Annotated in this window: 51 protein-coding genes and 2 riboswitches (2 of these 53 only partly in view); of the genes, 40 read left to right on the top strand and 11 right to left on the bottom strand. The window is 66.7% G+C overall.

All coding sequences use genetic code 11. The features are described 5' to 3' along the window. From yidC to glmS, 19 genes are all read left to right on the top strand, one after another. Positions 1–1,321, top strand: partial view of a membrane protein insertase YidC gene (gene yidC / locus AC1G9C_RS24935; RefSeq protein ID WP_480409114.1) — the 3' portion only. 422 nt of this gene lie to the left of the window's left edge; the window shows 1,321 of its 1,743 coding nt (coding positions 423–1,743); its start codon lies off the left edge, out of view; the stop codon is at positions 1,319–1,321. A gap of 135 nt (positions 1,322–1,456) precedes the next feature. After that, positions 1,457–2,824 carry a tRNA uridine-5-carboxymethylaminomethyl(34) synthesis GTPase MnmE gene (gene mnmE, locus AC1G9C_RS24930; RefSeq protein WP_480409113.1) on the top strand — a complete coding sequence of 456 codons (1,368 nt, stop codon included), beginning with the start codon at positions 1,457–1,459 and terminating at the stop codon, positions 2,822–2,824. 644 nt (positions 2,825–3,468) lie between these two features. Then, positions 3,469–5,361, top strand: coding sequence for a tRNA uridine-5-carboxymethylaminomethyl(34) synthesis enzyme MnmG (gene mnmG, locus AC1G9C_RS24925; RefSeq protein WP_480409112.1), 1,893 nt, complete (start codon positions 3,469–3,471; stop codon positions 5,359–5,361). After that, complete coding sequence (gene rsmG / locus AC1G9C_RS24920) at positions 5,358–6,005, top strand: 16S rRNA (guanine(527)-N(7))-methyltransferase RsmG (RefSeq protein ID WP_480410443.1); 648 nt, start codon at positions 5,358–5,360, stop codon at positions 6,003–6,005. The genes mnmG and rsmG overlap by 4 nt, the downstream gene beginning before the upstream one ends. A gap of 11 nt (positions 6,006–6,016) precedes the next feature. Beyond that, the gene (locus tag AC1G9C_RS24915; RefSeq protein ID WP_021442432.1) at positions 6,017–6,805 is read left to right on the top strand and encodes a ParA family protein; all 789 of its coding nucleotides are present in this window, start codon (positions 6,017–6,019) and stop codon (positions 6,803–6,805) included. 11 nt (positions 6,806–6,816) lie between these two features. Beyond that, positions 6,817–7,686: a ParB/RepB/Spo0J family partition protein gene (locus AC1G9C_RS24910; RefSeq protein ID WP_021442431.1), complete on the top strand. Its 870-nt coding sequence runs from the start codon at positions 6,817–6,819 to the stop codon at positions 7,684–7,686. A 159-nt stretch (positions 7,687–7,845) separates the two neighbouring features. Continuing rightward, positions 7,846–8,250, top strand: a complete 405-nt coding sequence (locus AC1G9C_RS24905) for a F0F1 ATP synthase subunit I (RefSeq protein WP_031302725.1) — start codon at positions 7,846–7,848, stop codon at positions 8,248–8,250. A 17-nt stretch (positions 8,251–8,267) separates the two neighbouring features. Continuing rightward, entirely contained in the window at positions 8,268–9,134 is an 867-nt protein-coding gene (gene atpB / locus AC1G9C_RS24900; RefSeq protein WP_122109589.1) for a F0F1 ATP synthase subunit A, read from the top strand. A 148-nt stretch (positions 9,135–9,282) separates the two neighbouring features. Beyond that, positions 9,283–9,540, top strand: a complete 258-nt coding sequence (gene atpE / locus AC1G9C_RS24895) for a F0F1 ATP synthase subunit C (protein WP_003097235.1) — start codon at positions 9,283–9,285, stop codon at positions 9,538–9,540. Between the two features lie 56 nt (positions 9,541–9,596). Further along, entirely contained in the window at positions 9,597–10,067 is a 471-nt protein-coding gene (locus tag AC1G9C_RS24890) for a F0F1 ATP synthase subunit B (protein ID WP_021442428.1), read from the top strand. Between the two features lie 14 nt (positions 10,068–10,081). Further along, positions 10,082–10,618 carry a F0F1 ATP synthase subunit delta gene (locus AC1G9C_RS24885; protein WP_021442427.1) on the top strand — a complete coding sequence of 179 codons (537 nt, stop codon included), beginning with the start codon at positions 10,082–10,084 and terminating at the stop codon, positions 10,616–10,618. Between the two features lie 21 nt (positions 10,619–10,639). Continuing rightward, complete coding sequence (gene atpA, locus AC1G9C_RS24880; protein ID WP_021442426.1) at positions 10,640–12,184, top strand: F0F1 ATP synthase subunit alpha; 1,545 nt, start codon at positions 10,640–10,642, stop codon at positions 12,182–12,184. 50 nt (positions 12,185–12,234) lie between these two features. Beyond that, complete coding sequence (gene atpG / locus AC1G9C_RS24875) at positions 12,235–13,095, top strand: F0F1 ATP synthase subunit gamma (RefSeq protein ID WP_021442425.1); 861 nt, start codon at positions 12,235–12,237, stop codon at positions 13,093–13,095. 30 nt (positions 13,096–13,125) lie between these two features. Then, entirely contained in the window at positions 13,126–14,502 is a 1,377-nt protein-coding gene (gene atpD, locus AC1G9C_RS24870; protein WP_480409111.1) for a F0F1 ATP synthase subunit beta, read from the top strand. A 76-nt stretch (positions 14,503–14,578) separates the two neighbouring features. Further along, on the top strand, positions 14,579–15,004 hold the full coding sequence (locus tag AC1G9C_RS24865; protein ID WP_031302723.1) for a F0F1 ATP synthase subunit epsilon: 426 nt from the start codon (positions 14,579–14,581) through the stop codon (positions 15,002–15,004). 152 nt (positions 15,005–15,156) lie between these two features. Continuing rightward, the gene (glmU, locus tag AC1G9C_RS24860; RefSeq protein ID WP_480409110.1) at positions 15,157–16,518 is read left to right on the top strand and encodes a bifunctional UDP-N-acetylglucosamine diphosphorylase/glucosamine-1-phosphate N-acetyltransferase GlmU; all 1,362 of its coding nucleotides are present in this window, start codon (positions 15,157–15,159) and stop codon (positions 16,516–16,518) included. A gap of 14 nt (positions 16,519–16,532) precedes the next feature. Continuing rightward, entirely contained in the window at positions 16,533–17,042 is a 510-nt protein-coding gene (locus AC1G9C_RS24855) for a M23 family metallopeptidase (RefSeq protein ID WP_480409109.1), read from the top strand. Positions 17,043–17,188: 146 nt separating this feature from the next. Further along, the gene (locus tag AC1G9C_RS24850) at positions 17,189–17,959 is read left to right on the top strand and encodes a DeoR/GlpR family DNA-binding transcription regulator (protein WP_480409108.1); all 771 of its coding nucleotides are present in this window, start codon (positions 17,189–17,191) and stop codon (positions 17,957–17,959) included. A 10-nt stretch (positions 17,960–17,969) separates the two neighbouring features. Beyond that, positions 17,970–19,820 (top strand): glutamine--fructose-6-phosphate transaminase (isomerizing), encoded by a 1,851-nt coding sequence (gene glmS / locus AC1G9C_RS24845; RefSeq protein WP_480409107.1) that lies wholly within the window; start codon positions 17,970–17,972, stop codon positions 19,818–19,820. A gap of 51 nt (positions 19,821–19,871) precedes the next feature. Here the strand turns inward: glmS and map are convergent, their stop codons facing one another. Next, positions 19,872–20,651 (bottom strand): type I methionyl aminopeptidase, encoded by a 780-nt coding sequence (gene map / locus AC1G9C_RS24840; protein ID WP_480409106.1) that lies wholly within the window; start codon positions 20,649–20,651, stop codon positions 19,872–19,874. Beyond that, positions 20,648–20,860 carry a ParD-like family protein gene (locus AC1G9C_RS24835; protein WP_021442417.1) on the bottom strand — a complete coding sequence of 71 codons (213 nt, stop codon included), beginning with the start codon at positions 20,858–20,860 and terminating at the stop codon, positions 20,648–20,650. The genes map and AC1G9C_RS24835 overlap by 4 nt, the downstream gene beginning before the upstream one ends. Positions 20,861–21,024: 164 nt before the next feature. Here AC1G9C_RS24835 and AC1G9C_RS24830 point away from each other — a divergent pair, with 164 nt between their 5' ends. Beyond that, positions 21,025–21,255: a hypothetical protein gene (locus AC1G9C_RS24830; protein WP_480409105.1), complete on the top strand. Its 231-nt coding sequence runs from the start codon at positions 21,025–21,027 to the stop codon at positions 21,253–21,255. Between the two features lie 221 nt (positions 21,256–21,476). Here AC1G9C_RS24830 and cobM read toward each other — a convergent pair whose 3' ends face one another. Together cobM and AC1G9C_RS24820 are read right to left on the bottom strand one after the other, a co-directional pair. After that, positions 21,477–22,232: a precorrin-4 C(11)-methyltransferase gene (gene cobM / locus AC1G9C_RS24825; RefSeq protein ID WP_480409104.1), complete on the bottom strand. Its 756-nt coding sequence runs from the start codon at positions 22,230–22,232 to the stop codon at positions 21,477–21,479. Beyond that, complete coding sequence (locus AC1G9C_RS24820) at positions 22,229–22,669, bottom strand: cobalamin biosynthesis protein (RefSeq protein WP_480409103.1); 441 nt, start codon at positions 22,667–22,669, stop codon at positions 22,229–22,231. The genes cobM and AC1G9C_RS24820 overlap by 4 nt, the downstream gene beginning before the upstream one ends. A gap of 86 nt (positions 22,670–22,755) precedes the next feature. Further along, a riboswitch (cobalamin riboswitch) is annotated at positions 22,756–22,953 on the top strand. A 95-nt stretch (positions 22,954–23,048) separates the two neighbouring features. On the opposite strand from AC1G9C_RS24820, the gene cobW reads away from it, so the two are divergent. From cobW to cobF, 5 genes are all read left to right on the top strand, one after another. Continuing rightward, positions 23,049–24,098, top strand: a complete 1,050-nt coding sequence (cobW, locus tag AC1G9C_RS24815; protein ID WP_480409102.1) for a cobalamin biosynthesis protein CobW — start codon at positions 23,049–23,051, stop codon at positions 24,096–24,098. Between the two features lie 73 nt (positions 24,099–24,171). Next, complete coding sequence (gene cobN, locus AC1G9C_RS24810; RefSeq protein WP_480409101.1) at positions 24,172–27,918, top strand: cobaltochelatase subunit CobN; 3,747 nt, start codon at positions 24,172–24,174, stop codon at positions 27,916–27,918. Positions 27,919–28,189: 271 nt separating this feature from the next. Next, positions 28,190–29,197 carry a magnesium chelatase ATPase subunit I gene (locus AC1G9C_RS24805; RefSeq protein ID WP_480409100.1) on the top strand — a complete coding sequence of 336 codons (1,008 nt, stop codon included), beginning with the start codon at positions 28,190–28,192 and terminating at the stop codon, positions 29,195–29,197. Then, complete coding sequence (locus AC1G9C_RS24800; protein WP_480410442.1) at positions 29,179–29,889, top strand: vWA domain-containing protein; 711 nt, start codon at positions 29,179–29,181, stop codon at positions 29,887–29,889. Before AC1G9C_RS24805 ends, AC1G9C_RS24800 begins: the two co-directional genes overlap by 19 nt. Beyond that, positions 29,886–30,650 carry a precorrin-6A synthase (deacetylating) gene (cobF, locus tag AC1G9C_RS24795; protein ID WP_480409099.1) on the top strand — a complete coding sequence of 255 codons (765 nt, stop codon included), beginning with the start codon at positions 29,886–29,888 and terminating at the stop codon, positions 30,648–30,650. The genes AC1G9C_RS24800 and cobF overlap by 4 nt, the downstream gene beginning before the upstream one ends. Before the next feature lie 170 nt (positions 30,651–30,820). Here cobF and AC1G9C_RS24790 read toward each other — a convergent pair whose 3' ends face one another. Then, on the bottom strand, positions 30,821–31,741 hold the full coding sequence (locus AC1G9C_RS24790) for a LysR family transcriptional regulator (protein ID WP_457788450.1): 921 nt from the start codon (positions 31,739–31,741) through the stop codon (positions 30,821–30,823). 140 nt (positions 31,742–31,881) lie between these two features. Here AC1G9C_RS24790 and AC1G9C_RS24785 point away from each other — a divergent pair, with 140 nt between their 5' ends. From AC1G9C_RS24785 to AC1G9C_RS24775, 3 genes are all read left to right on the top strand, one after another. Next, a complete protein-coding gene (locus tag AC1G9C_RS24785; protein ID WP_445581836.1) occupies positions 31,882–32,625 on the top strand; it encodes an SDR family oxidoreductase in 744 nt (247 codons plus the stop codon). A gap of 77 nt (positions 32,626–32,702) precedes the next feature. Next, complete coding sequence (locus AC1G9C_RS24780; protein ID WP_122110231.1) at positions 32,703–33,272, top strand: flavin reductase family protein; 570 nt, start codon at positions 32,703–32,705, stop codon at positions 33,270–33,272. Between the two features lie 23 nt (positions 33,273–33,295). Beyond that, on the top strand, positions 33,296–33,688 hold the full coding sequence (locus tag AC1G9C_RS24775; protein WP_480409098.1) for a VOC family protein: 393 nt from the start codon (positions 33,296–33,298) through the stop codon (positions 33,686–33,688). 63 nt (positions 33,689–33,751) lie between these two features. Here the strand turns inward: AC1G9C_RS24775 and cobJ are convergent, their stop codons facing one another. The 4 genes from cobJ to cobG form a co-directional block, all read right to left on the bottom strand. Beyond that, positions 33,752–35,398, bottom strand: coding sequence for a precorrin-3B C(17)-methyltransferase (cobJ, locus tag AC1G9C_RS24770; protein WP_480409097.1), 1,647 nt, complete (start codon positions 35,396–35,398; stop codon positions 33,752–33,754). 155 nt (positions 35,399–35,553) lie between these two features. After that, positions 35,554–36,297: a precorrin-2 C(20)-methyltransferase gene (locus tag AC1G9C_RS24765; RefSeq protein ID WP_480409096.1), complete on the bottom strand. Its 744-nt coding sequence runs from the start codon at positions 36,295–36,297 to the stop codon at positions 35,554–35,556. Beyond that, on the bottom strand, positions 36,294–36,920 hold the full coding sequence (locus AC1G9C_RS24760) for a precorrin-8X methylmutase (protein WP_480409095.1): 627 nt from the start codon (positions 36,918–36,920) through the stop codon (positions 36,294–36,296). Before AC1G9C_RS24760 ends, AC1G9C_RS24765 begins: the two co-directional genes overlap by 4 nt. After that, positions 36,913–38,226, bottom strand: a complete 1,314-nt coding sequence (gene cobG / locus AC1G9C_RS24755) for a precorrin-3B synthase (protein WP_480409094.1) — start codon at positions 38,224–38,226, stop codon at positions 36,913–36,915. The genes AC1G9C_RS24760 and cobG overlap by 8 nt, the downstream gene beginning before the upstream one ends. A gap of 97 nt (positions 38,227–38,323) precedes the next feature. Next, a riboswitch (cobalamin riboswitch) is annotated at positions 38,324–38,516 on the bottom strand. A 56-nt stretch (positions 38,517–38,572) separates the two neighbouring features. Between cobG and cbiE the strand changes: the two genes are divergently transcribed. The 11 genes from cbiE (at position 38,573) to AC1G9C_RS24700 (ending at position 53,091) form a co-directional block, all read left to right on the top strand. Further along, positions 38,573–39,775: a precorrin-6y C5,15-methyltransferase (decarboxylating) subunit CbiE gene (gene cbiE / locus AC1G9C_RS24750; protein ID WP_480409093.1), complete on the top strand. Its 1,203-nt coding sequence runs from the start codon at positions 38,573–38,575 to the stop codon at positions 39,773–39,775. Beyond that, entirely contained in the window at positions 39,772–40,515 is a 744-nt protein-coding gene (locus AC1G9C_RS24745; RefSeq protein ID WP_480409092.1) for a cobalt-precorrin-6A reductase, read from the top strand. The genes cbiE and AC1G9C_RS24745 overlap by 4 nt, the downstream gene beginning before the upstream one ends. Before the next feature lie 170 nt (positions 40,516–40,685). Then, complete coding sequence (locus tag AC1G9C_RS24740) at positions 40,686–41,375, top strand: (2Fe-2S) ferredoxin domain-containing protein (protein WP_480409091.1); 690 nt, start codon at positions 40,686–40,688, stop codon at positions 41,373–41,375. Between the two features lie 114 nt (positions 41,376–41,489). Further along, positions 41,490–42,674, top strand: coding sequence for a C17 cyclopropane fatty acid synthase CfaB (gene cfaB, locus AC1G9C_RS24735; RefSeq protein ID WP_480409090.1), 1,185 nt, complete (start codon positions 41,490–41,492; stop codon positions 42,672–42,674). A gap of 48 nt (positions 42,675–42,722) precedes the next feature. Continuing rightward, positions 42,723–44,468, top strand: coding sequence for a sensor histidine kinase (locus AC1G9C_RS24730; protein WP_480409089.1), 1,746 nt, complete (start codon positions 42,723–42,725; stop codon positions 44,466–44,468). Positions 44,469–44,714: 246 nt separating this feature from the next. Beyond that, on the top strand, positions 44,715–46,055 hold the full coding sequence (locus tag AC1G9C_RS24725; protein ID WP_397498150.1) for a sigma-54-dependent transcriptional regulator: 1,341 nt from the start codon (positions 44,715–44,717) through the stop codon (positions 46,053–46,055). Positions 46,056–46,518: 463 nt separating this feature from the next. Beyond that, positions 46,519–47,472 (top strand): TAXI family TRAP transporter solute-binding subunit, encoded by a 954-nt coding sequence (locus AC1G9C_RS24720; RefSeq protein ID WP_021442333.1) that lies wholly within the window; start codon positions 46,519–46,521, stop codon positions 47,470–47,472. A 271-nt stretch (positions 47,473–47,743) separates the two neighbouring features. After that, a complete protein-coding gene (locus AC1G9C_RS24715) occupies positions 47,744–49,771 on the top strand; it encodes a TRAP transporter permease (RefSeq protein ID WP_021442332.1) in 2,028 nt (675 codons plus the stop codon). Next, positions 49,768–50,175: a DUF1850 domain-containing protein gene (locus AC1G9C_RS24710; protein WP_021442331.1), complete on the top strand. Its 408-nt coding sequence runs from the start codon at positions 49,768–49,770 to the stop codon at positions 50,173–50,175. Before AC1G9C_RS24715 ends, AC1G9C_RS24710 begins: the two co-directional genes overlap by 4 nt. A gap of 141 nt (positions 50,176–50,316) precedes the next feature. Continuing rightward, on the top strand, positions 50,317–50,832 hold the full coding sequence (locus tag AC1G9C_RS24705) for a DUF3617 domain-containing protein (protein ID WP_480409088.1): 516 nt from the start codon (positions 50,317–50,319) through the stop codon (positions 50,830–50,832). 168 nt (positions 50,833–51,000) lie between these two features. Then, entirely contained in the window at positions 51,001–53,091 is a 2,091-nt protein-coding gene (locus tag AC1G9C_RS24700) for a TonB-dependent siderophore receptor (RefSeq protein ID WP_480409087.1), read from the top strand. A gap of 27 nt (positions 53,092–53,118) precedes the next feature. Here AC1G9C_RS24700 and AC1G9C_RS24695 read toward each other — a convergent pair whose 3' ends face one another. Both AC1G9C_RS24695 and cls read right to left on the bottom strand, forming a co-directional pair. Further along, entirely contained in the window at positions 53,119–53,847 is a 729-nt protein-coding gene (locus tag AC1G9C_RS24695; RefSeq protein WP_480409086.1) for a substrate-binding periplasmic protein, read from the bottom strand. A gap of 54 nt (positions 53,848–53,901) precedes the next feature. Next, on the bottom strand, positions 53,902–55,341 hold the full coding sequence (cls, locus tag AC1G9C_RS24690; protein ID WP_122110218.1) for a cardiolipin synthase: 1,440 nt from the start codon (positions 55,339–55,341) through the stop codon (positions 53,902–53,904). A gap of 267 nt (positions 55,342–55,608) precedes the next feature. On the opposite strand from cls, the gene AC1G9C_RS24685 reads away from it, so the two are divergent. After that, positions 55,609–56,882: the 5' portion of a BCCT family transporter gene (locus tag AC1G9C_RS24685; protein WP_480409085.1), read on the top strand. Its footprint extends 394 nt past the window's final position; only the first 1,274 of its 1,668 coding nucleotides appear in the window; the start codon lies at positions 55,609–55,611; the stop codon falls past the right edge of the window.

The raw sequence follows: 56,882 nt of genomic DNA, 5'->3' as shown, positions 1-56,882 counted from the left end.
CGCCCCGGACAAGTCCAGCGGTCGCGCCCTGTGGTCGAGCGAGAAAACCAGCTACGCGATGGCGGACGGCCAGGACAGCCTGGTGGTCGACCTGACCTACAGCGAGAACGGCGTCAACTACATCAAGCGCTACAGCTTCAAACGCGGCCTCAACCCGCAGTGCTCGGCGCGTGAGCAGCAGCTGAAGAAACCCGGTTGCGTGGACCCCTCCGCCTATCAGGTCGACGTGCGTTACCTGATCGACAACCAAAGCGATCAGGCCTGGAGCGGCAACCTGTTCGCCCAGCTCAAGCGCGACAGCAGCGGCGATCCGTCCTCCACCACCGCCACCGGCACCGCCACCTACCTGGGCGCAGCGCTGTGGACCAGCGAGGAGCCGTACAAGAAGGTGTCGATGAAGGACATCGACAAGCAGCCCTTCAAGGAAACCGTGCAGGGCGGCTGGGTCGCCTGGCTGCAGCACTATTTCGTCACCGCCTGGGTGCCGAGCAAGGACAGCACTAACCTGGTGCAGACCCGCAAGGACAGCCAGGGCAACTACATCGTCGGCTTCACCGGCCCGGCCGTGCAGGTCGCCGCCGGCAGCCAGGGCGAGACCGGCGCCATCCTCTATGCCGGCCCCAAGCTGCAGGAGCACCTGGGTACCCTGTCCCCGGGCCTGGAGCTGACCGTCGACTACGGCTTCCTGTGGTTCCTCGCCCAGCCGATCTTCTGGCTGCTGGAAGTGATCCACGGCCTGCTGGGTAACTGGGGTTGGTCGATCATCGTGCTGACCATCATCATCAAGCTGATCTTCTTCCCGCTGTCGGCCGCCAGCTACCGCTCCATGGCCCGCATGCGCGCCGTGTCGCCCAAGCTGCAGGCGCTGAAGGAGCAGTTCGGCGACGATCGCCAGAAGATGTCCCAGGCGATGATGGAGCTGTACAAGAAGGAGAAGATCAACCCGCTGGGCGGCTGCCTGCCGATTCTGGTGCAGATGCCGGTGTTCCTCGCCCTCTACTGGGTGCTGCTGGAATCCGTGGAGATGCGTCAGGCCCCGTGGCTGCTGTGGATCACCGACCTGTCGATCAAGGATCCGTTCTTCATCCTGCCGATCATCATGGGCGCCACCATGTTCATCCAGCAGCAGCTCAACCCGACGCCGCCGGACCCCATGCAGGCGCGCGTGCTGAAGCTGATGCCGATCATCTTCACCTTCTTCTTCCTGTGGTTCCCGGCCGGTCTGGTGCTGTACTGGGTGGTCAACAACATCCTGTCCATCGCCCAGCAGTGGTACATCACCCGCAAGATCGAAGCAGCAGCGAAGATAGCTAGCGCCTGATTGGCCAAGGCTTCCCAGTTGCAAGCAGACGCCCCATGATTGGGGCGTTTTGCTGTCCACCCTATCTGTAGAAGCGCGGGGCGCCCAGTCCTCCGCTCGCGAACCCAGGCCCCGGCCAATCACCGAGTAAATGCCATGCCCCTTACCCGAGACACCATCGCCGCCGTCGCCACCGCCCAGGGTCGCGGCGGCGTCGGCATCGTGCGGGTGTCCGGATCGCTGACCGGACAACTGGCCCAGGCCATCTGCCGACGCGAGCTGAAGCCGCGCTTCGCCCACCACGGCCCGTTCTTCGGCGAGCAACAGCTACCGCTGGATGAAGGCCTGGCCATCTACTTCCCCGGACCGAACTCCTTCACCGGCGAAGACGTGCTGGAACTGCAGGGCCATGGCGGCCCGGTGGTGCTCGACCTGCTGCTGCGCCGCTGCCTGGAGTTGGGTGCCCGCCTGGCCCGCCCAGGCGAGTTCAGCGAGCGCGCCTTCCTCAACGACAAGCTTGACCTGGCCCAGGCCGAGGCCATCGCCGACCTGATCGAGGCCAGCTCCGAGCAGGCCGCACGCAATGCGCTGCGTTCGCTGCAGGGCGAGTTCTCCAAGCGGGTGCATGCGTTGACCGAATCCCTGATCCAGCTGCGCATCTACGTCGAGGCCGCCATCGATTTTCCCGAGGAGGAAATCGATTTCCTCGCCGATGGCCATGTGCTGAGCCAGCTCGACGGCGTGCGCGCAAACTTATCCACAGTGCTGCGCGAGGCCGGCCAGGGTGCCCTGCTGCGCGACGGCATGACGGTGGTCATCGCCGGCCGGCCCAATGCCGGCAAGTCCAGCCTGCTCAATGCCCTGGCCGGACGCGAGGCGGCCATCGTCACCGAGATCGCCGGCACTACCCGCGACGTGCTGCGCGAACATATCCATATCGACGGCATGCCGCTGCACGTGGTCGACACCGCCGGCCTGCGCGATACCGATGACCAGGTGGAACGCATCGGCGTGGAGCGCGCGCTCAAGGCCATCGGCGAGGCCGACCGGGTGCTGCTGGTGGTGGATTCCACCGCACCGGAAGCCGCCGATCCCTTCGCCCTGTGGCCGGAATTCCTCGAACAGCGCCCGGATCCGACGCGGGTCACCCTGATCCGCAACAAGGCCGATCTGTCCGGTGAGACCGTGGCGCTACAGACCTGCACCGACGGCCACGTCACCCTCAGTCTGTCGGCCAAGTCGGCGGATGGCCTGGAGCTGCTGCGCGAGCACCTGAAGGCCTGCATGGGTTATCAACAGACCGCCGAGAGCGGTTTCAGTGCGCGGCGTCGGCATCTGGAAGCACTGCACCAGGCCGAGCAGCACCTCGAGCACGGCCGCAACCAGCTGACCCTGATGGGCGCCGGCGAACTGCTCGCAGAAGACTTGCGCCTGGCCCAGCAGGCCCTGGGCGAGATCACCGGCGCCTTCAGCTCGGACGATCTGCTGGGGCGCATCTTCTCCAGCTTCTGCATCGGTAAATAGCAAGGCGCCGCTGCCCTTCGTAGGAGCGGATTCATCCGCGGACAGGGCGTCAAGCTCGCGAATAAAGGTCAGGGGCTCCCTTCGCTCCTGCCACTGCGCGCCTCGCGTTCATCCCTTGAACCTCGATCTCCCCCGGATTACATCCGGGTCACGCGCGCTCGCCTGCAACCTGCGGAGCTGTTGTCGATTTATTCAGAGCCCAATTAAACCCTGTGGAAAACCTCCCCTGAGCCCTGCCCATAACCGGCTGACAAAGCTGGGCGTAAATCCCCCTGTGGGTAACCTGCCATTTCATCCACAGTGGGTGATCAGCTTTTCCAGTGGAACCCAGCAGGAACGGCACAGCCTTATCATTGGCTGTACCGCAGCAATGGCAAGGGCTACAGCCTGTTATCCACAGAAAGGGCGTGCGCTATACATAAACATAAAGAACAAGCTTTATAAAAAATCTCTCTTTCTTTTCTTTATAAGCTCACAGCGCTCAAAGCCAAGCGGGACCGGTGAGAGGCGATAGGCATCTGCACCCAACCGGCTGCAATCGGACTGGCTATTTTTTGTGCAGAAGGCTTCATTCAAGAGGCCGAAGTCCCTATACTTGCCGCCTTTCTAAAAGACCCCCTTTCTCAACAGGCACGAGGTGCGTGGTGGATTTCCCTTCCCGTTTTGACGTGATCGTGATCGGCGGCGGTCATGCCGGTACCGAGGCAGCCCTGGCTGCCGCACGCATGGGCGTGAAGACCCTGCTGCTCACCCACAATGTCGAGACCCTTGGCCAGATGAGCTGCAACCCGGCCATCGGCGGGATCGGCAAGAGCCACCTGGTCAAGGAAATCGATGCCCTCGGCGGGGCCATGGCCACCGCTACCGACAAGGGCGGCATCCAGTTCCGCGTGCTCAACAGCCGCAAAGGCCCGGCGGTACGCGCCACCCGCGCCCAGGCCGACCGCGTGCTGTACAAGGCGGCGGTGCGCGAGATTCTGGAAAACCAGGCCAACCTGTGGATTTTTCAACAGGCGGCCGACGACCTGATTGTGGAAAACGCCCAGGTCAAAGGCGTGGTCACCCAGATGGGGCTCAGGTTCCACGCGGATTCCGTGGTGTTGACCACAGGCACCTTCCTCGGCGGACTTATCCACATCGGTCTGCAGAACTACTCCGGTGGTCGCGCTGGCGATCCGCCTTCCATCGCCTTGGCCCAGCGTCTGCGCGAGCTGCCGCTGCGCGTCGGTCGGCTGAAGACCGGCACGCCGCCGCGCATCGATGGCAGATCAGTAGATTTTTCGCTGATGACCGAGCAACCGGGCGACACCCCGACGCCGCTGATGTCCTTCCTCGGCAAGCGCGAGCAGCAGCCCAAGCAGATCAGCTGCTGGATCACCCACACCAACGCGCGTACCCACGAGATCATCGCCGCCAACCTCGACCGTTCGCCGATGTACTCGGGCGTGATCGAAGGCGTGGGCCCGCGTTACTGCCCGTCGATCGAGGACAAGATCCACCGCTTCGCCGACAAGGACAGCCACCAGGTGTTTATCGAGCCCGAGGGCTTGACCACCCACGAGCTGTATCCCAACGGCATCTCCACCTCGCTGCCGTTCGACGTGCAACTGCAGATCGTGCGCAGCATCCGCGGCATGGAGAACGCCCATATCGTGCGTCCCGGCTACGCCATCGAATACGACTACTTCGATCCGCGCGACCTGAAGTACAGCCTGGAGACCAAGGTCATCGGCGGGCTGTTCTTCGCCGGCCAGATCAACGGCACCACCGGCTACGAAGAAGCCGGTGCCCAGGGCCTGCTGGCCGGCTGCAATGCCGCGCTGCGCGCCCAGGGCAAGGGCGCCTGGTGCCCGCGTCGCGACGAGGCCTATATCGGCGTGCTGGTCGACGACCTGATCACCCTCGGCACCCAGGAGCCGTACCGCATGTTCACCTCGCGCGCCGAATACCGGCTGATCCTGCGCGAGGACAACGCCGACCTGCGCCTGACCGAGAAGGGCCGCGAGCTGGGCCTGGTGGACGACGAGCGCTGGGCGGCCTTCGAGGCCAAGCGCGAAGGCATAGTCCAGGAAGAGCAACGCCTGAAGAGCACCTGGGTGCGCCCGGGCACGCCGCAGGGCGATGCCATCGCCGCGCGCTTCGGCACGCCGCTGACGCACGAATACAACCTGCTCAACCTGCTGGCGCGTCCCGAGATCGACTACGCCACCCTGGCCGAGGTGACCGAGTCCCCGGCTGTGGATAACCAGGTGGCCGAGCAGGTCGAGATCAAGACCAAGTACGCCGGCTATATCGATCGCCAGCAGGACGAGATCGCCAAGCTGCGCGCCAGCGAGGACACCAAGCTGCCGCAGGACCTGGACTACGCCGCCATCTCCGGGCTGTCCAAGGAGATCCAGTTCAAGCTGGGCAACACCCGTCCGGCGACCCTCGGCCAGGCCTCGCGCATTCCCGGGGTCACCCCGGCGGCGATCTCCCTGCTGCTGATTCATCTGAAAAAGCGCAGCGCCGGGCAGAAGCTGGAGCACAGCGCCTGATGTCGGTCACTCAGCGTCACGCCGAAGAACTGCTGCAGGGCGCCCGCGAACTGGGCATCGAGCTCAGCGCCCGCCAGCAGGAACAGCTGCTCGCCTACCTGGGCCTGCTGATCAAGTGGAACAAGGCCTACAACCTCACCGCCGTGCGCGACCCCGACGAGATGGTGTCGCGCCACCTGCTCGACAGCCTGTCGGTAGTGCCCTTCGTCGCCGAGCTCGGCGACAACTGGCTGGACGTCGGCAGCGGCGGCGGCATGCCCGGCATTCCCTTGGCGATCCTGTTCCCCGAGCGGCGTTTCACCCTGCTCGACTCCAACGGCAAGAAGACCCGCTTCCTGATCCAGGTGAAGCTGGAGCTGAAACTCGCCAACCTCGAAGTTGTCCACAGCCGGGTCGAGGCGTTTCAGCCCGAGCGGCCGTTCGACGGCATCAGCTCGCGAGCCTTCAGCAGCCTGGAAGACTTCAGCACCTGGACCCGCCACCTCGGCAGCGCCGACACCCACTGGCTGGCGATGAAGGGCGTGCACCCGGACGACGAGCTGCAGGCGCTGCCGGCGGACTTCCGTCTCAGTGCCACCCACGTGCTGCGGGTTCCCGGTTGCCAAGGCCAGCGCCATCTGTTGATACTGCGTCGCTCGGTCTAAGGGGAAAGAAGATGGCCAAGGTATTCGCGATCGCCAACCAGAAAGGCGGGGTGGGCAAGACCACGACGTGCATCAACCTGGCCGCCTCGCTGGTGGCGACCAAGCGCCGGGTGCTGCTGATCGATCTCGACCCGCAGGGCAACGCGACCATGGGCAGCGGCGTCGACAAGCACGGCCTGGAGCACTCGATCTACGACGTGCTGATCGGCGAATGCGACCTCGGCCAGGCCATGCAGTTCTCCGAGCACGGCGGCTACCAGCTGCTTCCGGCCAACCGCGACCTCACCGCCGCGGAGGTCGCCCTGCTCGAGATGAAGATGAAGGAGAGCCGCCTGCGTTACGCCCTGGCGCCGATCCGCGAGAACTACGACTACGTCCTCATCGACTGCCCGCCTTCGCTGTCGATGCTGACCATCAACGCCCTGGTCGCCGCCGACGGCGTGATCATTCCCATGCAGTGCGAGTACTACGCGCTCGAGGGCCTCTCGGATCTGGTCAACAGCATCCAGCGCATCGCCCAGCTGCTCAATCCCAAGCTGCAGATCGAAGGCCTGCTGCGCACCATGTACGACCCGCGCATCAGCCTGACCAACGACGTCAGCGCCCAGCTCAAGGAACACTTCGGCGACAAGCTGTACGACGCGGTGATCCCGCGCAACGTGCGCCTGGCCGAGGCGCCGAGCTTCGGCATGCCGGCGCTGGTTTACGACAAACAATCCCGTGGCGCCATCGCCTACCTGGCGCTGGCCGGCGAACTGGTGCGCCGTCAGCGCTCCGCCGCGAAAACCGCTACCGCTTAAGGAACCCCCGCATGGCTGCGAAGAAACGAGGTCTGGGACGAGGCCTGGACGCCCTGCTCGGCGGCACCAGTGTCGCCGCCCTGCAGGAAGAGGCCGCCCAGGTCGACAATCGCGAACTGCAGTACGTGCCGCTGGAGCTGATCCAGCGCGGCAAGTACCAGCCGCGCCGCGACATGGACCAGACCGCTCTGGAAGAGCTGGCCGCCTCGATCCGCGCCCAGGGCGTGATGCAACCCATAGTCCTGCGCCCCATCGGCGGCGGTCGCTTCGAGATCGTCGCCGGCGAACGGCGCTGGCGGGCCAGCCAGCTGGCCGGTCAGGACAAGATCCCGGCCATGGTCCGCGAACTGCCGGACGAAGCCGCCATCGCCATGGCGCTGATCGAGAACATCCAGCGCGAAGACCTCAACCCGATCGAGGAAGCCGTGGCCCTGCAGCGCCTGCAGCAGGAGTTCGAGCTGACCCAGCAGCAGGTCGCCGATGCCGTCGGCAAGTCGCGCGTCACCATCACCAACCTGCTGCGCCTGATCGCCCTGCCGGAGGAGATCAAGACCCTGCTGTCGCACGGCGACCTGGAGATGGGCCATGCCCGCGCGTTGCTCGGTTTACCCCTGGAACAGCAGGTGGAAGCGGCGCGACACGTTGTCGCACGCGGCCTCACCGTTCGTCAGACCGAAGCCCTGGTGCGCCAGTGGCTGACAGCCAAGCCGGCGCCGACCAAGGCCAAGGCCGATCCGGACATTAGTCGCCTCGAACAGCGCCTGGCGGAGCGTCTAGGCTCGCCTGTGCAGATAAAACACGGCAGCAAGGGCAAGGGTCAGCTGGTGATCCGCTACAACTCCCTCGACGAATTGCAGGGCGTGCTCGCCCATATCCGCTGAAACAATTGGCCACATCTGGCCATGTAGCGCACGGTCGGAAATCACTACCCGGCAGTTGAATGGGGGGGATAGGCCCCCTATACTCTGCGCGCAATTTTGTTGGCACTTTTTATGCCAATTCATTGAGTTAAAGCGGTCTAGAGTCGAGGAACCCAGTTGATGGAACGCCGTATGCCGAAGCGCCGGCCCTTCCATCGTTTACCGGTGTTCCCGGTTCTGCTGGCACAGTTGATCGTGCTGCTGTTGGCCGCATTGGTGGCGTGGCAATCGCTGGGGAGCGTTGCCGGTTATTCGGCGTTGTTGGGCGGCATGATCGCCTGGTTGCCGAATCTGTATTTCGCCCATAAGGCGTTCCGCTTCAGCGGCGCGCGGGCGGCTAGAGAGATCGTCCGTTCGTTCTATGCGGGCGAAGCGGGAAAACTGATTCTGACGTTCGTGCTGTTCGCACTGACGTTTGCGGGCGTGAAACCCCTGGAGGCACCGGTTCTGTTCGGTGTCTACCTGCTGACCCTGCTGGTCAGCTGGTTCGCCCCGTTGCTGATAACAAAATTTTCACGACCTTAAAGCGTTCGAGGCAAATAATGGCAGCAGATACCGCTTCGGGTTACATCCAGCACCACCTGACGAACCTGACCTTCGGTCAGCATCCGGTGAATGGCTGGAGTTTCGCCCACACCGCAAAGGAAGCCCAGGAAATGGGTTTCTGGGCCTTCCACGTCGATACCCTGGCGGTGTCGGTGGTGCTCGGCCTGATCTTCATTCTTCTGTTCCGCCTGGCGGCGAGGAAAGCGACGTCCGGGCAACCGGGCGGCTTGCAGAACTTCGTCGAAGTGCTGGTGGAGTTCGTCGACGGCAGCGTCAAGGACACCTTCCACGGGCGTAACCCGCTGATCGCCCCGCTGGCCCTGACCATCTTCGTCTGGGTCTTCTTGATGAACTTCATGGACCTGATCCCGGTCGACTGGCTGCCGATGCTGGCCGCCACCATCGCCGGCGACCCGCACCTGTACTTCCGCGTGGTACCGACTACCGACCCGAACGCCACCCTGGGCCTGGCCCTGTCGGTGTTCGCCCTGATCCTGTTCTACAGCGTCAAGGTCAAGGGCATCGGCGGTTTCCTCGGCGAGCTGACCATGCACCCGTTCAGCTCGAACAACATCGCCATGAAGATCCTGCTGATCCCGGTGAACTTCCTGCTCGAGTTCGTCACCCTGATCGCCAAGCCGGTGTCCCTGGCCCTGCGTCTGTTCGGCAACCTGTATGCCGGCGAACTGATCTTCATCCTGATCGCCATCATGTACAGCGGCGGCCTGCTGCTCGGCGGTCTGGGCGGTGTGCTGCAGCTGGCCTGGGCCATCTTCCACATCCTGATCATCGTGCTGCAAGCGTTCATCTTCATGATGCTGACCATCGTCTACCTGTCGATGGCGCACGAAGATAACCACTAAGCCGTAACAAGTTCCGCGGCGTCGCCCCAGGCGGCGCCTGCCAGGACAAACCCCGCGGCCACGGCCTCGGGGCAGCTGTAAACAAACGATTTCGCTTTACCGCTTCAACAAAAACCTTAACCAATACGACTGTAAGTCGGGAGGAAAAATGGAAACTGTAGTTGGTTTGACCGCTATCGCCGTTGCACTGCTGATCGGCCTGGGTGCCCTGGGTACCGCCATCGGTTTCGGTCTGCTGGGTGGCAAGTTCCTGGAAGGCGCCGCGCGTCAGCCGGAAATGGTTCCGATGCTGCAAGTGAAAATGTTCATCGTCGCCGGTCTGCTCGACGCCGTGACCATGATCGGTGTTGGTATCGCACTGTTCTTCACCTTCGCGAACCCCTTCGTTGGTCAAATCGCAGGCTGATTCACTCGCTTCCGAGTGAATTGGTGTGACGGACAACGAACGAGCGAGGTGTTGGCGTGAACATTAATGCAACCCTGATTGGCCAGTCCGTTGCCTTCTTCATCTTCGTGCTGTTCTGCATGAAGTTCGTATGGCCTCCGGTCATTACGGCTCTGCAGGAACGCCAGAAGAAGATCGCAGACGGCTTGGACGCTGCCAACCGCGCGGCTCGTGATCTGGAGCTGGCCCACGAGAAAGTGGCCCAGCAACTGCGCGACGCCAAAGGTCAGGCTGCCGAAATCATCGAGCAGGCCAAGAAGCGCGCGGCGCAGATCGTCGACGAAGCCCGTGATCAGGCCCGTGGCGAAGCTGACCGTGTGAAGGCTCAGGCTCAGGCCGAGATCGAACAGGAAATCAACGGCATCAAAGACGCCCTGCGCGCCCAAGTGGGCAGCCTGGCGGTCAGCGGTGCAGAGAAGATCCTGGGCGCATCCATCGACCAAAGCGCGCATGCGGAGCTGGTTAACAAACTGGCAGCCGAAATTTAAGCGAGGGCGCGATCATGGCAGAACTGACCACGCTGGCCCGACCTTACGCTAAGGCTGCCTTCGAGCACGCCCAGGCCCACCAGCAACTGGCCAATTGGTCAGCCATGCTCGGCCTGGCTGCAGCGGTGTCGCTCGACGACACCATGCAGCGCGTGCTCAAGGCCCCGCGTCTGACGAGTACAGAAAAGGCCACCGCCTTCATCGAGGTGTGTGGCGACAAGTTCGACGCCCAGGCACAGAACTTCATCCATGTCGTCGCCGAGAACGACCGTCTGGCCCTGTTGCCGGACATCTTCGCCCAGTTCGAGCTGTACAAGGCCGAGCAGGAGAAGTCGATCGACGTGGATGTCACCAGTGCCTTCGCATTGAGCGATGAACAGCAAGACAAACTCGCCAAGGTTCTCAGTGCACGGCTCGGCCGAGAAGTGCGTCTGCACGCCGCGGAAGATGCCACCTTGATCGGTGGTGTACTGATCCGCGCCGGCGACCTGGTTATCGATGGCTCAGTTCGCGGCAAACTCGCGAAGCTGGCCGAAGCATTGAAATCTTGAGTTTGAAGGGGCAGCAGAGCTATGCAGCAACTCAATCCTTCCGAAATTAGTGAAATCATCAAGGGGCGCATCGAGAAACTCGACGTCGCCTCCCAAGCCCGCAACGAAGGCACCATCGTTTCCGTCTCCGACGGCATCGTGCGCATTCACGGTCTCGCTGACGTCATGTACGGCGAAATGATCGAGTTCCCGGGCGGCGTCTACGGTATGGCGCTGAACCTGGAGCAAGACTCCGTCGGCGCCGTCGTGCTGGGTGCTTACACCAGCCTGGCCGAAGGCATGAGCGCCAAGTGCACCGGCCGCATCCTGGAAGTCCCGGTTGGTCCGGAACTGCTGGGCCGCGTGGTCGATGCCCTGGGCAACCCGATCGACGGCAAAGGTCCGATCAACGCTCAAGCCACCGACGCCGTCGAGAAAGTCGCTCCGGGCGTGATCTGGCGTAAGTCGGTCGACCAGCCGGTACAGACCGGCTACAAGTCGGTCGACGCCATGATCCCGGTCGGCCGTGGCCAGCGCGAGCTGATCATCGGCGACCGTCAGATCGGCAAGACCGCCCTGGCCGTCGACGCCATCATCAACCAGAAGAACAGCGGCATCCGCTGCGTCTACGTGGCCATCGGTCAGAAGCAATCGACCATCGCCAACGTGGTGCGCAAGCTGGAAGAAGCCGGCGCCCTGGCCAACACCATCGTGGTGGCGGCTTCGGCTTCGGAATCGGCGGCCCTGCAGTTCCTCGCGCCGTACGCCGGCTGCACCATGGGCGAATACTTCCGCGACCGCGGTGAAGACGCCCTGATCGTGTACGACGACCTGTCCAAGCAGGCCGTGGCCTACCGTCAGATCTCCCTGTTGCTGCGCCGTCCGCCGGGCCGTGAAGCCTACCCGGGCGACGTGTTCTATCTCCACAGCCGTCTGCTGGAGCGCGCTTCCCGCGTTTCCGAAGAGTACGTCGAGAAGTTCACCAATGGCGCCGTGACTGGCAAGACCGGTTCGCTGACCGCTCTGCCGATCATCGAAACCCAGGCTGGCGACGTTTCCGCGTTCGTTCCGACCAACGTGATCTCCATCACCGACGGTCAGATCTTCCTGGAATCGGCCATGTTCAACTCGGGTATCCGTCCGGCGGTCAACGCCGGTATCTCGGTATCCCGTGTGGGTGGTGCCGCGCAGACCAAGATCATCAAGAAGCTCTCCGGTGGTATCCGTACCGCCCTGGCTCAGTACCGTGAACTGGCGGCCTTCGCCCAGTTCGCCTCTGACCTGGACGAAGCCACCCGCAAGCAGCTCGAGCACGGTCAGCGTGTCACCGAACTGATGAAGCAGAAGCAGTACGCGCCCATGTCGATCGCCGACATGTCCGTATCGCTGTACGCTGCCGAGCGCGGCTTCCTGACCGACGTGGAAGTGAACAAAGTTGGCGCCTTCGAAGCGGCCCTGCTGGGCTACTTCAATCGTGAGCTGGCCGATCTGATGGCCAAGATCAACGTGAAAGGTGACTTCAACGACGAAATCGACGCCGGCATCAAGGCTGGTATCGAGAAGTTCAAGGCCACCCAAACCTGGTAAGCCGCAGCGGGCGTCGCGAGACGCCCGCCTGCTAACCCGATAGGTGTCAAATGGCAGGCGCAAAAGAGATTCGCAGCAAGATTGCGAGCATCAAAAGCACGCAGAAGATCACCAGCGCCATGGAAAAGGTGGCGGTCAGCAAGATGCGCAAGGCACAACAGCGCATGGCAGCTAGCCGTCCCTACGCGGAGCGTATCCGCCAGGTGATTGGTCATCTGGCCAACGCCAACCCGGAGTACCGCCACCCCTTCATGGTCGAGCGCGAAGTAAAACGTGCCGGTTATGTGGTGGTGAGCAGTGACCGCGGTCTGTGCGGTGGTCTGAACACCAACCTGTTCAAGGCCCTGGTCAGGGACATGGCGAAAGATCGCGAGCAAGGCGTGGAGATCGATCTCTGCGTGATTGGCTCCAAGGGCGCGGCATTCTTCCGCAACTTTGGTGGCAATGTGGTTGCTGCGATCAGCCACCTCGGCGAGGAGCCGTCGATCAACGACCTGATCGGTAGCGTCAAGGTCATGCTCGATGCCTACCTCGAAGGGCGTATCGACCGTCTGTCCGTGGTCTCGAACAAGTTCATCAACACCATGACGCAGAAGCCGACGGTGGAACAGTTGATTCCGCTGGTGGCCGATCCGGATCAAGAGCTCAAGCATCACTGGGACTATCTGTATGAGCCCGATGCCAAGGAGCTGCTCGACGGTCTGATGGTTCGCTACGTCGAATCGCAGGTGTACCAGGCGGTGGTCGAGAACAACGCGGCCGAGCAGGCTGCGCGGATGATCGCGATGAAGAACGCCACCGACAACGCCGGTGAACTGATCAGCGATTTGCAGCTGATCTACAACAAGGCGCGTCAGGCAGCGATCACCCAAGAGATTTCGGAAATCGTCGGCGGCGCTGCCGCGGTTTAAGAACGGTTCAAATATTCAGAGGAACCAAAGATGAGTAGCGGACGTATCGTTCAAATCATCGGCGCCGTTATCGACGTGGAATTCCCGCGTGATCAGGTGCCAGCCGTATACGAGGCGCTGAAAGTAGTCGGCGCCGAAACCACCCTGGAAGTCCAGCAGCAGCTGGGCGACGGCGTGGTGCGTTCCATTGCGATGGGTTCGACCGAAGGCCTCAAGCGTGGCCTGGACGTCACCCGCACCCACAAGGCCATCTCGGTACCGGTCGGTAAAGCGACCCTGGGCCGGATCATGGACGTGCTGGGCAACCCGATCGACGAAGCCGGCCCGATTGGCGAAGAAGAGGAGTGGGAAATCCACCGCGCTGCGCCGAGCTATGCCGAGCAAGCCGGCGGCAACGAGCTGCTGGAAACCGGCATCAAGGTGATCGACCTGGTCTGCCCGTTCGCCAAGGGCGGTAAGGTCGGTCTGTTCGGTGGCGCCGGCGTCGGCAAGACCGTGAACATGATGGAACTGATCCGTAACATCGCCATCGAGCACAGCGGTTATTCCGTGTTCGCCGGTGTGGGCGAGCGTACCCGTGAGGGTAACGACTTCTACCACGAGATGAAGGACTCCAACGTTCTCGACAAGGTAGCCCTGGTCTACGGTCAGATGAACGAGCCGCCAGGCAACCGTCTGCGCGTGGCGCTGACCGGCCTGACCATGGCCGAGAAGTTCCGTGACGAGGGTCGCGACGTACTGCTGTTCGTCGACAACATCTACCGTTACACCCTGGCCGGTACCGAAGTATCCGCACTGCTCGGCCGTATGCCGTCGGCAGTGGGTTACCAGCCGACCCTGGCCGAAGAGATGGGCGTTCTGCAGGAGCGCATCACCTCCACCAAGAAAGGCTCGATCACCTCGATCCAGGCCGTCTACGTACCTGCGGACGACCTGACCGACCCGAGCCCGGCGACCACCTTCGCCCACTTGGACGCCACCGTCGTACTGTCCCGTGACATCGCTTCCCTGGGTATCTACCCGGCCGTTGACCCGCTGGACTCCACCAGCCGTCAGCTGGACCCGAACGTCATCGGCAACGAACACTACGAGACCGCTCGTGGCGTTCAGTACGTGCTGCAGCGTTACAAGGAACTGAAGGACATCATCGCCATCCTCGGTATGGACGAGCTGTCCGAGTCGGACAAGCAGCTGGTATCGCGCGCTCGTAAGATCCAGCGTTTCCTGTCCCAGCCGTTCTTCGTGGCCGAAGTCTTCACCGGTTCGCCGGGCAAGTACGTGTCCCTCAAGGACACCATCGCCGGCTTCAGCGGCATTCTCAAGGGCGACTACGACCACCTGCCGGAACAAGCGTTCTACATGGTTGGCGGCATCGAAGAAGCCATCGAGAAGGCGAAGAAACTGTAATCACCCTATGCGCCCGGCGACGGGCGCATCAGGTTGTGGATAAACTTGTCCACAGCCTGTCACGTGAGGCAAGCGTATGGCTATGACAGTTCATTGCGATATCGTCAGCGCGGAAGCGGAGATCTTCTCCGGCCTGGTCGAGATGGTGATTGCGCACGGCAACCTGGGTGATCTGGGTATCGCTCCGGGCCACGCGCCGCTGATCACCGACCTCAAGCCGGGTCCGATCCGCCTGATCAAGCAAGGCGGCGAAGCCGAGGTGTACTACATCTCCGGTGGCTTCCTCGAAGTGCAGCCGAACATGGTCAAGGTTCTCGCCGACACCGTGCAGCGTGCTGCCGATATCGACGAAGCCGCCGCCCAGGAGGCCCTCAAGGCCGCCGAGAAGGCCCTGCACCAGCAGGGCGCGGAATTCGACTACGGTTCCGCCGCTTCTCACCTGGCGGAGGTCGCGGCCCAGCTGCGTACCGTCCAGCAGCTGCGCAAGAAGTTCGGCGGCTAACGCCGGCGGCTTCAACCGCGTTGGGAGAAAGGGTAGCCTTGGCTACCCTTTTTCTTTGTCCGACGTTTTTACCTTTGTCAGTCAGTAGCCCGGATGCAATCCGGGACGATCACCCCCGGACCTGATCCGGGCTACAGATAGGATCTGCTTCCATGTCGCTCGATATCGTTATCCTCGCCGCCGGTCAGGGCACGCGCATGCGTTCCGCGCTGCCCAAGGTCCTGCACCCGGTCGCCGGCCAGTCCATGCTCGGCCACGTGATCGCCACCGCCCGTCAGCTGCAGCCGCAAGGCATCCACGTGGTGATCGGCCATGGCGCCGAGCGGGTACGCGAGCGCCTGGCTGCCGACGACCTCAACTTCGTCCTGCAGGCCGAGCGCCTCGGCACCGGCCATGCCGTTGCCCAGGCGCTGCCGGCCTTGAGTGCCGAGCGTGTGCTGATCCTCTACGGCGACGTGCCGCTGATCGAAGCCGAGACCCTTCAGCGCCTGCTGGCCAAGGTAGCCGACGAGCAACTGGCCCTGCTCACAGTCGATCTGGTCGACCCCACCGGCTACGGCCGTATCGTCCGCGACGCGGCAGGCGTGGTGCAGGCCATAGTCGAGCACAAGGACGCCACCCCTGAGCAGCGGCAGATCTGCGAGGGCAACACCGGCATCCTCGCCGTGCCCGGCAAGCGCCTGGGCGACTGGCTCGGCCGCCTGTCCAACAGCAACGCCCAGGGCGAGTACTACCTCACCGACGTGATCGCGATGGCCGTGGCCGACGGCCTGCTGGTGGCCACCGAGCAGCCGCAGGACGCCATGGAAGTGCAGGGCGCCAACGACCGCATCCAGCTCGCCGAGCTGGAGCGTCACTACCAGCAGCGCGCCGCGCAGCGCTTGATGGCCCAAGGCGTGACCCTGCGCGACCCGGCGCGTTTCGACCTGCGTGGCGAGGTGACGGTGGGCCGCGACGTGCTGATCGACGTCAACGTGATTCTCGAAGGCAAGGTGCTGATCGAGGATGACGTACAGATTGGCCCGAACTGCGTGATCAAGGACTCGACCCTGCGCAAGGGCGCCATCGTCAAGGCCAACAGCCACCTGGAAGGCGCCGAGCTGGGCGAGGGCGCCGACTGCGGCCCGTTCGCCCGCCTGCGCCCTGGCGCCAGACTGGGGGCCAAGGCCCATGTCGGCAACTTCGTCGAGCTGAAGAACGCGGTGCTCGGCGAGGGCGCCAAGGCCGGTCACCTGAGCTACCTGGGCGACGCCGAGATCGGCGCGCGGACCAATATCGGCGCCGGCACCATCACCTGCAATTACGATGGCGCCAACAAGTTCCGCACGGTGATGGGCGAGGACGTGTTTATCGGCTCCAACAGCGCGCTGGTAGCGCCGGTTACCCTCGGCGATCGCGCCACCACCGGTGCCGGCTCGACCATCACCGCCGACGTGCCGGCCGACACCCTGGCCGTCGGCCGCGCCAAGCAGCGCAATATCGAAGGCTGGAAGCGGCCGACCAAGAAGACCTGACGGAGCCGGCAAGGATGCCACCAGGCAAACGCTGGATACTGCCCGGGCTGCTGCTGCTCTGGGCCTTGCTGCCGGAATGGCCGCGGATTCCGGTGGACGGCGCCAGCGCCCGGGACTGGAATCCGCAGACCTTCTGGTTCGAGCCCTGGGGACGCTCCGGCGTGCACAAGGGCATAGACATCTTCGCCAGGCTCGGCAAGCCGGTGCGCTCCAGCAGCTACGGCCTGGTGCTGTTTCGCGGCGAGATCGAGCAGGGCGGCAAGGTGGTCGTCGCCCTGGGGCCGAAGTGGCGCATTCATTACTACGCCCACCTGCACAGCGTCGAGGTCTTTCCGGGCCAGCCGCTGCTGACCGGCAGCGTGCTGGGCTCGGTCGGCGACAGTGGCAACGCCCGCGGCAAACCGGCGCATCTGCACTACTCGATCGTCAGCCTGCTGCCGCTGCCCTGGCGCGCGGACGACTCGACCCAGGGCTGGAAGAAGATGTTCTACCTCGACCCCAACGCGATCCTGCCGGCTCGTTGAGCGAGCGGGCCGGGCAGGGCGCCACCTCGTCCGGCGCCCTCGGCGGACCAGTCCGCGACCTGCGCGCCCTACGTCGATTCGCGCTTGACTCGAAAGCTTCGTTAGGTTTTGATTCGCGCCATTATCTTTCGAATCGAAACTTAAGCATGTCGAAGCGCAATACGCCGCAACGTCGCCACACCATTCTCGCCTTGCTCGCCGAGCAGGGCGAGGTGAGCGTGGACGCCCTGGCGCAGCACTTCGCCACCAGCGAAGTGACCATCCGCAAGGACCTCGCTGCGCTGGAGAAGAACGGCCTGCTGCTGCGCCGCTACGGCGGCGCGGTGCCGGTGCCGCAGGAGCTGATCGGCGAGCCGACGCAGCCGCTTTCCCCGCACAAGCAGGCCATCGCCCGTGCCGGCGTGGCGCGCGTCCGCGAGCACGCGCGAATCATCATCGACAGCGGCACCACCACCGCGGCGATGATCCCCCAGCTCGGCCACCGGCCCGGCCTGGTGGTGATGACCAACTCGCTGAACGTGGCCAACGCCCTGCGCGAACTGGAGCACGAGCCGGTGCTGCTGATGACCGGCGGCACCTGGGACCCGCACTCGGAGTCCTTCCAGGGCCAGGTGGCCGAGCAGGTGCTGCGTTCCTACGATTTCGACCAGCTGTTTATCGGCGCCGACGGCATCGACCTGGAGCGCGGCACCACCACCTTCAACGAGCTGCTCGGTCTGTCGCGGGTGATGGCCGAGGTCGCCCGCGAGGTCATCGTCATGGTCGAGAGCGACAAGATCGGCCGGCGTATCCCCAATCTCGAGCTGCCCTGGGGCAGCGTGCATACCCTGATCACCGATTCGCGCCTGGATGCCCAGGCGGCCGAACAAATACGCGCGCGCGGCATCCAGCTAATTCTCGCGCCGCTGGAAACTTGAGGAGACAACCATGTGTGGAATCGTCGGCGCCATCGCGGAGCGCAATATCACCCCTGTTCTGGTGGAAGGCCTCAAGCGCCTGGAATACCGCGGCTATGACAGCGCCGGGGTGGCGCTGCTGACCGAGCAGGGCGCACTGGATCGCCGCCGCCGCGTGGGCAAGGTCAGCGAACTGCAGGCCGCCCTGCAGGCCGAGCCGCTGGCCGGGCGTCTGGGCATCGCCCACACCCGCTGGGCCACCCACGGCGCGCCGAGCGAGCGCAACGCCCACCCGCACTTTTCGGGTCATGAGTTGGCCGTGGTGCACAACGGCATCATCGAGAACCACGAAGAGCTGCGCGAGCGCCTCACGGGCCTGGGCTACGTGTTCAGCTCCGATACCGACACCGAAACCATCGTCCACCTGCTCGAGCACAAGCTGCAGCAACTCGGCGACCTCACCGCCGCGCTCAAGGCCGCCATCCCCGAACTGCACGGCGCCTACGGCCTGGCGGTGATCAGTGTCAAGCAGCCCGACCGTCTGCTCGCCGCCCGCAGCGGCAGCCCGCTGGTGATCGGCCTTGGCCACGGCGAGAACTTCCTCGCCTCCGATCAACTGGCGCTGCGTCAGGTCACCGACCGCTTTATCTACCTGGAAGAGGGCGACATCGCCGAGATTCGCCGCGACAGCGTGCAACTGTGGGACGCCGCCGGCCAGCCGGTGCAGCGCGAGGCGGTGCAGTACCACGAAGGCGCCGAGGCAGCCGACAAGGGCGAATACCGCCACTTCATGCTCAAGGAAATCCACGAGCAGCCCAAGGTGGTGCAACGCACCCTGGAAGGCCGTCTGGGCAGCGACCACGTGCTGGTGCAGGCCTTCGGCCCGCAGGCCGCCGAGCTGTTCGCCAAGGTCAGGAACGTGCAGATCGTCGCCTGTGGCACCAGCTACCACGCCGGCATGGTCGCCCGTTACTGGCTGGAAGAGCTGGCCGGCATCCCCTGTCAGGTCGAAGTGGCCAGCGAGTTCCGCTACCGCAAGGTGGTGGTGCAGCCGGACACCCTGTTCGTCAGCGTGTCGCAGTCCGGCGAGACCGCCGACACCCTGGCCGCGCTGCGCAACGCCAAGGAGAAGGCGCCGGGCCAGGGCGGCTACCTGGCCAGCCTGGTGATCTGCAACGTCGGCACCAGCTCGCTGGTGCGCGAGTCCGACCTGTGCCTGCTGACCCAGGCCGGCCCGGAAATCGGCGTGGCCTCGACCAAGGCCTTCACCACCCAGCTGGTGGGCCTGATGCTGCTGACCCTGGCCCTCGGCCAGGTGCACGGCAACCTGGACAAGGCGCTGACCGCCGAGCTGGTGGAAGAGCTGCGCCGCCTGCCGACCCGCCTGGGCGAAGCGCTGGCGATGGACAAGACGGTCGAGAAGATCTCCGAGCTGTTCGCCGAGAAGCACCACAGCCTGTTCCTCGGCCGCGGCGCGCAGTACCCGGTGGCCATGGAAGGGGCGCTCAAGCTCAAGGAAATCTCCTATATCCACGCCGAGGCCTACCCGGCCGGCGAGCTCAAGCATGGGCCGCTGGCGCTGGTCGACGCCGACATGCCGGTGGTCACGGTGGCGCCGAACAACGAGCTGCTGGAAAAACTCAAGTCCAACCTGCAGGAAGTGCGCGCCCGCGGCGGCGAGCTGATCGTCTTCGCCGACCAGCAGGCCGGCATGCGCAACGGCGAGGGCACCCACGTGGTGGCCATGCCGCATATCCACGACCTGCTCGCGCCTATCCTCTACACCGTGCCGCTGCAGCTGCTGTCCTACTACGTCGCCGTGCTCAAGGGCACCGACGTCGACCAGCCGCGCAACCTGGCCAAGAGCGTGACGGTCGAATAAGGCCGCTGGCGAAGAAAAGCCCGTCCATCTGGACGGGCTTTTGCGTTTCTATCACGCCGAAATCTTGCTCAGGTGCAGCTCTTCGGGGCGTAGCGTAAGCACGCGAACGCCTTCGCGGGTGACCGCCACGGTGTGTTCGAATTGCGCCGAGAGCTGGCCTTCGCAGGTCACCACCGTCCAGCCGTCGCGCAGGGTGCGTACATCCGCCTTGCCCTGGTTGAGCATGGGTTCGATGGTGAAGGTCATGCCTTCGCGCAGCGTCAGGCCGGTGCCGGCTTTGCCCCAGTGCAGCACTTCGGGTGGCTCGTGCATTTCCCGGCCAATGCCGTGGCCGCAGTAGTCGCGAACCACCGAATAGCCGTGGGCGCGAGCGTGCCGTTCGATGGCGTGGCCGATATCCCCGAGCCGGGCGCCTGGCCTCACGGCTTCGATGCCCTTGCACATCGCTTCATAGGTAATCCGGGTGAGCTGACGAGCCTGGTCCGACACCTCACCGATCAGGTAGGTCTTGCTCGAATCGGCGATATAGCCGTTCTTTTCCAGGGTGATGTCGAAATTCACCAGATCGCCGCTGCGCAGAATCTCGTCAGCGCTGGGTACGCCATGGCACACCACCTCGTTGCGCGACGTGTTCATGGCGTAGGCGAAACCATACTGTCCCTTGCTCGCCGGGCGCGCCTTGAGTTCACCGACGATGTAGTTATCCACAAGGTCGTTGACCTGCAGGGTGGACATGCCGAGCAGATCCAGGCGATCCAGATAGGCGAACACCGAGGCCAGCAACCTGCCGGATTCCGCCATCAGGGCGATCTGCTGCGGCGTCTTGCTCATGAGGCGTCCGCCATGCGCGGCGGGACCACTACGCCGGCTGCGCGCAGCTCGGCGGCCATCACCTCGTTGAAACTCAGCGTCGGGTTCATCTCGCAGAGCATGCCGATGCGAATCCAGAACCCTGCCTGGGCATTGATGGAACGGCCCGACACGCTGCTCGCCCGGCGAATCTGGTCGTGCAGCTCATCATCGATATTGACGATACCCATGCTGATTTTCCTTTATATGGTTCGTATATGAAACATATATAAACACGGATAGGTTTAGTCCACCAGCGCCAGTAGCAGGGCAAAGGAGGCTCACTCATCCCTTACACTGGTGCCAGGCATGCAGGCAGGCTGGGCCCTTGACTCAGGCAGGAACAGGAGAGCGGATGAAGTGCGCAGATGTGAAACGCAGAACGGCCGAGGGCGTTCTGTTCGATACCCAGATCATGGTCAACCCGGCCAATACCACGGAGTGGATCGTGTTGTTCAAGAAAGACGCGGGCCGCAGCTTCTTTCTGGTGGATGAAGACGAGCAGGTGCAGACCTTTGCCAGCCTGGATGCACTAATGCCGGAGCTGCGGGCTCTGGGTATCAAGCGGGTCGAGGTGCAGCTGTGAGCAGTTGCTCACAGTTGCCGGGGATCAACTTGTGGATATCCTCGTGATACCTGGCTAAAGCCCTGATAGATAGGGTCTTTCAGCGATTTGTACAGAAACTGCACGCCTGCATGCCCACTATCCACAGAGCACCTGGATAACAGGCTTTCTATCCTGTTGATAAGGCTCTGAAATCCAGAGATAGCAAGGCTTCCAGCGCTTTGTTCGGTTTTTCGCCAAGCTCAATCGGTGCCGGGACGGTAGAGATGACGATGCGCCGCGTCGTACAGCGCCGATTCGGCGAAGGCGCCCGGATCTAGCACGCGGCCGACCAGGATCAGCGCAGTGCGGCGAAAGTCCTTGGCGGCGACCTTGGCCTCGATATCGGCCAAGGTGCCCTGTACCCAGTCCTGATCGGGCCAGCTCGCCCTGTGGATAACCGCGATGGGGCAGTCGGCGCCATAGTGCGGCAGCAGCTCGCCGACTATGGCCGGCAGCTGACGCACGCCGAGGTGGATGGCCAGGGTCGCGCGGTGCCTGGCCAGGTCATGCAACTGCTCGCCCTCGGGCATCGGCGAGGTGGTGCCGTAGCGGGTAAGGATCAGGGTCTGCGACACGCCGGGCAGGGTCAGTTCGCTTTCCAGCAAGGCGGCGCAAGCAGCGGTGGCGGTGACCCCGGGGACTATCTCGAAGGGGATGCCGAGGGCGCGCAACTCGCGAATCTGCTCGCCGATGGCACCGTACAGCGAGGGGTCGCCGGAATGCACGCGGGCCACGTCCTGGCCGCGCTTATGGGCCTGGCGCAGCAGTTCGATAATCTCGCTCAGGTGCAATTCGGCGGTATTCACCACCCGTTCGGCGCTATGGCCCTGCAGCACCGCCTCGGGCACCAGCGAGCCGGCGTAGAGGATCACCGGGCACGAACGGATCAGGCGCTGCCCCTTGACGGTGATCAGCTCGGGGTCGCCGGGGCCGGCGCCGATAAAGTAGACGGTCATGCTGCGGGCTCTCTCTCGAAAGTGGCCAGCGCACAGGTGGCGTTGGCCGTGCGGTTTTTCTCGCCGAGCAGACGAGGCGTGGCGCCCAGGCGGGCGGCCAGGGCCAGGGCGCAGGGCTCGGCCACCGCGGGGCTGCCGGTGACGGACTGGACCAGGGCGTTGCCGCCGGTGGCCGACTGCTGAGGCGCGAGTTCTTCGCTGCTGAAGAACTGCGGCCTCAGCTTCAGCTGCTCGGCCAGTTCCTGCAGTGCCGTTTCCTCGCGCTTGTGGGCGATGCTGGCCAATCCGGCCAGGTTATCCACAGTCAGCTCATGCTGGCTTAGGCTGTGGATAAGCAGGGCTAGCAGCTCGTCCAGGCTGCAGCCGCGCCGGCAGCCCAGTCCGGCCACCACCTGCGGCGGCGATGCTGAGCGGCATGTGGAAGAGGCGGGCAGCATAGGCGGTATTCGGGCTGAGTGGCGGCGTAGCTCAACATGGCGCCCCCCACCGGTCAACCGCGATTGACCGACCGCCGCGGCCTGCGTAGCCTTCTCGCGTTCGAGGTTCTTCCCGGCAGTGCCGCCGGGAAGCTAAGAGGGAACAGGGTCGATGCCCTGGCTGCCCCCGCAACTGTAAACGGTCTCAAGCCCTTCGACACACCACTGCCCTATGGCGGGAAGGTGAAGGGTCGCGTATTACGCAGACCGTGAGCCAGGAGACCTGCCTCGTTTCGTCAGCCAACTGTTCGGACGGGGTGATCCGACGCGGCCAGCATGCTCGCGCGTGCTTGTCTGCCCGTCCCCGTCCGCCGAATTTATCGTCGCCACGGGGCCCGCCATGAAAACCCTCGCCAAACTGCCCGTCACCATCGTCACCGGTTTTCTCGGTGCCGGCAAAACCACCTTGTTGCGCCATCTGCTGGCTCACGCCGAGGGGCGCCGTATCGCGGTGATCGTCAACGAGTTCGGCGAGCTGGGCATCGACGGCGAGATCCTCAAGCAGTGCGCCATCGGCTGCAGCGAGGAAGAGGCCATGGGCCGCGTCTTCGAGCTGGCCAATGGCTGCCTGTGCTGCACGGTGCAGGAAGAGTTCTTCCCGGTGATGCGCGAGTTGGTGGCGCGGCGTGACGATCTCGACCATATCCTGATCGAGACTAGCGGCCTGGCCCTGCCCAAGCCGCTGGTGCAGGCCTTCAACTGGCCGGAAATCCGCAACGCCTGCACCGTCGATGCGGTGATCACCGTAGTCGACAGCCCGGCTGTGCTGGCCGGCACCTTCGCCGCCTTCCCCGAGCAGGTGGACGCGCAGCGCCAGCTCGACCCCAACCTCGACCACGAATCGCCGCTGCACGAGCTGTTCGCCGATCAGCTGGCCAGCGCCGACCTGGTGATCCTCAACAAGGCCGACCTGCTCGACGCCGAGGCGCTGGCCGCGGTACGCGCGGAGGTGGCCGAGGAGCTGCCGGCGGCGGTCAAGGTGATCGAGGCGCATGGCGGCGAGTTGCCGCTGGACGTGCTGCTGGGCCTGAACAGCGAAACCGAGCTGCATATCGACAGCCGCCGCACCCATCACGACGATGAAGACGACGACCACGATCACGAAGAATTCGCTTCGTTCCACGTGGAACTACCCGAAGCCGAGGAGGCGCGCCTGCTGGCCGCGCTGAAGGACGCGGTGGGCAAACACGGCATCCTGCGGGTCAAGGGCTTCGCCGCCATCCCTGGCAAACCGATGCGTCTGTTGGTCCAGGGTGTCGGCCAGCGCTTCGACCGCCACTTCGACCGCGCCTGGCAGGCCGACGAGCCGCGCCTGAGCCGCCTGGTGCTGATTGGCCAGCAGCTCGACCGCGCGGCCATCGAAGCCGAGCTGCAAGCGGCGCTGGTTTGATGGTGATCGCCGGCAAGCCGGCTCCTACACATCCCGCAGGAGCCGGCTTGCCGGCGATTTATCGGGACCTCTGATGCACCTTCTACGCACCCAGCCCGGCGCCCAGTTACCCGCCGACAGCATCGCCGACCTCGGCCAGACCCCGGCCGAGCTGGTGATCCTGTGCACCGGCGATTCGCACCTGTCCTTGCTGGCCGAGGCCGCGCGGCAGCTGCCGGACGATTACCCCAGCCTGCGCCTGGCCAGCCCGGCGCAGCTGAGCAACCACGCCTCGGTGGACTACTACGTCGAGCAGGTGCTGCAGCACGCCAAGGTCATCCTGATCTCGGTGCATGGTGGCGTCAGCTACTGGCGCTACGGCATCGAGCGCCTGGTGGAGCTGGGGACGCGCGGCGCCAGGGTGATCATGGTGCCGGGCGACGACAAGCCCGACCCTGAGCTGAGTGCGCTCGGCAACGTCGCCGAGGAAGATAGCCAGCGCCTCTGGCAATACCTGCGCCAGGGCGGGCTGGACAACGCGCGCCAGCTGTTTCGCTGCATCGGCAGCCGCTGGCTGGGGCGTGACGACAGTTGGCGGGAGCCACAGCCGCTACCGCGTGTCGGCCTCTATCACCCGCAGCACAGTCCGGCCACGCTGGCCGCCTGGCGTGCGCAGTGGCAACCCGGCGCGCCTGTGGCGGCGCTGCTGTTCTACCGCAACCATGTGCAGTCGGCGAACACCGCCTTCGTCGATGCCTTCTGCCGGCATTTGCAGGCCCAGGGCCTCAACCCGCTGCCGATTGCCGTGGCCAGCCTCAAGGAACCGGCCTGCCTGTATCAGGTGCAGGAGTGGCTGGATGACACCCAGGCTGCGCTGATCATCAATACCACCGGCTTTGCCCTGTCCAACCCCGAGGCGCCGCAGGCGCGGGTGTTCCGTCGCGATATCCCGGTGCTGCAGGCCATCTGCGCGCTGGACAACCAGGCGCAGTGGCAGGCCAGCGCCCAGGGCCTGGGCTCGCGTGACCTGGCGATGCACGTGGTGCTGCCGGAGCTGGATGGCCGGCTGATCGGCACCGCCATCAGCTTCAAGGGCCTGGCCTGGCGCAGCGAGCGTAGCCAGAGCGATGTGCTGTGCTACCAGGCGCATGAATCGGGCATGGCCTTCGTCGCCGAGCTGGCACGTAACTGGTGCAAGTTGGCGCTTAAAAGCAACAATCAGAAGCGAATCGCGCTGATCCTGGCCAATTACCCGACCCGTGACGGCCGCATCGGCAACGGCGTCGGCCTGGATACCCCGGCCGCCGCGCTGAATGTCCTCCGCGCGCTGCAACAGCAGGGCTACCCGGTGGATAAGCTGCCGGACAGCGGCACCGCACTTGTCTACAGCCTGCTCGGTGGCGTCACCAACGATCTGGATGGCCTGGATTCGCGCCCCTGTGCGCAGAGTCTGGCACTGGATGACTATCTGCGGTTCTTCCACAGCCTGCCTGAGCAAAATCAGCAGGCGGTGCGCGAACGTTGGGACGAGCCGCAGCAGGATCCGATGTTCCGCAGCGGGCGGATGATGGTGGCCGGCCTGCGCTTCGGTCTCACCTTCGTCGGCATCCAGCCGGCGCGCGGCTACCAGCTCGACCCGGCGGCGGTATACCACGACCCCGATCTGGTGCCGCCGCACGGCTATATCGCCTTCTACGCCTGGCTGCGCACGGCCTTCGCCGCCGATGCGCTGATCCACGTTGGCAAGCACGGCAACCTGGAATGGCTGCCGGGCAAGAGCGTCGGCCTCTCCGAGGGCTGCTGGCCGCAGGCGCTGATCGGCCCGCTGCCGAATATCTATCCCTTTATCGTCAACGATCCGGGCGAGGGGGCGCAGGCCAAGCGCCGCACCCAGGCAGTGATCATCGATCACCTGATGCCGCCGCTGACCCGTGCCGAGAGCTACGGCCCGCTGCGCGACCTGGAGCGCCTGGCCGACGAGTATTTCGAGGCCAGCCAGCTCGACCAGCGCCGCGCCGTGGAGCTGCGCGGCGAGATCCTGACCAAGGTGCGCGAAGCCAGCCTCGACCGCGAGCTGGGTCTGCAACTGAGCGACGACCCGGAAAGCTGGCTGCCGCAGCTCGATGCCTACCTGTGTGACCTCAAGGAATCGCAGATCCGCGATGGCCTGCACGTGTTCGGCGAGTCGCCGGCCGGCCAGCTGCGTCGCGATACCCTGCTGGCGCTGCTGCGTATCCCCCGTGGCGATGGCCAGGGCGCCAATGCCAGCCTGCTGCGCGCGCTGGCTCGCGGCCTGGAGCTGGGTCTCGATCCGCTGGATTGCGATATGGGCCAGGCCTGGCAAGGGCTGCGTCCACAGGCGTTGCAGGCTGTGGATAACAGCCTGTGGCGCACGTTCGGCGACACCCGCGAACGCCTGGAGCTGCTGGCGCTCGCATTGATCGAGCGACGCCTGAATGGTGAGCGCATCGGCGATTTCGGTGCCGAGGTGGCGCTGATCCTCGATGGCCTGGCCGAGCATATCGCGCCGTTGCTCGATGCGTGCGGCGAAGCCGAGATGAGTGGCCTATTGGCGGCTTTGGAAGGGCGTTTCGTGCCCGCCGGGCCAAGCGGCGCGCCGAGTCGCGGGCGCCTGGATGTGCTGCCCACCGGGCGCAACTTCTTTACCGTCGACGTGCGCCATCTGCCCACGCCGACCGCCTGGCGCCTCGGCGTGCAGGCGGCTGATCGTCTGCTCGAACGTCATCTGCAGGACGAGGGCGATCACCTGCGCCAGCTCGGCCTGTCGGTGTGGGGCACGGCAACCATGCGCACCGGTGGCGACGATATCGCCCAGGCTCTGGCGCTGATGGGCGTGCGCCCGGTTTGGCAGCCCGGCAGCCAGCGCGTCGAGCGCTGTGAGGTGCTGCCGCTGGAACAGCTCGGTCGACCCCGGGTGGATGTCACCCTGCGTGTCTCGGGCTTCTTCCGCGATGCCTTCAGCAACCTGATTCGCCTGTTCGACGAGGCGGTGCAGGCGGTGATCGAGTTGGACGAACCGGAAGACATGAACCCGCTGTCGGCGCGGGTCTGGCGTGAGTCGCTGGCGCTCGAGGACAGCGGCCTGGATGCAGCCGAAGCACGGCGCCAGGCCGGCTGGCGGGTGTTCGGCGCCAAGCCGGGGGCCTATGGTGCCGGGGTGCAGAACGCCATCGAGGAGCGCCTGTGGCAGAGCCGCGCGGATCTCGCCGAGGTGTATCTGAACTGGGGCGGCTACGCCTACGGCAGCGGCGCCGAGGGCACGCCGGCGCGGGCGCAGTTCGCCGAACGCCTGGAGCAGCTGCAGGCGGTGCTGCACAACCAGGATAACCGCGAGCACGACATCCTCGATTCCAACGACTACTACCAGTTCCAGGGCGGCATGCTGGCGGCGGTGGAAACCCTGCGCGGGCTCAAGGTGGCCAGTTACCTGGGCGACAACAGCCAGCCGGACACCCCGCGCATCCGCACCTTGAAGGAAGAACTGGGGCGCGTGGTGCGCGCCCGCGCCGCCAATCCCAAGTGGATCGCGGGCATGAAGCGCCACGGCTACAAGGGCGCCTTCGAGCTGGCCGCGACCGTCGACTACCTGTTCGCCTTCGACGCCACCAGCGAGCTGGTCGATGACCACCAGTACGCGCTGCTCACCGATGCCTACCTGCTCGACAAAGACACCCGCGACTTTATCCAGCAGCACAACCCCGGCGCCCTCAACGACATCCTCGAACGCCTGCTGGAAGCCCAGCAGCGCGGACTGTGGCAGACCCCCGGTGAGTACCGCGAGGCGCTGGAAAACCTGCTGCTCGATAGCGAGGAGTCATGACGCGACGCATTCCCCTAGGGTGGGTTAGCCGGCTGTCGCGGTGCCTGGTCGGTTCGCCGAAGCGGGTGCGGCGTAACCCACCATTGGCGCCACACGATGTATCGCCTGGTGGGTTACGCGGCGCGCCGAGTTTTTCTGCAGATACAAGGCCGGCGTTCTGCGCCGCTAACCCACCCTACGGGGGCATGCAGCCCGTAGCCCGGATGCCATCCGGGCACTGCGCGACCAACGGCCCCGGATTGCATCCGGGCTACATCCATACCCACGGATCATGTCCATGACCGAATACCACTTCCCCCTCGCCGCCGTGGTCGGTGCCGACTCGTTGAAGCTGGCGCTATGCCTGGCGGCCATCGACCCGGCCATCGGCGGCGTGCTGATCGAGGGCCCGCGCGGCATGGCCAAGTCGACCCTGGCCCGTGGCCTGGCCGATCTGCTGGACGGCGGGCGCTTCGTCACCCTGCCGCTGGGGGCGAGCGAGGAGCGCATCGTCGGCACCCTGGATCTGGATGCGGCCCTCGGCGAAGGCCGCACGCAGTTCTCGCTCGGCCTCTTGGCCCGCGCCGACGGCGGCGTGCTCTATGTCGATGAGGTCAACCTGCTGCCCGATCATCTGGTCGACCTGCTGCTCGATGCCGCCGCCAGCGGGGTCAACCACGTCGAGCGTGACGGCATCTCCCATCGCCATGCCGCGCGCTTTGTGCTAATCGGCACCATGAACGTCGAGGAGGGTGAGCTGCGCCCGCAACTGCTCGACCGCTTCGGCCTCAATCTGGCGCTGGACGGCCAGCCGCAACCGGCCGAGCGCGCCGAGATCGTCCGTCGCCGCCTGGCGTTCGATGCCGACCCCGCCGCCTTCCTGCAACGCTGGCAGACCGAGCAGGATGCCCTGGCCGAGCGCTGCCAGAACGCCCGCCAGCGCCTGGCCGATATCCCGCTGGATGACGCTGCGCTGGGCGAGATTAGCCAGCGCTGCTTCGCCGCCGCGGTCGATGGCCTGCGCGCCGATCTGGTCTGGCTGCGCGCCGCCCGTGCCCATGCCGCCTGGCGCGGCGCGGCGCCTATCGAGCCGGTGGATATCGACGCGGTAGAAGACTTCGTCCTGCGTCATCGTCGTCGTCAGCCACAACCGCCGGCCGCCACGCTGCCCGAGCAGGGTCAGGCGCCGCAGCAGTCGCAGGAGCAGCAACAGGGCGAAGGTCAGTGGGGCGAGCTGCCGGCGCAGCCACAGGCCATGGGCGAGCGGCGGGTGCCGCCGCGCTGGGCAAAAAAGCCCTGAGCATCCGCCCGCACACAGCCACAGGCGCGGATGCCGGCAATCGGCCCGGACGACTCGGCGGCGGCCTGCGTGGCGCCGCCCGCAGCGGCGTGGCCGGACGTATCGACTGGCCGGCGAGCCTGCTTAGGGGCCGTCCGCAACGCCGGGAGCAACTGGTGCTGCGCCCGCGCAGCCGGCAGGCCGAGCAGCTGTGGCTGGTGCTGGTCGATGCCTCCGCCTCCACCCGCCGCCATGGCGCCCTGAGCCTGGCCAAGGGCGTGCTAGCCGAGCTGTTCGACAGCGTCTATCGCCAGCGCGCGCGCCTGGCCGTGCTGCAGGCCGGCGGTCGTGAGGCGCAGTGGCTGTGGCAGGGGCGTAAGGCCGGCGCCGAACTGCATCGCTGGTTGCAGGAACTCAGCGCCGGTGGCGGCACGCCGCTGCTCGATGCGCTGCAGCAGGCCGGCGACTGGCTACAGCGTCGCCAGCGCCTGAAACCCAGTGAATGCCAGCGCCTGCTGATCCTCACCGATGGCCGTCTGCGCGATTGGCCGGCGCTGGCGCCGCTGCCGTGTCCGAGCCTGCTGCTCGACACCGAGCGCGCCCCCATCCGCCTGGGCCGCGCGCGCCAGCTGGCGCAGCAGCTGGGCGCCGACTACCACCATATCGACGACCTGGCGCCCGGCGTGCCGGGGCGCACCTGGAGAACCCCATGAAAACCCTGCTGCTGGTCGGCATCGGCGCCGGCGACCCGGACTACATCACCTTCCAGGCGATCAAGGCGCTGCGCCGCAGCGACCTGATCTTGCTGATGGACAAGGGCGCGGCCAAGCACAAGCTCAACGCCCTGCGCCGCGAGATCTGCGCGCGCTTCCTCGACGGCCACACGCCGCGTTTCGCCGAAGGCCTGCAGCCGGAGCGCGAACGCGACGCCGCCGACTACCGCGCCAGCGTCGACGAGCTCAACCGCGACAAGCAGGCGGTGTTCGAGCAACTGATCGACCAGCAGCTGGCCGATGGCGAAACGGCCGCCTTGATGGTCTGGGGCGACCCCTCGCTGTACGACAGCAGCATCCGCATCGCCGAGGCCATCGCCGCCAGTCGCAGCGATTTCGCCTTTGAGGTGATCCCCGGCATCACCAGCCTGCAGGCGCTGACCGCGCGCCACCGCATCCCGCTCAACAGCATCGGCCGCGCCGTGGAGATCACCACCGGCCGCCTGCTCGCCGAAGGCTGGCCGCCGGGGGTGGACAGCGTGGCGGTGATGCTCGACGCCAAGGACAGCTATCGCCGCTTCGTCGGCCAGGGCCTTGCCATCTACTGGGGCGCCTACGTCGGCACCGCCGATGAAATCCTCATCGCCGGCCCGCTGGATGAGCTGGCCGAGCGCATCGCCAGCACCCGCGCCGCGGCGCGCGAGCGCAATGGCTGGATCATGGACAGCTATCTGCTGCGCAAAGAGGGGGGGCAGGAGTGAATTGGAGAGGGTGGACAAGCAGCGCCTTATCCCCCTGCGCATGGTCCATGTGTCGGGTGGAAAACCGCGAAGCCTTCTCCACCATCCTCCGGTCGGCTGCGTCACCCCGTCTTGCAACCCAGCAGGGTGGTCGGTCAGCCCCCAGGCACCGCTGGTCGCAGCCAGGCGATTCAGTGGCGAGCGCCCTGTGGAAAACGCGCCGGATCGGCAAAGCAGGCGTGCAGGTGATCGAACACCAGGCGCACGCGGGGTGACACAGGGCCTTGCTGCGGGCGGTAGATGAACAGCTGCCAGGGATCGGGCGCCTGTTCTTCCAGCACCGCCTGCAGGCGGCCGCTTTCCAGGTACGGCTGAGCCAGGTAGGCGGGCAACTGGCCGTAGGCCAGGCCGGCGAGCACGGCTTCCAGCTCGGCCTCGGGGTCGTCGCACACCAGCGCCGGTGCGGGCGGATGCAGGCTGGGCCCCTGGGCGAAGGTCCAGGGCCAGGGACGACCGTTCTTGCGGTCGATCAGCACCGACAGCGGCCGCTGTTGCAGGTCGTCGAGGGTGCGCGGCGCGCCGCTGGCGGCGATCAGCTCCGGCGTGGCTACCACCTGCAACGGCACCGGCGCCAGGGCGCGGGCGACGTAGCGGCTGTCGCGCAGGAAGCCGACGCGGATGCCGATGTCGATCTGCGCCTCCACCGCGTCGGTGATCTCGTCCTCCAGGCGCAGGTTCAGCACCAGTTGCGGGTGCTGTTTGAGCAAGGGTTGCAGAAAGCCGACCAGAAAGCGCTTGCCGATGGCCTGCGGCGCGGTGATGCCGATGCGCCCGCTGATGGCCGATTCGGCCTCGGCGCGGTGGCCGCGAAACAGCGCGTCGAAATCTTCCAGCATCTGCCGGGCGCGCACCGCGTAGGCCTGGCCGAAGGCGGTGATATGCACCTGGCGGGTGTTGCGATGAAAGAGAATCTCGCCGAGCTCCTCCTCCAGCGCCTTGATCGCGCGGGTCACTGCCTGTGGGGAAACCCCCAGGCGAGTCGCTGCCTCGCGGAAATTGCTGCAGTCGGCTGCGCTGCAGAAGATGCGGATCATCTCCATGCGGTTGAGCATGTCGGGGCGCCTTTGTGTTCCAGAATGTGGAATAGCCTAATCCAAACTCTTCCATTCATTGAAACTGAAATCGCCCCTAACCTGAGCCCATGTCCGGCGTATGGCGCGGACACTCCAACGAATCGAGAGAGGGCTTACCCATGAGCAACAACATTTCCGGCAAGGTCGTGGTCATCACCGGCGCCAGCAGCGGCCTGGGCGAAGCCACCGCGCGTCACCTCAGCCAACTGGGCGCCAAGCTGGTGCTGGCCGCGCGGCGCCAGGAGCGTCTCGAGCAGCTGGTCAGCGAGCTGGTCGCCGCCGGTGGCGAGGCCGTGGCCTACCCGACCGACGTGACCCGTGCCGATGAGGTCAAGGCGCTGATCCAGGGCGCACTGGACACCTTCGGCCGCGTCGACGTGCTGGTCAACAACGCCGGGCTGATGGCCATCGCGCCACTCAGCGACGTGCGCGTCGAGGAGTGGGAGCGCATGATCGACATCAACATCAAGGGCGTGCTGTACGGCATCGCCGCGGCGCTGCCGGTGTTCCAGCAGCAGAACAGCGGGCACTTTATCAACATCGCCTCGGTGGCCGGGATCAAGGTGTTCAGCCCGGGCGGCACCGTCTACAGCGGCACCAAGTTCGCCGTACGCGCCATTTCCGAGGGCCTGCGCCATGAGGTCGGTGGCCGTATCCGCACGACCACCATCGAGCCCGGTGCGGTGGATTCGGAACTGAAGTTCGGCAGCTCGCACCAGCAGAGCCGCGACTTCGTCGTCGACTTCTACAAGCAGGCGATTCCGGCCGAGTCGGTGGCGCGCGCCATCGCCTACGCCATCGAGCAGCCGGCCGACGTCGACATCAACGAGATCGTCCTGCGCCCCACCGTGCAGGAATTCTGATCCACTGCCGCCGGCGCTTGCGATGCGGGTCTTCACGGGCCAGCATGCGAGCGCCTTTTCCGCTTTCAGGAGTCTGCATGAGCGCGTCCATCCGTCCCGTCGACCTGGCCAAGGCCTACCGCCTGCTCAACCATGGCCCCACCGTGCTGGTGTCCGCCCGCCACCAGGCTGTGGATAACGTCATGGCGGCGGCCTGGTGCTGCGCCCTGGATTTCGACCCACCGAAGCTCACCCTGGTGCTGGACAAGGCCACCCGCACCCGCGCGCTGATCGAAGGCAGCGGCCTGTTCGCCATCCAGATTCCGACCGTGGCGCAGCTGCAGCTGACCCAGGCGGTGGGCAATACCAGCCTCGCCGACGAGCCGGCGAAGCTGGCCCGCGCCGGTGTCGAGTTGTTCGAAATGGACGGCCACGACCTGCCCCTGGTGGCCGGCTGTTCGGCCTGGCTGGTCTGCCGCTTGCTCGATGAGCCGCACAATCAGCAGGCCTATGACCTGTTTATCGGCGAGGTGATCGCGGCCTGGGCGGACGAGCGGGTGTTCCGCGACGGCCGCTGGCACTTCGAGACCGCCGATCCGGCTCTGCGCAGCCTGCATCATGTCGCCGGTGGTCATTACTATGCCGTTGGCGATGCGCTGCAGGCCTGAAGGCTGGGCAACGAGGAGGCTGCATGTTTTCCCATATCTGTATCGGCGTGAGCGACTTCCCACGGGCCTGGGCCTTCTACCAGCCGCTCATGGCGTTGCTGGGCATCGAGCTGCGCTTTGTCGATGAGCACAAGCCCTGGGCCGCCTGGCAATCGAAGCCGGAGCCCCGACCGTTGCTGCTGATCGGCAAGCCTTTCGATGGCGCCGCCCATCATCCCGGTAACGGGCAGATGGTGGCGCTGTTGGCGCAGAGCCGCGCCCAGGTCGACCAGGCCCATCGGCTGGCGCTCGTCCAGGGTGGGCGTTGCGATGGCGCACCGGGCCTGCGCCCCGAATACCACCCCGATTACTACGGCGCCTACTTCCGCGACCCGGACGGCAACAAGCTGTGCGTGGTCTGCCACCAGGCCGAATGAGACGGCCGCTGCCCCGGCATATCGGCTAGCCCGGATGCAATTCGGGGCCTGGCCATCGGCCACTCAGTCGGGATACCAGCGCGGCGTATAGACCCACGCGCCCCCCTCGGCGCGGGGGAAGCGGCGGGTCTGGCTGGAGCCGATGATCACCAGGGTGCGCATATCGACCAGCTCCGGCGTCAGCTCGCCGAGGGTCAGGCTGCGCAGGGCTTCGGCCGGGCGGCCGATATCGCGCCCCAGCACCACCAGGGTTTGCGGCGCACGGTGCTGGCGCAGCAGCTCCAGGGCGCGGCCGAGCTGCCAGGGGCGGGCCTTGGAGATCGGGTTGTAGAAGGCCATGGCCAGGTCGGCGGCGGCGGCGTGCTGCAGGCGTTTTTCGATCACCGCCCAGGGCTTGAGGTTGTCGGACAGGGAGATCAGGCAGAAGTCGTGGCCCAGCGGCGCGCCGGCCTTGGCGGCGGTGGCCAGGGCGGCGGAGACGCCCGGTAGCACCTCCAGCTCGACGCCGTGCCAGGCCTCGCTCTGCGGGCTTTCCAGCGCCTCCATCACCGCGGCGGCCATGGCGAACACGCCGGGGTCGCCGGAGGAGATCATCACCACCCGGCGGCCGCTGGCGGCCAGTTCGAAGGCATGGGCGGCGCGCTGCAGTTCCTCGCGGTTGTCGCTGGGGTGCAGGCATTGATCGGCGCGCAGCGGGCCGGCCATCTTCAGGTAGGTGTCGTAGCCGAGCAGGTCTTCGGCCTGGTCCAGGGCGCGGCGCACGGCCGGGGTCATATGCTCGGCGGCGCCGGGGCCGAGGCCGACCACGCTGAGGCGGCCACGGCGCTGGCCGAGGCGCTCGATCTGCAGCGGCTGGTCGCCCAGCAGCAGGCGCAGGCCGTCGCCCCGGTGGCATTCGGCAGGCAGCTGGGAGTCGCTGTGGATAAAACGCAGCGGCAGCTTCAGTTCCGCTGCTGCCGCATGCAGCTCGCTATGGGCCATCCAGCCTTTGTCCGCCAGCAGGCAGGCCAGTGCCTGCGGCGCCAGCTTGGCATCGCTCAGCGCCTGCTGCAGACGTGCCGGCAGCTCGGCATCGGGGCGTTCGATCAGCGCGGCGGCGCAGCGCGGGTGGATCAGCAGTTCGTCGGCCCTGGGCGGACGCTGCTCGGCGGTGATATGGATCACCCGCGACGCGGTCTGATCTATCGGCAGCTGCGCGGCCTCCAGCCAGGGCGCCTGGCCTTCGATGCGCACGCTTTCGCCGCCGAGCAGGTCGCTGACGAAGCGCTTGCCCTGCTGCAGGTCGGCCAGCGCATAGCCGGCGGGTGGCTCCAGCAGGCAGGTGCCGAAGCGCAGCTCGCCGCTGGTGGTGATGGCCGGCGCCACGCCCAGGTGCGCGGCGATCTCGCGAGCCAGGCGATTGACCCCGGCCAGGCCGCCGAGCAGCGGCACCACGGCGCTGCCGTCCTCGGCCAGGGCCAGTACCGGCGGCTCGGCGCCCTTTTCCGAAAGCAGCGTGGCCAGGCTGCGGATGACGATGCCGGCGGCGCATAGCACCACAAGCGGCTGGCCGGCGCGATACAGGGCGCGCAGGGTCTCGCCGAAGTCCTCGTAATGGCGTTCGGCGCCATCGGCGCGTCCGCGCAGGCCATGGATCACGGCCTGTGGATAAAGCCCCTGGAGGCGTTGGGCAGTGGCCAGCGCGCTGGCGCCGAGGATGACGATGTTCATGCGGTAAATCCTGTGGCCCGGATGCCATCCGGGGAATGGGTTTTCCGGAGTGCATCCGGGCTACGCAAATGCGCCGTAGCGTGTAGGGTGGATGACGCTTTTTTCATCCACCCTTGCGCGCGGTGGATGGGTGAAGCGTCATCCACCCCACGGATTCAGCCGCGCCATTTCTGCCCGGGCACCAGAATCATGGAAAAGTAGGGCGACGCCATCGGCTCCACCTCGTCCAGCGCGACGATCTTCTGGCTGGCCATGGTGGCGCGCTCGACATAGTGCGCTCGGTCATCCAGGCCCAGCTTGCGCAGCACGCGGCGCACCTTGTCGAAGTTGCGCCCGAGCTTCATCACCACGGCGGCCTCGGCGTCGCGCAGGCGCTGTTCCAGCTCGTCTTCCGCCAGCACGCCGGAGAGCACGCTCAAGCTCTGGTTGCGGTAAACCAGCGGGGTGCCGAGCACCGAGGCGCAGCCGAGCATGGAGCACACGCCGGGCACCACCTCCACCTCGTAGCGGTCGGCCAGGCGGTCGTGCAGGTACATGTAGGAGCCGTAGAAGAACGGGTCACCCTCGCAGATCACCGCCACGTCCTGGCCCGCATCCAGCAGCCGGGCGATCTGCTCGGCGCAGGTGTCGTAGAAGTCGGCGATCACATCTTCGTAGGACAGCGGCGGGGCGAGCTTCTCGGTGGTCACCGGGTAGACCAGCGGCAGGCGTTGCTGCGCCTCGGTGAGATGGGCCTCGATGATGCTGAAGGCATTCCCGCCATGACCGGCATTGTGCTTGGCCTTGGCCACGAAGTAGGCCACCACCGGCGCCGACTGCAGCAGGCGTAGGGCCTTGAGGGTAAGCAGCTCGGGGTCGCCGGGGCCGACGCCGAGACCGAGCAGACGACCGGCCATCATTCCACCTCCGAGGCCAGGGCGTTGACCGCGGCCACCGCCATGGCGCTGCCGCCACGGCGGCCACGCACGATCACGTAGGGCACGCCGCGGTTGTCTGCCGCCAGGGCATCCTTGGATTCCGCCGCGCCGATAAAGCCCACCGGCATGCCGATGATCAGCGCCGGCTTCGGCGCGCCGGCATCGAGCATTTCCAGTAGGTAGAACAGCGCGGTGGGGGCATTGCCGATCACCACCACGCTGCCCTCCAGGTGCTCGCGCCAGTGCTCCAGGGCCACCGCCGAGCGGGTGTTGCCCAGTTCGTGGGCCAGCTCCGGCACGCCGGCGTCGTGCAGGGTGCAGATCACTCGGTTGTTCGCCGGCAGGCGCGGGCGGGTGATGCCCTCGGCGACCATGCGCGCATCGCAGAGAATCGGCGCGCCGGCCAGCAGCGCGGCGCGGCCAGCGGCGCCGGCACCGGCGGAGAAGCGCAGATCGGAGGCGACGTCGACCATGCCGCAGGCATGAATCACCCGTACGGCGAGTTTCTCCAGGTCGGCGGGGATGCCGTCCAGGTCGGCCTCGGCGCGGATGGTGGCGAAGGAGCGGCGGTAGATTTCCTGGCCGTCGCGGATGTAATCAAGCATCGGGTGTTCCTGCGGGGTGTTGGCGGGCGAACCAGGCGCCGGCCTCGTCGATGGTCATCGCCGGCGCCAGCAGACGGCCGAAACCGGGCGCCGCGGGTGTGCGTTGATAGAGCTGGTAGTGGTCGGGTGTGCTGGCCAGCAATGTGTAGGGCTGCACGCGGGCGCTGGCGCAGCTGCGCGGGCAGGCGCTGAGGTGCACCTGCGGGCGGGCGTGGCTTGCGCGCAGCAGCTCGGCCAGGTGCAGGGCGTGGCGCTTGCTGTCGGCCAAACCGCGGGCGCAGGCGGCCGAACCGGTGCAGGCGACCAGGCCGAGCAGCGGCTCGTCGGCCTGGGTCAGCAGGCCCAGCTGGTCCAGCCCCGCCAGCAGCTCGCTGGCGCGGGCCTCGGGGACGTTGCCCAGCAGCAGACCCTGCCAGGGCGTCAGGCGCAGCTCGCCGTCGCCATAGCGCTCGCTTAGCTCGGCCAGCGTGGTCAGTTGTTCGGCGTGCAGCCGGCCCAGTTGGGCGCCGGTGGCGACCATGCACAGGCCGGCCTGCGCCTGTGGATAAATCCCAGCCGGCGCGCGCTCGACGGCGGCGGCAGGCTGCCAGCTGGCCGGTGCCGGCTGCAGGGCAAAATCCAGGCGTGCCTGCAGGCGCTGCAGCAGTTCGTTGGCCGGGATCTGCGCCAGTAACTGGCGCATCCGCGATTGCTCGGGCGTGGCCAGCTCGAGGAACAGCAGCAGCAGCTGGCGCACCAGTTCGAGCGCCTGGCTCGCCTCGATGCGCGCCAGTGGCGTGTCCATGGGGCAGCCGGCCAGGCCCAGCAGCAAGTGGTGTTCGTCTTCGGCGGCCAGCCACAGGTCGTGGGGGTGTTCGCGCATGGCGAGGGCTTCGCCGCCATCGAGTTGCAGGGCGAACTTGGCCGACAACGCGTGCAGCGCCGGGCTGTCCTGCAGCAGGTCGAGCAATTGGCTGGCCAGCGGGCGCACGTCCATCCGCGCCTGCGGGTCGAGGCCGGCGGCGGGGCTGAGCAGCAGGTTGCGCACATCGTCGGCGGCGGCCACGCGCGGACCGAGGCCGGCGCTCAGCAGGGCGTCGATCAGCGGGTTTTCCTGGCCGGGCAGCACGCCGCGGATCTGCAGGTTGCTGCGGTTGGTCAGCTCCAGCACACCGCTGGCGCCATGCCGCGCCGCCTCGGCAATCGCGCGTGCCTGGGCGCTGCGCAGCACGCCGCCGGGCAGCTTGATGCGGCAGATGCCACCGTCCAGCGCGGGGACGATGCGCAGCAGGCCGGGGCAGGCGGAAGGGCGAACGGGCGCGAGCAAAGGGTCACCTGTGGCTAACGACGCGGCGACCGAACCAGCGAAATCCGCCCACAGGGGGACTCCATGGCATCGGTACACCCCGCCCGATGTTGGCACTCGCGACCAGCGTTCGTCGGCAGGTCTCCTGGCTGACAGGTCTTCGTCCGCCGCGCCTTCCCGGTTACCCAGTGGCCGATTGCATTGGACTCGCTGTTTACAGTTGCGGGGGCAGCCACGGTTTTACCGTGTTCCCTCTTAGGCCCGTTGCGGAGTCGTATCGACTCAAGGGCACCGACGAAGGCGCTATTATGCCCGCTTTGCCCGGAGCGCGGACAGGCGCTCCGTCGGGCTTGCGCGAGGACATTGGATGAAACCCTGGTTGACCCTGGTCGGCATCGGCGAAGACGGCTACCCCGGCCTGGGCAAGGCCGCGCGCCGCGCGCTGCTGGCGGCTACGCGCATCGTCGGTGCGCCGCGTCAGCTGGCGCTGCTGCCGCCGTGCATCGGTGGCGAACGGGAAACCTGGCCCAGTCCCTTCGACCTGCAGCCGCTGCTGGCCCGGCGTGGCGAGGCGCTGTGCGTGCTGGCCAGCGGCGACCCGATGTTCTATGGCGTCGGCGCCAGCCTGGCGCGGCAGGTGCCGGCCGACGAGCTGCTAGTGCTGCCGGCGCCGTCCTCGGTGTCGCTGGCGGCGGCGCGCCTGGGCTGGCCATTGCAAGAGGTGGAGGTGCTGTCGCTGGTCGGCCGGCCGCTGGCCACGCTCAACGCCCGGCTGTTTCCCGGCCTGCGCCTGCTGGTGCTGAGCGCCGATGGCGACACGCCTGCGCAGGTCGCCGCAGCGCTGCGCGCCCGTGGTTTCGGCGCCAGCCGCCTGACCCTGCTGGAACATCTGGGCGGCCCCGACGAGCGCCGCCTCGATGGCCTGGCCGCGAGCTGGAACCTGCCGCGCGGCGCCGACCTCAACCTGCTGGCCGTGGAATGCCTGGCCGACGCCGGGGCAAAGGTGCTGCCGCCGACCTGCGGCCTGCCGGACGAGGCCTACCGTCACGACGGCCAGCTGACCAAGCGCGACGTGCGCGCAGTGACCCTGGCGCGCCTGGCGCCGCTGCCCGGCGAGCTGCTGTGGGATGTCGGCGCCGGCTGTGGCTCCATCGGCATCGAGTGGATGCGCGCGCACCCGGCCTGCCGCGCCATCGCCGTTGAGGCCAACGAGGGCCGTCAGGATCATATCCGCCACAACCGCGATGCCCTCGGCGTACCCGGTCTGCAGCTGGTCGCCGGGCACGCGCCCGAGGCGCTGGTCGGGCTGCCCGCGCCGGATGCGATCTTTATCGGCGGCGGCGTCACGGTGCCCGGCGTGCTTGATGATTGCTGGGACGCGCTCAAGCCCGGCGGGCGTCTGTTGGCCAATGCCGTGACCATTCAAAGCGAGGCGGCGCTGGTGGCCTTCCGCGAACGGCAGGGTGGCGAGCTGCTGCGGCTCACCGTGGCCCAGGCGCAGCCGCTGGGCGGCTTCGACACCTGGCGCGCGGCGCTGCCGATCACCCTGCTGGCGGTGCGCAAGCCGTGAGTGCGCGACTCCTGCTGCTCGGCGGCACCAGCGAGGCGCTGCGCCTGGCCCGTCTCCTCGGGCCGGAGACCGTCTACAGCCTGGCCGGCCTCGGCCGCGTGCCGGACGACCTGGCCTGCCGCGTGCGCGTCGGCGGCTTTGGCGGCGCCGAAGGCCTGGCGGCCTTTATCGCCGCCGAAGGCATCGAGCTGCTGCTCGATCTGACCCACCCCTATGCGGCGCAGATCAGCCATAACGCCGCCCGCGCTGCCGCGATCGCCGGCGTGCCCTGCTGGGCGCTGCGTCGCCCCGGCTGGCAGCCGGGCCCGGATGACGACTGGCGCGAGGTGGACGGCTGGGATGAGCTGAGCCGCGCGCTGGCGCCGTTCCAGCGGCCGTTCTTCACCTCCGGGCGCGAGCCGCTGGCCCATCTGCACGAGATTCCCGAGCACCAGCACTGGACGGTACGCTGCCTGCAGAGCGAACCGGCGCCGCCGCGCGCCGAGATCATCGGTGCGCGCGGGCCGTTCTCGCTGGACGCGGAACGCGCGCTGTTCGCCCGCATCCGCTGCGATGTGCTGGTAAGCAAGAACAGCGGCAGTGCTTCTACCGAGCCGAAGCTGCAGGTCGCCCGTGAGCTGGGGCTGCCGGTGCTGCTGTTGCGTCGCCCCGCGTTGCCGGCGGTGACGCGGGAATTCGCCGAGCTGGAAGCCCTGTGGGAGGCGCTTCAGCGGCGACTGGACTGCTGCCGTCACGGCTAAAGACCCTCCCACGGATTTGCGTTGTGGCCCAAGAGCGGGTGCGTTGGCTTAGGGTGGATCACGCTTCATCGATCCACCGTTGTGGTGGACGTAAAAAGCGACGTCCACCCTACGGATTGCCTTCAGTGCTCGGCACGCTGCTAGACTGCCGGCCCGTTTTGGAGACCCCGATGAACCAAGCCCCCTACGCCCGCGTTCTGTTTATCGGCCCCGGCCTGGGACGTGGCGCATCGGCCGAGCGTCTGCAGCAGCGCATCGAAGCCCTGCTCGGTGAGGCGCACCTGTATGACAGCGAACAGGACGGCTGCTGGCAGGCCATCGACCAGGCGCCGCGACCGCTGTTGGTGGTGGATCTGGAGCCGCGCGCCGATGCCGCGCACCGCGACTGGCTGCGCCAGCGTATCGCCGACCGCGGCGACGGGGCCCAGGTGTTCGTGCTCTGCACGGCGCTGGAAGACGCCTGGCTCGACGGCCTGGGCGCGCTGCTGGAGCGCCGTGCGGCGCATCTCCCCTGCAGCGAGGTGCCGCCCGTGCCGGCGCAGCACGCCTGGTCGCAGATCCCGCCCCATGCCCAGCGCCTGCTGCTGTGCAACGGCCCGCGCTGTACCCGCAAGGGTGCCCTCGGCCTGTGGAAAAGCCTGCGTCAGCGGCTCAAGGCCGCCGGCCGGCTGGAGTGCGACGGCGGTGTGCATATCACCCGCAGCCAGTGCCAGTTCCCCTGCGACCTGGGGCCGACCGCGAGCCTTTATCCACAGGGCGAGTGGTACGGCATCAAGGATGAGGCGGCGGTGATCCGCCTGGTCGACGAGCGCCTGGTGGCGGGCCGGGCGCTGCCCGAACTGCGCATCGACCGGGACTGACTCTCGGGCCCACGGCGCGGCGTGTTGCGCGGGCAATTGAACCCTTGGCCTGACAGAGGGATCATCTGGACTAGGCTGGATGTGTCTTCACGTGCATCCGCAGGAGGGTTTCGCATGCTCGCGCAACTGCCATCCGTACTCCGCGAACTCCAGCTGCCGCTGCGTCTGAAGCTGTGGGACGGCAAGCAGATCGACCTGGGGCCGCGGCCCAAGGTGACCCTGGTGGTCAAGGATCCGAGCCTGGTCAGCCAGCTGGCCAGCCCCAGCCTGGACGCCCTCGGCGGCGCCTACGTCGAGGGCAAGCTCGACCTGGAAGGGCCGATCGATCAGGCCATCGCCGTGGGCGATGCGCTGAGCAGCGCGCTGCTCGGCGACGCCACCGCGCCGGTGGAGCTGCGCACCGCCCACGACAAGCGCAGCGACGCCGAGGCCATCAGCTACCACTACGACCTGTCCAATGACTTCTACCGCCTGTGGCTGGACCGCGACATGGTCTATTCCTGCGCCTATTTCGAGACCGGCGAGGAAGACCTCGACCAGGCCCAGCAGGCCAAGCTGCGCCATCTGTGCCGCAAGCTGCGCCTGCAGGCCGGTGACAAGCTGCTCGACGTCGGCTGCGGCTGGGGTGGCCTGGCCCGCTTCGCCGCGCGCGAGTTCGGCGCCGAGGTGTTCGGCATCACCCTCAGCCAGGCGCAGCTGGAGCTGGGCCGCCAGCGCGTGGCCGAGGAGGGCCTGGGCGACAGGGTCGAGCTGCAGCTGCTGGACTACCGCGACCTGCCGCAGGACGGCCGCTTCGACAAGGTGGTCAGCGTCGGCATGTTCGAGCACGTCGGCCACGCCAACCTGGCGCTGTACTGCCAGCGCCTGTTCGCTGCGGTGAAGACCGGCGGCCTGGTGCTGAACCACGGCATCACCTCGCGCTTCACCGACGGCCGCCCGGTGGGGCGCGGCGCCGGCGAGTTCATCGACCGCTACGTGTTTCCCCAGGGCGAGCTGCCGCACCTGGTCACCATCGGCACCGCGATCAGCGAGGCCGGCCTGGAGATCGTCGACGTCGAGAGCCTGCGCCTGCACTACGCGCGCACCCTGCAGCTGTGGAGCCAGGGCCTGGAGCAGCGTCTGCAGCAGGCGGCGGCGCTGGTGCCGGAAAAGGCCCTGCGCATCTGGCGGCTGTACCTGGCCGGCTGCGCCTACGGCTTCCAGCACGGCTGGATGAACCTGCACCAGATTCTCGCGGTGAAGCCGCGCGAGGACGGCAGTCACGACCTGCCCTGGACCCGCGCCGACCTCTATCGCTGAGCAGCTGCTGGAGTAAGATGCGGCTCGACTCCGCCCTCCGAGCCGCCCATGCCGCAGCAGCACCGCTACCGCGTCGCCTTCACCGTTCTGGCCATTCTCGCCGGCCTGCTGCTCAGCGTCTGGCTGGGCGGGCGCCATGCCGAGCAGCGCGCCTGGGCCGAGCGCAGCGTCGAGGCGCGCGGCCAGCTGCAGCTCTACGCCCAGTCGATCCGCACCCTGGTCGAGCGCTTCAGCTCGGTGCCCGAGGTGCTGGCGCTGGACAGCGACATCAAGAGCCTGCTGCGCGCGCCGCAGGATCGCCAGCTGCGCCATGCCCTCAACCAGCGCCTGGAACGGCTCAACGCCGCCGCCGGTTCCACCGTGCTGTACCTGCTCGATGCCCGCGGCGAGACCCTGGTGGCGAGCAACTGGCGCGACTGGAGCAGCTTCGTCGGCAACAACTACGCCTTCCGCCCCTACTTCCAGGACGCCCTGCGCGACGAGGGCGCGCGCTACTTCGCGGTGGGCGTGACCACCGGCATCCCCGGCTACTTCCTCTCCCATGTGGTGCGCGACGACGACGGCAGCCTGCTCGGCGTGCTGGTGGTCAAGCTGGAGCTGGAGGAGCTGCAGCGCGAATGGGTCGGCCAGCCCGGTGTGCTGCTGGTGGCCGACAGCTACCAGGTGGTGATCCTCAGCAACAAGCCGGCCTGGCGCTTCCGCGCCCTGCAGGCGCTCGACGAGCAGGCGCGGGCCGAGCTGGTGGAGGTGCGCAAGTACGCCGAACAGGCGCTGCAGCCGCTGGCTCAGGAGGTCCACCGGCGCATCGACGAGGATGCCCAGTGGGTGCGGGTGGACGGCCCGGACGGCAGCCGCGACTACCTCTGGCAGCGCCTGGCCATGCCCGAGGAGGGCTGGACCCTGCACCTGCTCGGCGAGCCGTCCGGCCTGGCCGACAGCGTGCGCAGCTACCGCCTGGCCGCCGCCGGGGTGTGGATGACCTTGGCCTTCCTCCTGCTGTTCCTCGCCCAGCGGCGCAAGAACCAGCGCCTGCAGGCCGGTATCCGCGAGCGCCTGGAGCGCGAGGTGGAGCTGCGCACCGCCGAGCTGCGCCAGGCCCAGGACGGCCTGGTGCACGCCGCCAAGATGGCCGCCCTGGGGCAGATGTCGGCCGCCCTGGCGCACGAGATCAACCAGCCGCTGACCGCCCTGCAGATGCAGCTCGGCAGCCTGCGCCTGCTCCTCGACAGCGGCCGGCCGGAAGCGGTGCGCGAGGGCCTGCAGCGCATCGACGGCCTGCTGCAGCGCATGGCCGCGCTCACCGGCCACCTGAAGACCTTCGCCCGCAAGACCCCGGCCGGCCTCAGCGAGCGCCTGTGCCTGGGCGACGTGCTGGAACAGGCGCTGCAGCTGCTGGCGCCGCGCATGCGCAGCGAGCAGGTGGAACTGCGCACGCGGGTGGACGACGAGGCCGAGGTGCTCGGCGACGCCATCCGCCTCGAGCAGGTGCTGCTCAACCTGTTGCACAACGCCCTCGACGCCATGGCCGACAGCGAGTCGCGCATCCTCGAGGTGCGTATCGCCCGCGACGGGGACGCCTGCCTGCTGAGCGTCGAGGACAGCGGCGGCGGCATCGCCGAGGAAACCCTGGGCCGGGTGTTCGAGCCGTTCTTCACCACCAAGCCGGTGGGCCAGGGCCTGGGCCTCGGCCTGGCGGTGTCCTACGGCATCGTCCGCGAGTTGGGCGGCAGCCTGCAGGCGCACAACGGCGAGCGCGGTGCGCGGTTCACCCTGAGCTTGCCGGCCGCGCCGTGACCCTGTGGCAGGGGCCTTCAGTCGCGACAGCAGCGCCGATGTTTCGCGGCTAAAGCCCCGCCCACGGCCCGTGCAGGCTCCGTAGCCCGGCTGCAATCCGGAGAATTGGTAGTGCGTAGGGTGGATGGCGCTTCACCCATCTACCAGGCCATGGAAACCATGGTGGATGAAAACAGCGTTATCCACCCTACGGACCGCGTTGAATCTTGTGGGCTACACTGCCCGCCGTTTTCGAGAGGAGGTGCCATGAGCGCTCAGGTGATAGTGGTCGACGACGAGGCGGCGATTCGCGAGGCGGTGCAGCAGTGGCTGGAGCTGTCCGGTTTCACCGTGCGCAGCTGCGCCAGCGCGGCCGAGGCCCTGGCCCTGGTCGATCGCGACTACCCCGGCATAGTCGTCAGCGATGTACGCATGCCCGGCAGCGATGGCCTGCAGCTGCTCGACAAGCTGCTGGCGCTGGATGCCGACCTGCCGGTGATCCTGGTCACCGGCCACGGCGACGTGCCCATGGCGGTGCAGGCGCTGCGCCAGGGCGCCTACGACTTCATCGAGAAACCCTTCACCCCCGAGCGCCTGCTCGACAGCGTGCGCCGCGCCCTCGACAAGCGCCGCCTGGTCTGCGAGAACCGCCTGCTGCGCCAGCAGGTGGCCGACAAGGGCCGTATCGAGAGCCAGCTGATCGGCATCTCGCGGCCGATGGAGAACCTGCGCCGGCAGATCCTCGAGCTGGCCGGTACCTCGGTCAACGTGCTGATCCGCGGCGAGACCGGCAGCGGCAAGGAGCGCGTGGCGCGCTGCCTGCACGACTTCAGCCCGCGCGCCGGCAAGGCCTTCGCCGCGCTGAACTGCGCGGCGATTCCCGAGACCATCTTCGAGAGCGAGCTGTTCGGCCACGAGAGCGGCGCCTTCACCGGCGCCCAGGCCAAGCGCATCGGCCGCATCGAGCACGCCGACGGCGGCACCCTGTTCCTCGACGAGGTGGAGAGTCTGCCGCTGGCGCAGCAGGTCAAGTTGCTGCGCGTGCTGCAGGAGAAGACCCTGGAACGCCTCGGCTCGAACAAGAGCATCCAGGTCGACCTGCGAGTGATCAGCGCGGCCAAGCCGGATCTGCAGGGCGAGGTGAAGGCCGGTCGCTTTCGCGAGGACCTGCTGTACCGTCTGAACGTCGCCACCCTGCAGATTCCGCCGCTGCGCGAGCGCCGCGAGGACATTCCGCTGCTGTTCGAGCACTTCGCCCGCGCCGCCGCCGAACGCCACGGCCGCGAGGTGCCACCGCTGGCGCCCAGCGAGCTGGCGCGGCTGCTCGGCCACGACTGGCCGGGCAACGTGCGCGAGCTGATCAACGCCGCCGAGCGCCATGCCCTCGGCCTGTCCAGCCCGCCGCCGGCCGAGCGTTTCGCCGGCCAGGCGCTGGCCCAGCAGATGGAGGCCTTCGAGGCGCAATGCCTGCACAACGCCCTGCTGCAATGTCAGGGCAATATCGCCGCGGTGATGGAGATGCTGCAGCTGCCGCGCCGCACCCTCAACGAGAAGATGCAGCGCCACGGCCTGGCGCGCGGCGACTATCTGCCCGGCGGCGAGGAATAAGCCACTCCCTCTGGGAGCCCGCTTGCCGGGGGATATTGTTAAGGATGATCACCCGCCAGCGGGCCATGGTTTTGCTGGCCTGCATCCGGGTGACCCGATAAGCGGATTTTTGCCGGCTGCGTCACAGGGCTAGGCGGATTCCCGCTCAGCGACGCCCCTTGCTCTCGATAAAACCCCTCTATTGCGGGCCTTTCAGGCCCTGGCACGGCATCTGCTATGACTGTTTCAGTCGCCCGGCAGCTTGCCGCCGCGGCGACCATAACAACGACAAGAGGTCTGCCCATGAACTGCCCAGTCTTCCGCGCCATGCTGCCGTGCATGGGCCGCCTCTCGACCGCGCCCGCCGCGGCCCTTGTCCGACGCTGCACCCTGCGCCGCTGATCGCGCACCGCCGACGTCGCCTGACCGGCGTCGTCTAGAGTGAAACTCTGCATAAAGCCATAACAACGACGGAGATACTTCCATGCGACTGACCAAGAAACTTAGCCTGTTCGCCGCTGCCGCGGCCATCACTGCCAGCACCGCGGTGCTCGCCGCACCGACCTTCATCAACGTGCTGACCGGCGGCACCAGCGGCGTCTACTACCCGATCGGCGTGGCCCTGTCGCAGCTGTACAGCAACGGCATCGACGGCGCCAAGACCTCGGTGCAGGCGACCAAGGCGTCGGTGGAAAACCTCAACCTGCTGCAGGCCGGTCGCGGCGAACTGGCCTTCGCCCTCGGCGACTCGGTGGCCGATGCCTGGAACGGCGTGGAAGACGCCGGCTTCAAGGCGCCGCTGAAGAAGATCCGCGCCATCGCCGGCACCTACCCGAACTACATCCAGATCGTCGCCAACGCCGAATCCGGCATCAAGACCCTGGACGACCTCAAGGGCAAGCGCATCTCCGTCGGCGCGCCGAAGTCCGGCACCGAGCTCAACGCCCGCGCCATCTTCGAAGCCGCCGGCCTGAGCTACGAGGACATGGGCAAGGTCGAGTTCCTGCCCTACGCCGAGTCGGTCGAGCTGATCAAGAACCGCCAGCTGGACGCCACCCTGCAGTCCTCCGGGCTGGGCATGGCCGCCATCCGCGACCTGGCCTCGACCATGAAGATCAGCTTCGTCGCCATCCCGGCCGAAGTGACCGCGAAGATCGACAACGCCGCCTACCAGGCCGCCACCATCCCGGCCGGCACTTACGACGGCCAGGATAGCGACGTGCCCACCGTGGCCATCACCAACATCCTGGTCAGCCATGAAGGCGTCTCCGACGAGGTGGCCTACCAGATGACCAAGCTGATGTTCGACAACCTGGATCGTCTCGGCACCGCCCACTCCGCGGCCCAGGACATCAAGCTGGAAAGCGCCACGCAGAACCTGCCGATCCCGCTGCACCCGGGTGCCGAGCGCTTCTACAAGGAAGCCGGCGCGCTCTGATGCAGGGCGGGCCGTGGCATGGCGCCACGGCCCTGGTGGGCTGTCTCGGCAGCGTTGCAACGATCACCGGTGCGTATGGCCTGGGCGGCCCCGCGACACCCTGCGGATCGCCGCCGCGACAAGGTTTCGAGGCAGCCCGCCGGCGATGGGGCTGGCCGCGTTGCGGCCGGCCCATCCGACGCAGAATCGCGAATAAAACCGGCGTTCACAGGCGGTGGGTTTTGTTGGCGACTCTGTCTCCGTATCGAAGTAGTCACGAGGTTTGCACTCCATGAGTGAGCAGAATCAGGGTCTGGGCGCCAGCCCGTCCGACTGGCCGAAGGCGCTTTTTGCAGTCGCGCTGCTGTTTTCCATCTTCCAGATCGTCACCGCGGCCTTCCACCCGGTGTCGACCCAGGTGCTGCGTGCGGTGCACGTCGGCTTCCTGCTGCTGCTGGTGTTCATCAGCGTGCCGGCCTTCGGCGCCAAGCGCCCCTGGCAACCGCTGGCCTGGCTGCTGGGCCTGGCCGGCATGGCCACGGCGGGCTACCAGTGGTACTTCGAGGCGGACCTGATCCAGCGCTCGGGTGACCTGACCACGGCCGACATGCTCATCGGCCTGACCCTGATCGTGCTGGTGTTCGAAGCCGCGCGGCGGGTCATGGGCATCGCCCTGCCGATCATCTGCGCGATGTTTCTGGTCTACGGTCTGTTCGGCCAGTACCTGCCGGGCGACCTGATGCACCGCGGCTACGGCATCGACCAGATCGTCAACCAGCTGTCGTTCGGCACCGAGGGACTGTACGGCACGCCGACCTACGTCTCGGCCACCTACATCTTCCTGTTCATCCTGTTCGGCGCCTTCCTCGAGCAGGCCGGGATGATCAAGCTGTTCACCGACTTCGCCATGGGCCTGTTCGGCCACAAGGTCGGCGGCCCGGCCAAGGTGTCGGTGGTGTCCTCGGCGCTGATGGGCACCATCACCGGTTCCGGTGTGGCCAACGTGGTCACCACCGGGCAGTTCACCATCCCGCTGATGAAGCGCTTCGGCTACCGTCCGGCCTTCGCCGGCGGCGTCGAGGCGACCTCGTCGATGGGCAGCCAGATCATGCCGCCGATCATGGGCGCGGTGGCCTTCATCATGGCCGAGACCATCAACGTGCCGTTCTTCGAGGTGGCCAAGGCCGCGCTGATCCCGGCGCTGCTGTACTTCGGCTCGGTGTTCTGGATGGTCCACCTGGAGGCCAAGCGCGCCAACCTGAGCGGCCTGCCCAAGGACGAATGCCCGAACCCGTGGAAGGCCGTGCGCGAGCGCTGGTTCCTGCTGATCCCGCTGCTGATCCTGATCTACCTGCTGTTCTCCGGGCGTACCCCGCTGTTCTCCGGCACCGTCGGCCTGGCCCTGACCGCCATGGTCATCCTCGGTTCGGCGATCATCCTGCGGGTGTCGTCCAAGGCCATGCGCTTCGCCTTCTGGATCGCCCTGGGCGTGCTCTGCGCCGGCTTCTTCCAGCTCGGCATCGGCGTGGTGTTCGGCGTCATCGGCCTGCTGGTGGCGGCCTGCTGGTTCGTCAAGGGCGGCCGCGACACCCTGACCCTGTGCCTGCACGCGCTGGTCGAAGGCGCGCGCCACGCGGTGCCGGTGGGTATCGCCTGCGCCCTGGTCGGGGTGATCATCGGCGTGGTGTCGCTGACCGGGGTGGCCTCCACCTTCGCCGGCTACATCCTCGCCATCGGCCAGGACAACCTGTTCCTCTCGCTGGTGCTGACCATGCTCACCTGCCTGGTGCTGGGCATGGGCATCCCGACCATCCCCAACTACATCATCACCAGCTCGATCGCCGCGCCCGCGCTGCTGGAGCTGGGCGTGCCGCTGATCGTCTCGCACATGTTCGTCTTCTACTTCGGCATCATGGCCGACCTCACCCCGCCGGTGGCGCTGGCCTGCTTCGCCGCGGCGCCGATCGCCAAGGAGCGCGGCCTGAAGATCAGCCTGTGGGCGGTGCGCATCGCCGTGGCCGGCTTCGTCGTGCCCTATATGGCGGTCTACTCGCCGGCGCTGATGCTGCAGGGCGACAGCCTGCTGGCGACCGTCTACGTGGGCCTCAAGGCCTTGCTGGCCATCGGCATCTGGGGCGCGGTGTTCACCGGCTTCCTGCAGGCCAAGCTGAGCTGGTGGGAACGTGCCCTGGGCTTCGCCGCCGGCGCCAGCCTGATCCTGGCCACGCCGATCAGCGACGAGATCGGCTTCGCCCTCAGCGTCATCTTCATCGGTCAGCACATCTGGCGCGCCCGTCGCGCCCAGGCGGCGCTGGCGTGATCGGCCTGTGCCTGGGGCTGGCCGGCGCTGTATGGGCAGAGCTGCCCGTGCCGGCCTTCACTCTGGCCTGGGATCACAGCATCGAGAAGATCCGCTGGGAAGAGGATTACCGCGTCACCGCCGAGGGCCTGGTCCTCGGCGAGGCGCGGGTCAAGGGTTCCGGCGCCGGGATGGAGATTCCCGACGGCGCCGAACTGCGCAATGGCAGCTGGCACTACCAGCGTCGGCTACCGCCTTTGCAACCCCTGCGAGTCGGGCGTACGCCCGAAGCCGGGGATTACCAACTCTGTATCGACCAGCGTTGTCGCCCGATGAGCGACTGGCTCGGCCCGCCACAAGCGAGCCAGCCGGCGTTGGAACTCTGGAGCTGCGAGCTGGGCTCCCCCGCGGCTGACGCGGGCTAGGTTCGCCAGAGCGGACCAGGCTTCCGGCGCCACAAGTGCCGGGCGGAAAAGAAGAGAACCCCCATGCGGCGCAGGCCGGTGGGGGTTTTGTTCGTCTGCGGCCTGCTAGGCTTGGCTAACCACCTGCCCAGGAGACCTGTCATGCGCCCCATCTTTCGTTTCGCCCTTCCGCTCGCTCTCTGTCTGTCACCCCTGACGGCCAGCGCCCTGGATATCCAGCCCGGCGTCTGGGAAGTCAGCTCGCACAACATGCAGGTCGGCGGTCAGGCCATGCCCGGCATGGAGCAGATGCTGGCGCAGATGCAGAACCTGCCGCCCGAGCAGCGGCAGATGATGGAAAGCATGATGGCCGAGCGCGGCGTCAAGCTCGGCGCCGGCGGCGTGCAGATGTGCCTGACCGCCGAGCAGATCGCCGCCCAGGACATTCCCCTGCACGACCCCGAGTCCGGCTGCAGCAACGAGATTCTCGAACGCAGCGACCAGCGCTGGCGCTTCCGCTTCACCTGCCCGGATGCCCAGGGCGAAGGGGAGACCCAGTTCGTCAGCGATCGGGAGTTCACCACCAAGGTCACCGGCACCTACAACGGCCAGCCCAGCAGCATGGAAAGCCGCGCGCGCTGGGTGGGTGCGGACTGCGGCAGCCTGCGCAGGCAATGACCTTCAAATGGAGATGTAAATAATTCGTATTGACGCGGGAAGCATTCTATTGCGAGAATCCTGTCGATAATTATTAGCATTTGCACCCATGGCGAATGCACTGCCAATGAGGCATCCGGCTGCCAAGGGACGAATCGCAGCCATCGACAGCGCATTAGGAGAAGTCCCTTGTTCAGTAGAAAAAACCGCCTGGCCGTGGCGATTGCGGCCGCCTGCAGTTTCAACCAGGCCCTGGCCGCCGAGCAGGAACAGCTCGAGCTGGATGCCCAGACCGTGGTCGGTGCCGCCGAAGCGGCCGAAGTCGACAGCTACAAGTCGCAGCCCAGCAGCGCCGCGACCAAGCTGGACCTGACCCCGCGGCAGACCCCGCAGTCGATCTCCACCATCACCCGCGCCCAGCTCGACGACTTCCACCTCGACAGCGTCAACGACGCGCTGAAGATGGCCACCGGCATCCAGGTGCAGGAGGTCGAGACCGACCGCACCTACTACACCGCCCGCGGCTTCGACATCACCAACTTCCAGTACGACGGCATCGGCATCCCCTTCGTCTACGGCAACGTCGAAGGCGATATCGATACCGCGGTGTTCGAGCGCGTCGAGGTGATCCGCGGCGCCAACGGCCTGATGTCCGGCACCGGCAACCCCTCGGCCACCATCAACTTCGTGCGCAAGCGCCCGACCGCCACGCCGCAGGCGCGCATCGACCTGACCGGCGGTTCCTGGGACAAGCGCCGCATCGACGCCGACGTCTCCGGCGCGCTGACCGACGCCGGCAACATCCGCGGCCGTGCGGTTTACGCCCACGAGAACAAGAACTCCTACCTGGACATGTACTCGCGCGAGAAGAACGTGTTCCACGGCGTGCTGGAGGCCGACCTCGGCGACAAGACCCTGTTCACCATCGGCCATACCCTGCAGAAGAGCGACGCCAACTCGCCGATGTGGGGCGCCCTGCCGCTCAACTACAGCGACGGTTCGAAGACCGACTACTCGCGCTCCACCAGCACCTCGGCCGACTGGGCCTACTGGGACGTGCAGGAAAACCGCACCTTCGCCGAACTGGCCCACGACCTGGGCAACGGTTGGCAGGCCAAGGCCGTGCTGACCCATGTGAAGAAGGAGGGCGACGGCTCGCTGTTCTACGTCTACGGTACCCCGGATCGCACCACCGGCCTGGGTCTGTTCAGCTATCCCTCCGAGTACAAGGACAAGAACACCCAGCTGATCGCCGACCTGCAGCTCAGCGGCGCCTTCGCCCTGGCCGGCCGCGAGCACGACGCGGTGCTCGGCGCCAGCTGGTCGCGTTCGGAGCTGGAGGACATCTCCTGGTACGACTCCTCCACCGGCACCGCCCTGCCGCCGCTGGAAGAGTGGAACGGCAACTACCCGCAGCCGCGTAACGACGCCGGCACCGCCGGCAGCGATTTCACCGACCGCATGAAGAGCGCCTACGGCGCCGCGCGCTGGAGCCTGACCGACGACCTCAGCCTGATCACCGGTACCCGGGTGGTCGACTTGAAGAGCGACGGCACCAACTACGGCCTGGCGAAATCCTCGAAGAACAGCGGCAAGGTGGTGCCCTATGCCGGCCTGGTCTACGACCTCACCGAGCAATATTCGGTCTACGCCAGCTACACCGAGATCTTCGACCCGCAGACCAAGACCGATATCACCGGTTCGCGCCTGGCGCCGGTGGAAGGGGTCAACTACGAAGCCGGGATCAAGGGCGAGCTGTTCGACGACCGCGTCAATGTCTCCCTGGCGGTATTCCGCACCGAGCAGGACAACGTCGCCGAAGTGGCGGGCATGGTCGGTTCCACCACCATCTACCGCGCCGTCGAAGGCATCACCAGCGAGGGCTACGAGCTGGAGGTCTCCGGCGAACTGCTGCCGGGCCTGCAGGCGATGGCCGGCTACACCTTCGTCGACATCACCGACGCCGAGGACAAGCACGCGGTGACCTACTCGCCCAAGCATATGTTCAAGGCTTCCACCACCTACCGCATTCCCGGCCTGGAGCAGCTCAAGGTCGGTGCCAGCCTCAATTGGCAGGACAAGGTGTACAACGGCATCGCCGAGCAGGATGCCTATGCGGTGGTCAACCTGATGGCCAGCTACGATATCGATCCCAACTGGAGCGTCTCGGCCAACCTCAACAACGTTACCGACGAGAAGTACCTGACCAGCCTCTACTGGAGCCAGGCCTACTACGCGGCCCCGCGCAACGCCAGTATGAGCGTCAGCTGGAAGTACTGATCCACCGCCGCATCGCCACTGGCCGGCTCACAGCCCGTGGCGACGGCGGATTTCCCCCACCAGTTCGGCCCGTTCCAGCAGGAAACGGTCGAACTCGGCAATCAGCTGCGGGCGCTTGATGCTCGACAGGTAGTAGTGATCCTCCACGTGCGCCAGCTGCGCATCGAATACCAGGGCGTCCGGCGCCAGGCCTAGCTGACGCAGGTGGTGGGCCACCACCCGCGGGTTGAGGTACACCGCGTCGACCCGGTCGCTCATGGCCATGCGCAGCAGCGAGTCGATCTGGTTGGCCTGGATCAGCTTGATGCGCCCGGCGCGAATCTCCTCCAGATAGGGCCAGGGGGTGAAGCCGTTCTGCGTGCCGAGCAGGCGGATGCGCGCCTGGCCCTGGCCGAGGTGCGCCGGCTTGACCAGGATGCCGTCGACATAGGGCGCCGCCGGCCGGCTGTAGCGGATGGCGTGGCCGGCCTTGCGGTCGGCGTTCCATTGCGGGTGGTCGGGGAACTTGAGGTCGAGCCGGCCGCCGAGGAAATCACCGAGCAGGCGCCTTACCGGCAGCGGTGCGTAGACGAAACGGTAGCCGCGCTCGGCGGCGAAGGCGTCCAGCAGCTCGCGGGCGTAGCCGCGGTACTCGCTGCCGTGCACATCGGAGTAGGGCTGGTAGGGTTGCAGCTCGACGCCGACGCGAATCGGCTCCTGCGCCAGGGCATCGAGGCAGAGGCAAAGGCAGAGCAGCAGGGCGAGCGGTGTCTTCATCGCGGGGTCTCGCTGACGGCAAGCAGCGGGCGGCCCCTTAACCATAGTCGCGGCTCAGAGAATCGGCGAGATCAGCCGCGCCACGCGCATGCCCAGCTGCTGCAGGCGGTGCAGGTTGCGCCGGTCGGCGTTGACCAGCTCGCGCGAGCGGCTGAAGTCCTCTTCCAGCATGCTCGCCACCTGCTCGGCGAAGGCCGTGTCCAGGGTCAGTAGGCTGACCTCGAAGTTCAGGCGGAACGAGCGGTTGTCCAGGTTGGCGCTGCCCAGCAGGCAGGCGCTCTGGTCGATCAGCAGCGCCTTCTGATGCAAGAAGCCCGGCTGGTAGCGGAAGATCCGCACCCCGGCGCGCAGCGCCTCGAAGGCGTACAGGCTGGAGGCGGCGTAGACCACCCGGTGATCGGGGCGCGCCGGCAGCAGGATGCGCACGTCCACCCCGCGCAGCACCGCCAGGCGCAGCGCCGCGGACACCGCCTCGTCCGGGACGAAGTAGGGGCTGCTCAGCCAGACCCGCTCCCGCGCCGCCTGGATCGCCTCGACGAACAGCAGCGAGCAGGTCTCCTGCGGGTCGGCCGGGCCGCTGGCGATCACCTGGCAGAGCACCCCCGGCTCGTCCTGCTTGTGCGGCAGCAGCAGCGGCGGCAACTGGTGGCAGGCCCAGAACCAGTCCTCGGCGAAGGCCTCCTGCAGGCTGGCCACCACCGGGCCGCGCACCTCCACGTGGGTGTCGCGCCAGGGCGCCAGCGGCGGCTTCTGCCCGAGGTACTCGACGCCGACGTTGAGCCCGCCGAGAAAGCCGATCTGGCCGTCGACCACGACGATCTTGCGGTGGTTGCGGAAATTCAGCTGGAAGCGGTTGAACAGCCCGCCGCGGGTGGGGAAGGCGTGGATCTGCACGCCGCCGGCGCGCAGCGCGTCGATATAGGGCCGCGGCAGGGCGTGGCTGCCGATGCCGTCGTAGAGCACATGCACCTTCACCCCCGCGGCGGCGCGGGCCAGCAACAGCTGCTGCAGGCGGCGGCCGAGGGCGTCGTCGCGGATGATGAAGAACTGCAGCAGGATCGCCCGCTGCGCACCCTGCAGCGCCTCGAACAGCGCGGCGAAGGCGGCCTCGCCGTCGATCAGCAGCTGCACCCGGTTGCCGGTCAGGCCGGGCATCTGCGACAGCCGCGGCAGGGCGCGCAGGTGCTGGTAGGCCGGCGCCTGGTGCGCGGCCTTGGCTTCCTCGACCCAGGGCCGCCAGTCCTGCGCGGTCATGGCCTGGCGCATCTCGGCGTCGGCCTGGCGGCGCGCCTTGACGTAGGCATCGAAGCGGCTGCGGCCGAGCACCAGGTAGGGCAGCAGCGTCAGGTAGGGCATGAAGAACAGCGACAGGCCCCAGGCCAGGGCGCCCTGGGCGGTGCGCACGGTGAGCACCGCATGGATCGCGGCGAGCACGCCGAGGCCGTGGATCGCGGCGATCAGCCAGGCGAACAGGTGGGGGATGCCAAACTCCATGGACTTCCTCGCTGCGGGGGCCGTATCCAGCTGACCACGGGCGTTGCGCGCCGTTCGCCGGCCATCCTGCCACGGCCCCGCGGCGAATGGCAGGGGGCGGTTTTGCCGTTGTATTTGCCGTTTTCATGCAGGCCTGTTTCTGCATGAGCCGGTTTCATCTGTTACCCTTGTCGGTTCGACCCAAAGGTGGGTCGTCTTTACTCGAGGAGGGCAGACCGTCCTGTTCACGCTCGTTCAGCGAGTCAAACGCATCAAGGAGCACGCCATATGGGAAACGTCCCTTCGCATGACATGACCCCGCCACCCGTAGCGGCAACCCCCGACGGCATTCCGGCCCCGACCGGCGCTGCCAACCTGATCGACACCGACTACGTCATCGGTCAGGACAACATCCAGGGCAAATTCATCTTCTCGATGGATATCCACGGCAAGGTCTTCAGCATCTCCGCGCTGGTCGCGGTGATCTTCGTGGTGCTGGCCCTGGCCCTGCAGAACCAGGTCGAGCCGCTGTTCAGCGCGCTGCGCGACTGGCTCACCCACCACATGGCCTGGTTCTTCATCGGCGCCGCCAACGTCTTCGTCCTGCTCTGCCTCGGCCTGATCGTCTCGCCGCTGGGCAGGGTGCGCATCGGCGGCAAGGACGCCACGCCCGACTACAGCTACGCGGGCTGGTTCTCCATGCTGTTCGCCGCCGGCATGGGCATCGGCCTGATGTTCTACGGCGTGTCCGAGCCGATGTCGCACTACAGCGCGGCGATGGGTGGCATCACCCTCGGCGAGGACGGCGTGCGCACCGACTGGGCGCCGCTTGCCGGCGCCGCCGGCAACAGCGAGGAGGCGGTGCGCCTGGGCATGGCCGCCACCATCTTCCACTGGGGCCTGCACCCCTGGGCGATCTACGCCATAGTCGCGCTGGCGCTGGCGCTGTTCTCCTTCAACAAGGGCCTGCCGCTGTCGATCCGCTCGATCTTCTACCCGATCCTCGGCGAGCGGGTGTGGGGCTGGCCGGGCCACCTGGTCGACATCCTCGCGGTGTTCGCCACCCTGTTCGGCCTGGTCACCTCGCTCGGCCTCGGCGCCGAGCAGGCCGCTGCGGGTATGGAATACCTGTTCGGCATCAGCGCCAGCGACACCAGCAAGGTGCTGCTGATCGTCGCCATCACCATCATCGCCCTGGCCTCGGTGGTCGCCGGCCTGGACAAGGGGGTCAAGCGCCTGTCCGAACTGAACATGGCGCTGGCCCTGGCCCTGCTGCTGTTCGTCATCATCGCCGGGCCGACCCTGGCCATCCTCACCGGCTTCTTCCACAACCTCGGCGCCTACCTGCAATACCTGCCGGCGCTGTCCAACCCCATCGGCCGCGAGGACGCCAACTTCAGCCAGGGCTGGACCGCCTTCTACTGGGCCTGGTGGATCAGCTGGTCGCCCTTCGTCGGCATGTTCATCGCCCGGGTCAGCCGTGGCCGCAGCGTGCGCGAGTTCCTCATCGCCGTGCTGCTGGTGCCGTCGCTGGTCTCGGTGCTGTGGATGACCGCCTTCGG

Source organism: Pseudomonas sp. ABa2 (assembly GCF_056676075.1).
The sequence above is the reverse complement of the archived record's forward strand: the minus strand, read 5'-3'. Positions and strand labels throughout refer to the sequence as shown.

What these genes read in the sequence shown, in the direction of transcription:
- mnmE (WP_480409113.1), top strand. Translation starts at nt 1,457, where the DNA reads ATGCCCCTTACCCGAGACACCATCGCCGCCGTCGCCACCGCCCAGGGT.
- AC1G9C_RS24915 (WP_021442432.1), top strand. Translation starts at nt 6,017, where the DNA reads ATGGCCAAGGTATTCGCGATCGCCAACCAGAAAGGCGGGGTGGGCAAG.
- AC1G9C_RS24910 (WP_021442431.1), top strand. Translation starts at nt 6,817, where the DNA reads ATGGCTGCGAAGAAACGAGGTCTGGGACGAGGCCTGGACGCCCTGCTC.
- AC1G9C_RS24905 (WP_031302725.1), top strand. Translation starts at nt 7,846, where the DNA reads ATGGAACGCCGTATGCCGAAGCGCCGGCCCTTCCATCGTTTACCGGTG.
- atpB (WP_122109589.1), top strand. Translation starts at nt 8,268, where the DNA reads ATGGCAGCAGATACCGCTTCGGGTTACATCCAGCACCACCTGACGAAC.
- atpE (WP_003097235.1), top strand. Translation starts at nt 9,283, where the DNA reads ATGGAAACTGTAGTTGGTTTGACCGCTATCGCCGTTGCACTGCTGATC.
- AC1G9C_RS24885 (WP_021442427.1), top strand. Translation starts at nt 10,082, where the DNA reads ATGGCAGAACTGACCACGCTGGCCCGACCTTACGCTAAGGCTGCCTTC.
- atpA (WP_021442426.1), top strand. Translation starts at nt 10,640, where the DNA reads ATGCAGCAACTCAATCCTTCCGAAATTAGTGAAATCATCAAGGGGCGC.
- atpG (WP_021442425.1), top strand. Translation starts at nt 12,235, where the DNA reads ATGGCAGGCGCAAAAGAGATTCGCAGCAAGATTGCGAGCATCAAAAGC.
- atpD (WP_480409111.1), top strand. Translation starts at nt 13,126, where the DNA reads ATGAGTAGCGGACGTATCGTTCAAATCATCGGCGCCGTTATCGACGTG.
- AC1G9C_RS24865 (WP_031302723.1), top strand. Translation starts at nt 14,579, where the DNA reads ATGGCTATGACAGTTCATTGCGATATCGTCAGCGCGGAAGCGGAGATC.
- glmU (WP_480409110.1), top strand. Translation starts at nt 15,157, where the DNA reads ATGTCGCTCGATATCGTTATCCTCGCCGCCGGTCAGGGCACGCGCATG.
- AC1G9C_RS24855 (WP_480409109.1), top strand. Translation starts at nt 16,533, where the DNA reads ATGCCACCAGGCAAACGCTGGATACTGCCCGGGCTGCTGCTGCTCTGG.
- AC1G9C_RS24850 (WP_480409108.1), top strand. Translation starts at nt 17,189, where the DNA reads ATGTCGAAGCGCAATACGCCGCAACGTCGCCACACCATTCTCGCCTTG.
- glmS (WP_480409107.1), top strand. Translation starts at nt 17,970, where the DNA reads ATGTGTGGAATCGTCGGCGCCATCGCGGAGCGCAATATCACCCCTGTT.
- map (WP_480409106.1), bottom strand. Translation starts at nt 20,651, where the DNA reads ATGAGCAAGACGCCGCAGCAGATCGCCCTGATGGCGGAATCCGGCAGG.
- AC1G9C_RS24835 (WP_021442417.1), bottom strand. Translation starts at nt 20,860, where the DNA reads ATGGGTATCGTCAATATCGATGATGAGCTGCACGACCAGATTCGCCGG.
- AC1G9C_RS24830 (WP_480409105.1), top strand. Translation starts at nt 21,025, where the DNA reads ATGAAGTGCGCAGATGTGAAACGCAGAACGGCCGAGGGCGTTCTGTTC.
- cobM (WP_480409104.1), bottom strand. Translation starts at nt 22,232, where the DNA reads ATGACCGTCTACTTTATCGGCGCCGGCCCCGGCGACCCCGAGCTGATC.
- AC1G9C_RS24820 (WP_480409103.1), bottom strand. Translation starts at nt 22,669, where the DNA reads ATGCTGCCCGCCTCTTCCACATGCCGCTCAGCATCGCCGCCGCAGGTG.
- cobW (WP_480409102.1), top strand. Translation starts at nt 23,049, where the DNA reads ATGAAAACCCTCGCCAAACTGCCCGTCACCATCGTCACCGGTTTTCTC.
- cobN (WP_480409101.1), top strand. Translation starts at nt 24,172, where the DNA reads ATGCACCTTCTACGCACCCAGCCCGGCGCCCAGTTACCCGCCGACAGC.
- AC1G9C_RS24805 (WP_480409100.1), top strand. Translation starts at nt 28,190, where the DNA reads ATGTCCATGACCGAATACCACTTCCCCCTCGCCGCCGTGGTCGGTGCC.
- cobF (WP_480409099.1), top strand. Translation starts at nt 29,886, where the DNA reads ATGAAAACCCTGCTGCTGGTCGGCATCGGCGCCGGCGACCCGGACTAC.
- AC1G9C_RS24790 (WP_457788450.1), bottom strand. Translation starts at nt 31,741, where the DNA reads ATGCTCAACCGCATGGAGATGATCCGCATCTTCTGCAGCGCAGCCGAC.
- AC1G9C_RS24785 (WP_445581836.1), top strand. Translation starts at nt 31,882, where the DNA reads ATGAGCAACAACATTTCCGGCAAGGTCGTGGTCATCACCGGCGCCAGC.
- AC1G9C_RS24780 (WP_122110231.1), top strand. Translation starts at nt 32,703, where the DNA reads ATGAGCGCGTCCATCCGTCCCGTCGACCTGGCCAAGGCCTACCGCCTG.
- AC1G9C_RS24775 (WP_480409098.1), top strand. Translation starts at nt 33,296, where the DNA reads ATGTTTTCCCATATCTGTATCGGCGTGAGCGACTTCCCACGGGCCTGG.
- cobJ (WP_480409097.1), bottom strand. Translation starts at nt 35,398, where the DNA reads ATGAACATCGTCATCCTCGGCGCCAGCGCGCTGGCCACTGCCCAACGC.
- AC1G9C_RS24765 (WP_480409096.1), bottom strand. Translation starts at nt 36,297, where the DNA reads ATGATGGCCGGTCGTCTGCTCGGTCTCGGCGTCGGCCCCGGCGACCCC.
- AC1G9C_RS24760 (WP_480409095.1), bottom strand. Translation starts at nt 36,920, where the DNA reads ATGCTTGATTACATCCGCGACGGCCAGGAAATCTACCGCCGCTCCTTC.
- cbiE (WP_480409093.1), top strand. Translation starts at nt 38,573, where the DNA reads ATGAAACCCTGGTTGACCCTGGTCGGCATCGGCGAAGACGGCTACCCC.
- AC1G9C_RS24740 (WP_480409091.1), top strand. Translation starts at nt 40,686, where the DNA reads ATGAACCAAGCCCCCTACGCCCGCGTTCTGTTTATCGGCCCCGGCCTG.
- cfaB (WP_480409090.1), top strand. Translation starts at nt 41,490, where the DNA reads ATGCTCGCGCAACTGCCATCCGTACTCCGCGAACTCCAGCTGCCGCTG.
- AC1G9C_RS24730 (WP_480409089.1), top strand. Translation starts at nt 42,723, where the DNA reads ATGCCGCAGCAGCACCGCTACCGCGTCGCCTTCACCGTTCTGGCCATT.
- AC1G9C_RS24725 (WP_397498150.1), top strand. Translation starts at nt 44,715, where the DNA reads ATGAGCGCTCAGGTGATAGTGGTCGACGACGAGGCGGCGATTCGCGAG.
- AC1G9C_RS24720 (WP_021442333.1), top strand. Translation starts at nt 46,519, where the DNA reads ATGCGACTGACCAAGAAACTTAGCCTGTTCGCCGCTGCCGCGGCCATC.
- AC1G9C_RS24715 (WP_021442332.1), top strand. Translation starts at nt 47,744, where the DNA reads ATGAGTGAGCAGAATCAGGGTCTGGGCGCCAGCCCGTCCGACTGGCCG.
- AC1G9C_RS24705 (WP_480409088.1), top strand. Translation starts at nt 50,317, where the DNA reads ATGCGCCCCATCTTTCGTTTCGCCCTTCCGCTCGCTCTCTGTCTGTCA.
- AC1G9C_RS24695 (WP_480409086.1), bottom strand. Translation starts at nt 53,847, where the DNA reads ATGAAGACACCGCTCGCCCTGCTGCTCTGCCTTTGCCTCTGCCTCGAT.
- cls (WP_122110218.1), bottom strand. Translation starts at nt 55,341, where the DNA reads ATGGAGTTTGGCATCCCCCACCTGTTCGCCTGGCTGATCGCCGCGATC.